This window comes from Cellulomonas pakistanensis (assembly GCF_016862755.1).
GTDB lineage: Bacteria > Actinomycetota > Actinomycetes > Actinomycetales > Cellulomonadaceae > Cellulomonas > Cellulomonas pakistanensis.
Genome location: NZ_BONO01000020.1, coordinates 1 through 57,671 on the forward strand (window position 1 = coordinate 1; position 57,671 = coordinate 57,671).

Genomic DNA, 57,671 nt, shown 5'->3' on the forward strand with positions numbered 1-57,671 from the left:
GGCCCGGGCGCGCGCACCTCGCGGGGTGCGCGCGCCCGGGCCGTCCGCGCGTCCGGCGGCCGCGGGGTGTCGGCCGTCGAGTGTCCAGAACTCGGGTGACGAACCGGGACGAGCCGCCCGGCGTTGTGGACACTCGGCGTGCGGGGTCAGGCGGGCTCGGCGCCGCGGAAGGCCGCCAGGCGCTCGTGCTGCTCCGCGACCGCGCGCCGCAGGCCCGCGTCCCACGGGACCCACGGGTCGAGCTCGAGCGCGAGGCGCCGCCCCTTCGCGCGCGGGCGCCAGGTGCCGACGACCGCGCCGTCCGCCAGCACCGCGCCCGGCCGGCCGAGCACCGGCCACAGCGCTCTGGCGCGCGCCGGGTCGGCGACGAGCACGTGCCGGTCCCGCGCCTGGAGGAACAGGTCGTAGGGGCCGAGCAGCCGGACCACCGGCTCGCGGTCCCGGGCGCCGGCGCCGAGCAGCGCCGGCAGGTCGTCCGCCAGGAGCGCTGCCGCGGTTCCGTCGACCTCGACCGGCACCGCGTCGTCCGGCCAGCGCCGCCTGACGTCCGCCGCGGGCGCGTCGAGGTACGCCGCCACGTCCCGCGGGGTCGCGGGGCCGAGCAGGTGCAGGACGCTGCGGACGGGGTCGAGCCGGGTCGCGGCGTCCGCGCCGCCGGCGCCGTCCGCCCCGTCCCGGTCGTCCGCCCCGTCCCGGTCGACCGCCCCGACCTGCCCGGCGGGGAACCCCGGCGCCCGGCGCAGCACCGGGGGAGAGGTGCCCGGCTCGAGCTCCAGCCCGGCGTGCAGCGCGCCGAGCCGGAACGGCATCTCGAACATGTGCGTCGCGCCGCACGCGCGGCACCAGCGCAGGTACGGCTCGTCGAGCTCCGCGGTCATCCGCGTCGAGAGCGCGCCCTTGCCGGTGGGCTCGGCGACGACCGCGTGCATGGTCCGGGCGACGTGGGCGAGGGCGTCGACCGGCCGGATCCCCGCGGCCCGCAGCGGCTTCGCGGCGTCGTAGATCCGCTTCCCGGCGTCCGCGTCCGAGTACGGCCGCAGCGCGCGCTGCACCGCCGGCAGGTCGGCGCGGCGGTACGCGTGCGGCGCGCCGCGGACGCTCCAGGCGACCGCGAGGTCCTCGGGCCAGGCGCCCGCGGCCACCGGCACGCCGCGCAGCGCGAGCGCCCACAGCGCCCCGTCCGGGCCGGTGCCCTGCACGCCGGCGTCGAGCACGGCGGCGTCGGTCGCGGCGCGCGCCGGATCGGTCGCGCGGTCGAGCTGCTGCGCCCGGACGCGGTACCGGCGGACCTGGTCGGCGGTGACGCGGTCGGTCATGCCCCGAGCGTCCCACCCGCCGCGGCAGCCGTCACGAGGGCGCCGCGGTCGCCGCCGGCTCCGCCGCGCCGCCGCCCGCCCCACCCGAGCCCGCCCGCCCCACCCGAGCCCGCCCGCCCGCCCCATCCCTGACGCCGAGAATGCAGAAGATGCGGGGTTCGTGTGCCCGGAACCCCGCAACAAGTGCAAGCTCGGCGCCCTGGGCGGCGGAGGCCGGCGAGCGGGGGTGGTCCTGTCCTCACGCTGTGGCGCGCGTCACCGACACGCACCCCGGCGGCGCGGGGTCCCGGCCGAGCACGCGGGTGGCGGCTACCGTGAGGATCATGGCCGCCCGTCCGTCCTCCACCGCCACCCGTGCGGCAGCGACCTCGTCGCGCGCCCGCACCGCGGCACCGGCGGGGCGCGCGTCCGGCTCCGGCTCGCGCGGCCCCGCGAAGAACGCCGCCCCGCCGCCCCCGCCGCGCCCCGCGCTGCCGATCCGCATCGTGCGCGGCATCTGGATGGGCGCCGCCCACGTCGTCGGCGGCGCCGCGCGCCGGGTCGGCCACGGCGCCCGCGACCTCGACCCCGCGCTGCGTCGCGACGGCGCCGCGTTCTTCCTGATCGCGCTCGCGATCGTCGTCGCCGCGCGCGAGTGGTGGGGCCTGGACGGCATGGCGGGCGACGCCGTGCACGTCGTGGTCGCCGGCACGTTCGGCCGCGTCGCGGTCGCCGTCCCGGTCGCCCTGGTCGGCATCGCGGTCCGGCTCATGCGGCACCCCGAGCGCAACCAGGCGAACTCCCGGATCAGCATCGGCCTCACCGCGATCACGCTGGCCGCCTGCGCGCTCGTGCACGTCCAGCAGGACCTGCCCGCCCCGTCGGGCGGCTTCGAGGCGGTCCGGGACGCCGGCGGCATCGTGGGCTACCTGGTCGGCACGCCGCTCGTCAGCCTGGTGACCGCCTGGGCGGCCGTGCCGCTGCTGGTGCTGCTCGCGTTCTTCGGCGTGCTGGTCGTCACCGCGACCCCCGTCAACCAGATCGGCCCGCGCCTGCGCGGCGTCTACGACCGGCTGACCGGCAACCACCGCGAGGACGAGGTCGTCGAGGACGACGACGCGCCGCTCGTCATCAACGCCGGCCACACGGCGATCGACGAGGAGCCCGCCAAGCCGTCCCGCCGGAAGCTGATGGACCGGCTCAAGAAGCGCGCGGCGGCCGACCTCGGGGACCCCGACGCCCTCGACGAGTACGCCGGCGACGAGGCCTTCGAGCGCGCCGCCTACGTCGAGCGCATGCGCCGCGAGGAGGACGCGACCGCGGTCCTCGACCCGGACGACGTCGCCGACGACGAGCTGCCGGCCCCGGGCACCGCCCCGACCCAGGCCGTGACGGCGGTCGGCGCCGCCACCGCGACCCCCGCGGCCACTGCGGCGGACGAGGTCCCCGCGCAGCGGCCGGACCCGGTGGCCCCGCCCACGACCGGCGTGCCGCGCGGCGAGCAGCCGATGCTCGGCGGCGACGTGCTCTACACGCTGCCGGACGAGAACGCGCTGGCGAAGGGCGCGCCGCACAAGGTGCGCTCCGCCGCGAACGACCGCGTGGTCGAGGCGCTGACCGGCGTCCTGGAGAACTTCGAGATCGACGCCCAGGTCACCGGCTTCACGCGCGGCCCGACCGTCACGCGGTACGAGGTCGAGCTCGGCAAGGGCGTGAAGGTCGAGCGCGTCACGGCGCTCAGCAAGAACATCGCCTACGCCGTGGCGTCGGCGGACGTGCGCATCCTGTCGCCGATCCCCGGCAAGTCGGCCATCGGCATCGAGATCCCCAACACCGACCGCGAGACCGTGTCGCTCGGCGACGTGCTCCGGTCCAGCGCGGCCCGGCGCTCCGAGCACCCGATGGTGATCGGCGTCGGCAAGGACGTCGAGGGCGGCTACGTCACGGCGAACCTGGCGAAGATGCCGCACATGCTCGTCGCGGGTGCGACCGGCGCCGGCAAGTCGTCGTTCGTGAACTCGATGATCGTGTCGGTCCTCATGCGCGCGACGCCCGACCAGGTGCGCATGGTGCTGGTCGACCCCAAGCGCGTCGAGCTCACGATCTACGAGGGCATCCCGCACCTCATCACCCCGATCATCACCAACCCGAAGAAGGCCGCCGAGGCCCTCGAGTGGGTGGTGCGGGAGATGGAGGCGCGGTACGACGACCTCGCGATGTTCGGCTTCAAGCACATCGACGACTTCAACGTCGCGGTGAAGGCCGGCAAGGTGAAGCCGCTGCCGGGCTCGGAGCGCAAGATCGCGCCGTACCCGTACCTGCTGGTGATCGTCGACGAGCTCGCCGACCTCATGATGGTCGCCCCGCGCGACGTCGAGGCGTCGATCCAGCGCATCACCCAGCTCGCGCGCGCCGCCGGCATCCACCTGGTGCTCGCGACCCAGCGCCCGTCGGTCGACGTCGTCACCGGTCTGATCAAGGCCAACGTGCCGTCCCGCCTGGCGTTCGCGACGTCGTCGCTCACCGACTCCCGCGTCGTGCTCGACCAGCCCGGCGCCGAGAAGCTGATCGGCCAGGGCGACGCCCTGTTCCTGCCGATGGGCGCGGCGAAGCCGATGCGCACCCAGGGCGCCTGGGTCTCCGAGTCGGAGATCCACGCCGTCGTGGCGCACGTGAAGCAGCAGCTCAAGCCCGTCTACCGCGAGGACGTCGCCGTCACGGTGGCCAAGAAGCAGGTGGACGAGGACATCGGCGACGACCTGGACCTGCTGCTGCAGGCCGCGGAGCTCGTGGTCACCTCGCAGTTCGGCTCGACCTCGATGCTGCAGCGCAAGCTCCGCGTCGGGTTCGCCAAGGCCGGCCGCCTCATGGACCTGCTCGAGTCCCGCGAGATCGTCGGCCCGTCCGAGGGGTCGAAGGCGCGCGAGGTGCTCGTGCAGCCCGACGACCTGCCGGGGACGCTGGCGATGCTGCGCGGCGAGCCGGAACCGGGCGGGTCGGGCGCCGCGTCCGACGGCGGCGGCGCGCCCGCGGCCGACGACCGGTACGCCGCGCCGGAGGGCCGGATGCCCGGCGAGCCGCCCGAGGCCGTCGACTACTACGACGACGCCGACGACCTGCGCTGACGCCCGCCGGGCGGTCCGCGAGGCGTGCCCCCGGGGCCGGCTCCGGGTCGGGTTCGGCGTCGTCTGCCCGTAGGCTGAGGGGGTGAGTCGCCCTTCGCCGCTGAACGTCGCCAACGTGGTGACGGTGCTGCGCATCGCCGTGGTGCCGTTCTTCGCGTGGGCCCTCCTGGTCGACGGCGGGGACGACCCGACCTGGCGCTGGGTGGCCGCCGGGATCTTCGCGCTCGCCGCCGCCACGGACCGGCTCGACGGCTACCTGGCCCGCCGGCTCGGCCTGGTCACGGACCTCGGCAAGCTGCTCGACCCGATCGCCGACAAGGCCCTCATCGGCGCCGCGCTGGTCGGGCTGTCCTGGATCGGCGACCTCGGCTGGTGGGTGACCGGCGCGATCCTCGTCCGGGAGATCGGCATCACCGTGATGCGGTTCTTCCTGCTCAAGTACCTCGTGCTGCCGGCGTCCCGCGGCGGCAAGATCAAGACCGTGCTGCAGTCGGTCGCCGTCGGGCTGTTCCTGCTGCCGCTCGCCGAGCTGCCGACCGTGGTGCTCGTCGTCGCCAGCGTGCTCATGGGCGCCGCCGTCGTCGTCACGCTGGTCACCGGCGCCGACTACGTGCGGACGGCCGTGCGGGTGCACCGGGAGCACGTCGCGGGCGGCGTGGAGGCCACCCGGCACGCGGCGGCGACCGGGACGACGTCCCCGCACGGCGACCCGGCGTGACCGCGGGGGCCGCGGACCCGGCCGTGGGGGCCGCGGACGGGCCCGTGCGGGCCGCGGACGGACCCGCGGGCGCGGAGGGCCGGCCCGGGGCGGTCGCGGACGCGCACGGCGCGGCGGACGCGCACGCCGCGGCGGACGCGCTGCTCGCCGCCCTGCGCGGGCGCGGCTGGACGGTGGGCACCGCCGAGTCGCTCACCGGCGGCCGGGTCGCGGCGGCCCTGGTGGACGTGCCGGGCGCCTCGCGGTCCCTGCGCGGCGGCGTCGTCGCCTACGCCACGGACGTCAAGGGCTCCGTGCTCGGCGTCGACGCCGACCTGCTCGCGGAGCACGGCGCCGTGCACCCCGAGGTGGCGCGCCAGATGGCCGAGCGCGTGCGCGGCGTCGTGGGCTCCGACGTCGGCCTCGCGACCACCGGGGTCGCTGGACCGGACCAGCAGGACGGACATTCACCCGGGACCGTGCACGTCGCCGTCGCGACCCCCGAGCGCACCGTGGTGCGCACCCTCGCGCTGGAAGGGGACCGGGACGCGATCCGGGCCGCCACCTGCGACGCGGTCCTCCGGGAGGCGCTGTCCGCGGTGGCCGGCGACGGCGCCCGCTGACGCCCGGGAACACCCGGGGCCGTGCGGGCGTTGTGTAGATCGTGATGAACACCAGGCCCACCAGCCGTCCCGGCGCTGCCCGTCAGGGCGCCGCACTGTACGGTGGGAGCCTCCCCACGCGGGGCCACAAGGGTGCCGCCGTCGTCCGGCCCGCTGCTGCGGGTCAGCAGACGGCGCGGCAGGAGCAGGATCGGGACCAGAGAGGGGGACGCCAGATGGTCGTGTTGCGCCGAGAGATCGGTGACGTGCTGCGGGATGCCCGCCAGCGGCAGGGACGCACCCTGCGCGAGGTGTCCTCCGCCGCCCGGGTGTCGCTGGGTTACCTCAGCGAGGTCGAGCGGGGTCAGAAGGAGGCGTCGTCGGAGCTGCTCGCGAGCATCTGCGAGGCGCTCGACGTGCCCATGTCGCTCGTGCTGCGCGAGGTGAGCGACCGCATCGCCGTCGCCGAGGGTCTGCTGATCCCCGACACCGTCCCGGTCGACCTGGCTTCGGCCCTGGCCGGTCAGGACAGCACCTGGCGCCGACGCCCGGAGCTCACCCCGGTCGGCTGACCGCGGGGGACCCACCCCAGACACCGACGACGCCCGGTCGTCCCGCCCTTCGCTCGGCGGGAGGCCGGGCGTCGTCGCGTCCGGCGGCCGGTTGATCGGCGGGTGACCGGGCTCGAGTGGAGGATCCGGCCCGACACGCACCGGCGTGTCGGGCCGGATCGTCCACTCGTCCCTGGTCCCTCGTCGTCCGGGCCGAGTGGATCACCGGCACGGACACGCGTGGGCGAGCGGCGCGCGGGGGTCAGGCCGCGGGCGTCGGCGGGCGCTGGCAGACGCCGCAGAAGTACGCCGGCCGCTCCGTCGGCGGGTGGCCCGCGAGCCCGCGGCGCACCGGCGCGCCGCACCGTCGGCACGGCTCCTTGAGCCGCCCGTGCACCCAGGTCTCGCGGCCGCGGTACACCTCGCCCGTCGTGGACGGCGACGACGACCCGACCGAGCGCTGCATGATCGCCCGGGCGACGCGGAGCAGCCGGACGGGGTCGGCGACCTCGTCGGCCGGGGTCCAGGGCCAGATCTTCTCGAGGAACAGGGAGTCGGCCATGTAGATCGTGCCGATGCCGGCGACGACGGTCTGGTCGAGCAGCACCTCGCACACCGGGGTGGACCCGCGCGCGGCCCACCGGCGCAGCACCTCGGGGATGCCGGCCGCCTCGAAGTCGTCGGCCAGCAGGTCCGGCCCGAGGTGGCCGATGAGGGTGTGCTCGTCGCGGGTCGGCACCACGTCGAGCATCCCGATCAGCTCGCCGACGGCGGTCCAGGTCTCGTTCGCCAGCACCGCGCGCACGTGCGGTGCGCCGGCCCGGGCGCCGGGGGAGCCGGTGCGGGCGATCCGCCAGGACCCGTCCATCCGCAGGTGGGTGTGCAGGGTGCGGCCGTCGTCGAACCGGGTGAGCAGGTGCTTGCCGTACGGCTTCGTGCCGAGGACGGTGCGGCCGACCAGGTCGACGGTGGCGGCGGTGGGCCAGCGCAGGTCGCTGCGCACGAGCACGCGACCCGCGAGGGCCTCGTCGAGCCGGCGGGCGGTGCGGGCGAGGATGTCGCCCTCAGGCACCGGCGGTCACCTTCCCGGCGCTGCGGGCGACCCCGCCTCCCGGCACGACCGCGCGACCGGGCGACCGCCTCACCGCGCGCTCCGCAGCCGGATGCCCCGCGGCGTCGGCGCGAAGTCCGCCAGCGCCAGCGCACGTCCGAGCGCCGTCGACTCCAGCCCGCCGGTCAGCAGCTCCTCGCCGTCGGCGCGCACGAGCGTGACCCGGCCGAGCCGTCCCTCGCGCACGGTCTCCGCCAGTCGCGCGGTCGCGAGCCGCAGCACGGTCTCGTCCTCGGTGAAGGTCAGCACCGTCCGCCCGCCGCGCTCCAGGTAGAGCGCCAGCACGCCGTCGACGAGCACGACCACCGCGCCCGCCTTCCGGCCCGGACGGTGCCCGGTGGGGGCGTCCGCGCGGACCGGCCAGGCCAGCGCGGCGCCGTACGGGTTCGCCGGGTCGGTGGCGGCGAGCAGGACGACGGCCCGGTCGGCGTCCGCGGGCACGGACTGCTCGGCGATCCGCTCGATCTGCCGGGCCTCCGCGCGGAGCTGGTCGACGGCCCCGGGCAGCGCGAACTGCGACCCGCCGAGGTGCTCGACGAAGTACCCGCGCCGGACCTGCCCCTGCTGCTCCAGCGCCGCGAGCACCCGGTACACGGGGGCGAACTGCCCGGCGACGCCCTCGGCCGGCGCGACCGCGCGGGTCAGCACGCCGTGCCGGTCGAGCAGCTGCGCGGCCAGGGCGTGCGCGCGGCGCGTGGGGTCCTGCTCGCGCAGCGGCAGCATCGACCATCGGCCGCCCGCCTCGCCGGCCGCGGTCGCGAGCCCGCCGCCGAGACCGCCCAGCCCGCCGCCGGCGAGCCCGGCACCGCGCAGGCCGAGCCCGCTCCCGCGCAGGCTCGGCCGCCCGCCGAACCGGCCGCCGCCCATCGTGAGCTGCCGGGCCCGGGACGGCGGCGCCGACGCTGTCGTCTTGTGCGTCGTCCTCCCGCCGGCCAGCCGGGCGCGCAGCGGCGCCAGCCCGTCGTTCGTCACGAGCCCCGCCCACACCAGGTCCCACAGCGCGTCGACCAGGGCGGCCTGCGACGGGGGAGAGTCGGGCAGCGTCTCGGCCACGCGGGGGCCGAGCGCGCCGACGAAGTACGCCCCGCCGCCGCGCAGCGCCTCGACCAGCGCGCGGTGGAGCGGCGTGTCCAGGTGCTCGGGCGCGGGCGCCGGCTCGGAGCCGGGCGGGGTGAGCAGCGGCAGCGTCAGGTCGGCGGTCGCGGCGAGGTGCAGGCTGACCAGCCCGTCCTTGCCGGGCAGCGTGCCGTGCCCGGCCCACAGCACCTCGCCGGAGGCGGTGAGCTCGTCGAGCAGCGCCGGGCTGTAGTCCGGCACGCGGGCGGGCAGCACCAGCGACTCCAGCGCGGACGCGGGCACGACGGCACCCGCGAGCTGCTCGACGGCGCGCGCGAGCCCGTCGACGCCGCGCAGCGCGCCCGGGGCGGACCGGCCGATCGCGTGCTGCCAGGACGGCTGGAACCGGCCGAGCGCCACCTGCGGCACGGGCTCGACCTCGGACCGCAGCGCGGCCAGCGACCGCCGGCGCAGCGTGCGCAGCACGTCGGCGTCGCAGTACTCGTCGCCGACCCCGCCGAGCGCGTCCGGGCGCAGCCGCCCCTGCACGATCACGCCCGCCCGCTCCAGGGGGCGCAGCGCGGCCTGCACGACGGCGGTGCCGAGCCCGAACCGGGCTGCGACCTGCGCCGCCGTGAACGGCCCGTGCGTGCGGGCGTGCCGGCGCACGAGGTCGCCGAGCGGGTCGGGCAGCACCTCGGTGAACACCTCGGGCACGCCGACCGGGAGGGCCACGCCCAGCGCGTCGCGCAGGCGCCCCGCGTCCTCGACGGCGGCCCACTGCTCGGCGTCGGCCGGCGGCAGCCCGGAGACGCGCACCCGGATGATCCGCCGCGCGTGCTCGAGGTCGGCGAGCCAGCCGGCGACCTCGCCGCGCACGTCCTCGCGGGTGCGGGCCTCGACGCCGACGAGCGGCAGCGGCCCGTGCCGGCGCAGCACGTCCGCCACCTGCTCGGCGGTGCGCGCCTGCCGATCCGGGTCGGTGGCCGTGAGCTCGGCCTCGGTGCGGACGACGGCGTCGGGGTCGAGCAGGTCGGCGATCTGCGACCCGCCGCCACCCCCGAGCAGCTCGTCCAGCAGCGTCGGGTCGAGGGTCAGCGCGGCGGCGCGGCGCTCGGCCAGCGGGGCGTCGCCGTCGTAGAGGAACTGCGCGGTGTAGCCGAACAGCAGCGACTGGGCGAACGGCGACGGCCGGGTGGTGGTGACCTCGACGACCCGCACCCGCCCGGCGGACACGTCGCGCATGAGCTCGACGAGCGCGTCGATGTCGAAGTCGTCCTGCAGGCACTCGCGCACCGCCTCGAGCAGGATCGGGAAGTCGGGGTACCGGGACGCGACGCTGAGCAGCTGCGCCGACCGCTGCCGCTGCTGCCAGAGCGGCTGCCGGCGGTCGGGCCGGCGGCGGGGGAGCAGCAGCGCGCGGGCGGCGGCCTCGCGGAACCGGGCGCCGAACATCGCGGAGGCGCCGAGCTCCTCGCGGACGGCGTCGGCGACCTCGTCGGGCTCGATCAGCAGGTCGGTCGCGTCGACGGGCGCGGCGTCGGTGAGGCCGCCCGGGCTCGACGGCGAGCCGTCGGCCGACCAGGAGTCGGGCGCGGTCCAGCCGAGCAGGTCGCCGACCGGGTCGGCGGTCGCCGCGAGCATGTCCGGCAGGCGCAGCACGATGCCGTCGTCGGCGTGCATGGCGGCGGCGTCGACGCCGAACCGCTCGCGCAGCCGCGCACCCAGCACGAGGGCCCACGGCGCGTGCACCCGGGCGCCGAACGGGGAGTGCACGACGACGCGCCAGTCGCCGAGCTCGTCGCGGAACCGCTCGACGACGACGGTGACGTCGCTGGGCAGCACGCCGGTCGCGTCCCGCTGCTCCCGCAGGTACCCGAGCAGGTTGTCCGCGGCCCACGGGTCGAGCCCGGCGGCGGCGACCCGCTCCCGCGCGTCGGCGTCGGGCAGGTCGGCGACCTCGCGGGACCAGGCGCCCATCGCGCGGCCGAGCGACGCGGGCCGGCCCTGGGAGTCGCCCTTCCAGAACGGCAGCCGCCCCGGGACGCCCGGCGCCGGGGTCACCAGCACGCGGTCGGGGGTGATGTCCTCGATCCGCCAGGTGCTGGACCCGAGCGTGAACGTGTCGCCGACCCGGGACTCGTAGACCATCTCCTCGTCCAGCTCGCCGACCCGCTTGCCACCGCGGGTGCGGCCGCCGGACCGCTCGGGGTCGACCGGCACGTCCGCCGTCTCGGAGCCGGACGCGAGGAACACGCCGTACAGGCCACGGTCGGGGATGGTGCCGCCGCTGGTGACGGCGAGCCGCAGGGCTCCGGGGCGGGCGCTCAGCACGTCGGTCGCGCGGTCCCACAGGATGCGCGGGCGCAGCTCGGCGAACTCCTCGCTCGGGTACCGGCCGGCGAGCATGTCGAGCACCGCGCGCAGCGTGGCGTCGCCGAGCGTCGCGAACGGGGCCGACCGCCGCACGACGGCCGCCAGGTCCGCGACCGTCCAGTCCTCGGTGGCGACCATCGCGACGACCTGCTGCGCGAGCACGTCGAGCGGGTTGGTGAGCACGTGCAGCGGCTCGATCTGCCCGGCGCGCATCCGCAGCGCCGTGACGGCCGCGGGCACGAGGTCGCCGCGGAAGGTCGGGAACACCACGCCGTGCGACACCGCGCCGACCTGGTGGCCCGCGCGGCCGATGCGCTGCAGCCCGCTGGCCGCGGACGGGGGCGCGCCCACCTGCACCACGAGGTCGACCGCGCCCATGTCGATGCCCAGCTCGAGCGAGCTGGTCGCGACCACCGCGGGCAGCCGGCCGGCCTTGAGCTCCGACTCGGTGCGGGTGCGCTCCGCGCGGCTCATCGACCCGTGGTGGGCGCGGGCGATGATCGTGTCCGCGTCCCGGGCGTCGACGCCGACGGCGGTGCCCGACTGCGCGGTCACCTGCGCGGCCCACAGCGTCGACGGGTCGGGCACCTCCTCGCCCTGCCGCTCGGCCCACACCTCGTTCATGCGGGCGGTGAGCCGCTCGGCGCCGCGGCGGGAGTTCGTGAACACCAGCGTCGACCGGTGGTCGGCGACCAGGTCGACGACCCGCTCCTCGACGTGCGGCCAGATCGACGGGCGCGGCGCGCCGGACCCGGCGGCCTGCCCGGTGAGGTCGGCCTCGCCGGGCGCGAGGGGCGGCAGCTCGTCGTCGACCACCGGCTTCGGCGCGCGAGCCCTGCCGTCGTCGGGCAGCGGCGCGCCGAGGTCGGTGAGGTCGGGCACGGGCACGACGACGTCGACCCGGATCTCCTTGGTCGACGGCGGCTGCACCACGACCACCTCGCGACCGCCGTCCGCGGGCGCGCGGCCGCCGCCGAGGAACGCCGCGACCCGGTCGACCGGCGTCACGGTCGCCGACAGGCCGATGCGCTGGGCGGGGCCGGGGCCGTCGGGGCGGTCGAGCAGCGCGTCCAGGCGCTCGAGGGACACGGCTAGGTGCGCGCCGCGCTTGGTGCCGGCGACGGCGTGGATCTCGTCGAGGATGACCGTGCGCACCCCCGACAGCCCGGCGCGGGCGCCGGAGGTCAGGACGAGGAACAGCGACTCCGGCGTCGTGATGAGGATGTCCGGCGGCTTCGTCGCGAACTGGCGCCGCTCGTTCGGCGGGGTGTCGCCGGTGCGGACGCCGACCTGCACGTCGGGCAGCGTCAGCCCGCGGCGGGTCGCGGCCTGCCGGACGCCGACCAGCGGCGAGCGCAGGTTGCGCTCGACGTCCGTGGCGAGCGCCTTGAGCGGCGACACGTACAGCACCCGGCACCGCTGCAGCGGGTCGGCCTCGGCGTCGACCGGCTCGGCGGTGATGCGGTCGAGAGCCCACAGGAACGCGGCGAGCGTCTTGCCGGACCCGGTCGGGGCGACGACGAGCGCGTGCCGCCCGGTCGACACCGCGTCCCAGGCCCCCGCCTGCGCGGCGGTCGGCTCGGCGAAGGCGCCGCGGAACCAGTCCTGCGTGGGCTCGGAGAACCGCCCGAGGACGTCGGCGCCGGTCGGGCCGCCGGCGGTCGGGGAGGGTGTCACCGCGCCATTCTGTCGCGGGGCACCGACACGCGCGCCCTCACCTGCGGGTCCGCGGCTGCGCTCCCCGCGAACGGCTGCGCGGGGCGGGTCGCGCGCGGCAGGATCGGGGCATGCCGATCGACGACGCGACGCAGGCCGTGGTCCGGGCGCTGTGGGAGGCCGGGGCGCGCCACGGCCGGGCGCCCGCGCCGGTGCCGGAGGCGGACCCCTGGGAGGACGACGCCCAGGGCGCCGGCCACGCCGCGCTGGTGGTGGTGCTCGCCGGGACGCCGGACCTCGAGGTGCACCTGCACCGCGACGGCCACGACGAGGTCGAGGTCGAGAACGGGGCGTACCTGGACGTCCCGCGCCGGGACACCGTGGCGGTCGTCGAGGCGCTGCTCGGCGGCGGGGCGCGGCGGCGGCCGCGGGTGCGCGGGTTCCTCGGCAACCTGGTCGCCATCTTCCTCGACAGCCCGGCCCCGTCGGACCTCGAGGTGCGGGTCGGCGAGGGGGACGCGGCGCGGACCTACCGCGCGCAGATCACGGCGACGCAGCCGGTGTCGGCGTGGCTGATGTCGCGGCCGGTGGCGGACGACTGACCGTGGCCGACTGACCACCGGAGCCGTGTCGCGCGTACGCTCGCTGGTCCACGGACGGTCGGGGAGGGGAACGCAGTGCGGTACCGGGAGTTCTGGCAGCTGGTCGACGAGGTGCTCGGCAGCGCCCACGGCCGCGTCCTCACCCGCGAGCTGGTCCTGCAGCGGCTGGGCGACCGCACCCCGGAGCAGGCGCTCGACGCCGGCATCGACCCGCGCGACGTGTGGCACGCGCTGTGCGACGAGCTGGACATCCCCGACGCGCAGCGATGGGGCGACGACAGGTACCGCCAGGCGCCCCCGCGCCGCTGACGCCCGCACCGCACCACCCGCGACGGGCGTCCCTCCGTGCGCCGCCGCGTGGCAGGCTGGGCGACGTGTCGCCCGCCGACCCGCACCGCCCGCCGCCGCGCTGGTGGACGGTCACGCTCAGCGACGTCGGCGACGCGCTGCTGGGGCTGGTCACCACCGCCGTCGGCCTGGGGATCGCGATCGCGGTCGTCGACGGCGTCAGCGCCACCAACCCCGGGTCGGTGCTGCTCGCGGCGCTCGCTGTCGCGGTCGGGGACCTCGTGCTGCGGCCCCCGCTGCGCCTGCTGGCGCGGGTCGGCGGCGCCATGGGGGCGCTGCTGGCCGGGCTGGGCGCGCAGGTGCTGGTCGCCTGGCTGGCGCTGACGATGCTGCCCGGCCTGCAGGTCGCGAACGCGTGGGGCGTCGTGCAGGTGCTCGTCATCTCCGGGGTCGTCATGGCGGCGGGGCGCTGGGTGTGGGGCGCCTCCGACTCGGACTACGTGGTCGGCGACGTGCTGCGCCGCGCTCGCGCGCACGCGCGGCGCGCCGGCGAGGGCGGCGGCGCCGTCCCGGACGACCGGCCGCCGGGCCTGCTCGTCGTGCAGCTCGACGGGGTCGCCGCCCCGGTGCTCGCGCAGGCCGTGGACGCCGGGCTCGCGCCGACGATGGCGCGCTGGACGGCCGACGGCACGCACACGCTGCGCACCTGGTGGGCGCAGGCGCCCTCGACGACCCCCGCGAGCCAGGCGGGGCTGCTGCACGGCGCCGCGGACGCGATCTGCTCGTTCCGCTGGTGGGACCGCGAGGCGGGCCGGCTCGTGGTGACGAACCACCCCGACGACGCCGCGCTGGTCGAGCGCCGGCTGTCCGACGGCCGGGGGCTGCTCGCCGACGGCGGCGCGGCGGTCGCGACGATGTTCTCCGGAGACGCGGAGCGCCAGCACCTCGTGATGAGCCAGGCGCGGCGCGGCATCGGCCCGGGCACGTCGTACCTGCGGTTCTTCGCCAGCCCGTTCGTGCTCGCCCGCGCCGTGACGCTGACCGTCGGCGAGATGGTCAAGGAGCTGTACCAGGGCCGGCGGCAGCGGGTGCGCGACGTGCGGCCGCGGGTGCCACGGCGCGGCTGGTACGTCGTCCTGCGGGGCGTCACGAACGTGCTGCTGCGGGACCTGGCCACGTCGGTCGTCGCCGAGCAGCTGGTGCGCGGCGCGCCGGTCGTGTTCGTCGACCTCGTGGACTACGACGAGATCGCGCACCACGCCGGGCCGACGCGGCCCGAGGCGATGCGCGCGCTCGAGGGCCTGGACCGGGTGCTGGACACGCTGGTGCGGGTCACCGCCGCGGCCCCGCGGGACTACCGCGTCGTCGTGCTCTCGGACCACGGGCAGTCGCTCGGCGCGACCTTCGAGCAGGTCACCGGCCGGACCCTGGTCGACGTCGTGCGGCGGCTGATGGCGGAGCCGGGGGTCGACGCGGTGCAGGCGGGGACGGACGAGGAGTGGGGGCCGCTCAACGCGTTCCTCAGCTCGGCGTCGGCGGGGCGCGGCGACCGGTCGGTCGTGCTGGGCCCGCAGGGGCGCGAGCGGCGCGACGGAGGAGACGTGCGGCCCGAGGCCGACGGCGCCGCCGCGCCGGACGTCGCCGTGACCGGGTCGGGCAACCTCGGCATGGTCTGGTTCCCGCGCGCCGGGCGGCGGCTGGTGCTCGAAGAGGTCGAGGCGCGCTGGCCGGGGCTGGTCCGCGGGCTCGCCGGGACGCCGGGCGTGGGGCTGGTCGTCGTCGACACCGCGGCGCGGGGGCTGATGGCGGTCGGCCCCGGCGGCGTGGCGTGGCTGGAGGCGGGCGACGACGGTGCCGCGGTCGACGGCGTGGACCCGCTCGCGCGGTACGGCGCGCAGGCGACCGACGACCTCCGGCGGCTGGGGCGGCTCGCGGAGGTCGGCGACCTCGTGCTGCTGTCCGACGTCACGCCCGAGGGGCACGTGCACGCCTTCGAGGAGCAGGTCGGCTCGCACGGCGGGCTCGGCGGCGCGCAGAACCTCGCCGTGCTCCTGCACCCGGCCGACCTCGCGGTGGACGACGACCTGCTGGCCGACGTCGACGGCGTCCGGATGCCCGTCGGCGCCGACCGGGTGCACGAGCAGCTGCTGCGCTGGGCCACCGCGCTCGGGCTGCGGACGACGGCGGCCGAGCGGGCGGCGGCCGACGTGGACACGGGCCGGCCGGCGGGCGGGTCCCCGTGACCGCGGCGGACCCGAGCGGCGCCGGGGCGACGCTGCGCTGGATCGGCCACGCCACGGTGGTGCTCGACGTCGGCGGGGCGCGGGTCGTCACGGACCCGCTGCTGCGCCCGCACGCGGGGCTGCTCCGGCGGCGCGCGCCGGCGCCGCACCCCGAGCACTGGGCGGCCCCCGACGTGGTGCTGGTCTCCCACCTGCACCACGACCACGCGGAGGTCGGCTCGCTGCGGCTGCTGGGCGACGCGCCGGTGCTGGCGGGCCGCGCGAACGCGCACTGGCTCGCGCGGCAAGGGCTCCGGGCGGTCGGGCTCGGGGCGGAGGAGTGGTGGACGGTCCCGGGCTCGGTCGTGCGCGTCCGGCCCGTCCCGGCCGAGCACGGGCACCGGCCGATGCCGCACCGGCCGAACGCGGCCCACGGCTTCCTGGTCGTCGCGCCCGGGCTGCGCGCGTGGTTCGCCGGCGACACCGCGCCGTACCCGCACATGCGCCGGCTGCCCGAGCTCGCGGGCGGGCCGATCGACCTGGCGATGGTGCCGGTCGGCGGCTGGGGGCCGCGGCTGTCCGGCGGGCACATGGACCCGCGCCAGGCGGCGGCGGTGTGCGAGGCGATCGGGGCGCGGTGGGCCCTGCCGGTGCACTGGGGCACGCTGCATCCGCCGGCGCAGCGGCGGCTGCCACCGGGGTGGATGGACCGGGCGGGGCCCGCGTTCGCGCGGGCGCTCGGGCGGCGGGCGCAGGTCGAGCCGGTGCTGCTGGCGCCGGGCGAAGCGGTCCGGCTGGGGGAGCCGGGCGCGGCGGTGGAGCGGGTGGCGGAGGCGCCCGACGAGGCGTGAGGCGCGGGCACGCGGGCGGGGTCGGTGCGCGACGCGCCGCGGCGTGTCGGTGCGCAGTCGGTCGAACATGTGTTCGGTAGAGTGGTCCGCGATGGCGCGCCACGGGTCCGGGCGCGGTCCGACGGTGCGTCCCCAGGAGGGGCGTGCGGCGCGGGCTGTGGACGGGGCCGGGGTCCATGTCGGTGGTCGGGCATAGCGTCGTCGCCACACACACGAGACCAGCCCTGCCGGCGCAGCGCGAGGCTGCACGAGACGCACGAGGTGGAACACCATGCCCGCACCCCAGGACCGCGAGAAGGCTCTCGAGGCCGCCCTCAGCCAGATCGACCGCCAGTTCGGCAAGGGCTCGATCATGCGTCTCGGCGACGACGGTCGCGCCCCGGTCGAGGTCATCCCGACCGGCTCCGTCGCCCTCGACGTCGCGCTCGGCATCGGCGGCCTGCCGAAGGGCCGCATCGTCGAGATCTACGGCCCCGAGTCCTCCGGTAAGACCACCGTCGCGCTGCACGCCGTGGCCAACGCCCAGCGCCAGGGCGGCATCGCCGCGTTCATCGACGCGGAGCACGCGCTCGACCCGGACTACGCCAAGAAGCTCGGCGTCGACACCGACGCCCTGCTCGTGTCCCAGCCGGACACCGGTGAGCAGGCGCTCGAGATCATGGACATGCTGATCCGCTCCGGCGCGATCGACATCATCGTCATCGACTCCGTCGCGGCCCTGGTGCCGAAGGCCGAGATCGAGGGCGAGATGGGCGACAGCCACGTCGGTCTCCAGGCCCGCCTCATGTCCCAGGCGCTCCGCAAGATCACCGGTGCGCTCAACGCGTCCGGCACCACCGCGATCTTCATCAACCAGCTGCGCGAGAAGATCGGCGTGTTCTTCGGGTCGCCCGAGACCACCACCGGTGGCAAGGCGCTCAAGTTCTACGCGTCGGTCCGCATGGACATCCGCCGCATCGAGACCCTCAAGGAGGGCACGGACGCGGTCGGCAACCGGACCCGCGTGAAGATCGTCAAGAACAAGATGGCCCCGCCCTTCAAGCAGGCCGAGTTCGACATCCTGTACGGCGTCGGCATCTCCCGCGAGGGCGGCCTCATCGACATGGGCGTCGAGCACGGGTTCATCCGGAAGTCCGGCTCCTGGTTCACCTACGAGGGCGACCAGCTCGGCCAGGGCAAGGAGAACGCGCGCGGGTTCCTGCGCGACAACCCGGACCTCGCCGTGGAGATCGAGAAGAAGATCCTCGAGAAGCTCGGCATCGGTGCCAAGGTCGACGCGCCCGCCGGCGCGGAGGTGAAGGTCGACTTCTGATGTCGACCCGGCACGACCCGGCCGCCGGACCCGCGGCGGCCGGGGGCGACTCGGCGTGGCTCGACACCCGCTCGACGGGTGAGTCGGCGTGGGACGACCGGTCCGACGCCGACTCGTCCGCCTGGGCGGGGGATGCGGAGTCGTCGGCCTCGGTGTGGGACGACGACTCGGCCGCGCCTGCGTCGGTGTGGGACGACGACGCGTCGGCGCCCGCGTCGGTGTGGGACGACGACGCGTCGGCGCCCGCGTCCGGATGGACCGACGCGGCGTCGGTGCGCGCGTCGGTCTCGAGCGACGAGCCGTCGGCCTCGGCGTTCGCGCGACGCGCGGGCGCCCGGGCCACACCTCGGGCGGATGCCGACCCCGACCCCAAGGAGGCGTGGGGCGACGGCGACGTCGAGTCGTCGGCCCCGCGCAGGGGACGTGGCTCCGCCGGGCGCGCGCGACCGTCGACGGCCGGGAGGCGTCGCCGGTCCGCCGAGGGGAGCGACCAGGACGACGGCGTCGTCGTCGACCCGGACGAGCCGCGGACGCGTCCCGCTCGGGCGCGCGCCGGCGGGGGCCGTTCCACCGGCTCCGGCGACCGCGCGTCCGCCGAGCAGTCGCCCGAGGTGGCGGCGGTGGCCGCGCGCCTGGCCGAGATCGTCGCGCGCACGGGCAGCGGCCGGTCCGGGGGCTTTGGCGCCGGCAAGGGGCCGGGCCGCGAGGCCGCCGACGCGGCGCCGATGCCGGACGACCGCGCTGCCGGCGCCGCGCCGATGCCGGGCCACCGCGCGGCGGACGCCGAGCGAGCGGCGGACCAGAGCGCTGCGGACGCCGACATGGCGTCGGACCACGACGCCGCGGACGAGCCGCGCAGCTCCCGTGGCGCGTCCCGCGCCCGCCGCGTCACGCCGGGCCGCCGCCGCGCGCCCGCGTCGGAGCCGCCCGCGGCCGGGGCGGCCGCCGCGGACGCCGAGCCCGATCCCGAGTCCGTCGCCCGCGCCATCGCCCTGCGCCAGCTGACCGCCGCGCCCCGCAGCCGCGCTCAGCTGGCCGAGGCGATGGCCAGGCGCGACGTGCCCGACGACGTGGCCGACCGGGTGCTCGACCGGTTCACCGAGGTCGGCCTGGTCGACGACGCCGCCTACGCCGAGATCCTGGTCCGCAGCCGGCACGCCGAGCGCGGCATGTCGCGCCGGGCGCTCGCGATGGAGCTCCGCCGGAAGGGCGTGGACGACGAGATCGCCCGCGAGGCGCTCGAGCAGGTGGACGACGCGGACGAGGAGCAGGCCGCCCGCGCGCTCGCCCGCAAGAAGCTGCGCGCCACCCGCGGGCTCGACCGCGAGGTCCGGCTGCGCCGGGCGTACGGCGCGCTCGGCCGCCGCGGCTACGGCGGGTCCCTGGTGTCCCGGGTGGTCCGGGAGGAGCTCGACGCCGAGGCCGCCGACGACGCCGTCGGCTGACGACCACCCGGTGCGGGCGGGTCGGCCGGGTGGGGCAACCCGCCGCGGCCGCGACCTCGCCGGTCCCGGCCCCGCGATGGGTGAGAATGGGGTCTCTCGCGTCGGCGCCGACCCGCGCGCCGGATCGGCGGCGTGCCGGGGACCCGTGCGGCCGCGTCGAGAGGGCCGGGTCGCGCGCACCGCGCGCCCCGGCGCGAGCACAGCTGGACCTCGAGACCGGGAGCGTGGGACGCATGCAGGACGTGGCGATCATCGTGGGGCTGCTCGCCGCCTGCCTGGTCGCGCTCGTGCTCGTGCTGCTCGCCCGGCGGGAGGCCGCGGCCGTGCGCCGGCAGGCCCAGGAGGACGTGCGAGACATCCGTGACGAGGCCCGGACCGCGCTCGCCGACGCCCAGCGCCGCGAGGCCCGCGCCGTCGAGCGCGAGGAGAGCGCCGCCGCGGCCGAGCGCACCGCGACGGAGCGGGAGCGTGCCGCACGGTCCGCCGAGGACGCCGCCGCGGAGCTGCGCCGCCGGGCCGCCGAGCAGGCCGCGACCGCCGCGTCGGCCGCCGGGGAGCGGGTCGCCGCGGCCGAGCGGGAGGCCACCCAGGTCCTCGCGGACGCGCAGCGGACCGCCGCCGAGCAGACCGCCGAGGCCGAGCGCCGCGCCGCCGAGCGCCTCGCCGCGGCCGAGCGCGAGGCCACCGAGCGGCTGGAGGCCACGTCGGGGCTCACGGCCGACGAGGCCCGCGCCGAGCTGCTCCGGCAGCTCACCGCCGAGGCCGCCACCAGCGCGTCCGCGTCGGTCCGCCGGATCGAGGCCCAGGCGAGGCGCACGGCCGACGCCCGCGTCCGCCGGGTGCTCGCCACCGCGGCCCAGCGCGCCGCCGTCGCGACCAGCAGCCAGAGCGCCGTGACGCTGCTGCCGCTGCCGTCCGACGAGATGAAGGGCCGGATCATCGGCAAGGAGGGCCGGAACATCCGGCTGTTCGAGGCGCTGACCGGCGTGAACGTCCTCGTCGACGAGACCCCCGACACCGTCGTGCTGTCCTGCTTCGACCCGGACCGCCGCGAGGTCGCCCAGGTCGCGCTCGAGGCCCTGATGGCGGACGGCCGGATCAACCCGCAGCGCATCGAGGCGGCGTACGCCGAGGCGCTCGCCGGGGCCGACGACCGGTCCGACGAGGCCGGGCACGCCGCCGCCGAGCGCGCCGGGGTGCGTGGGCTGGACCCGGAGCTCGTGCGCGTGCTGGGGCGGCTGCGACTGCGCACGTCGTTCGGCCAGAACGTCCTGGAGCACCTCGTGGAGTCCGCGCTCGTCGCGGCGCAGGTCGCGGGTGAGATCGGCGCCGACGTCGACGTCGCGCGCCGCGCGGCCCTGCTGCACGACCTCGGCAAGGCGCTGACCGGCGAGGTGCCCGGAACGCACGCCCAGGTCGGCGCGGCCCTCGCCGCCCGGCACGGCGAGTCGGCGGCCGTGGTCAACGGCATCGCCGCGCACCACGACGAGGTGCCTGCCGAGACGGTCGAGGCCGTGCTCGTGCAGGTCGCCGACGCGATGTCCGCCGCGCGCCCCGGCGCCCGCCGCGAGGACACCGACCAGCACGTGGAGCGGCTCGAGGCGCTGGAGGAGCTCGTCGCGAGCCACGCCGGCGTGCGGCGCGCGCTGGCCATGGCCGCGGGTCGGGAGATGCGGGTCGTCGTCGAGCCGAGCCAGGTGCCGGACACCGAGATCGGCCGGCTCGCGGTCGAGATCGCCCGGCACATCGAGCAGGACCTGTCCTACCCGGGCGAGATCAAGGTGACGGTCGTCCGCGAGGTCCGCGCGAGCGCCACCGCGGGCTGACGCGCCGCGGCCCGCTGACGCGGGACGGTCGGCAGACGTTTCGCCTGCACCGCCCGCGCAGCCCGCCGGTGCACCGCTGTCGCCGAGGTGTGGCGGCGCGCAGCCAGGCGTCCTCGGGGCACACCGACGCCGAGATAGGGCCGTCCCGCCGAGGTAGGGCCCTGGATGGTCCTACCTCGGCGGAACGGCCCTATCTCGGCGCTGTGGGGCGCCCGGCCCCCTGCGGATCGGCTCCGGATCGCCGCGTCGGTCAGACCGTGCCGCCGGCGCCGGCCGCCGCGCCACCCGGGCCGCCCACCGGGGGCAGCGTCGCGTCGCGGGCGACCTTCCCGGACGTCTTCGCCCCGCCCCGGCGCTGCAGCCACACGGCCAGGCGGGTCAGCGAGATGTTGACGATCAGGTAGATCCCGGCCCCGAGCACGAACAGGGCGACGTAGTACTTCTGCCCGAAGTACTGCGCGTTGGTCTGCATGGCGCGGAGCAGCTCGGGGTACCCGACGATGAAGCCGAGCGACGAGTCCTTGAGCAGCACCACGAGCTGCGCGATGAGGCTCGGGAGCATCGTCCGCACGGCCTGCGGGAGCTGCACGAGCAGCAGCGTCTGCCAGCGCGACAGGCCGATGGCGTAGGCCGCCTCGGTCTGCCCCTTCGGCAGCGACGCCAGCCCGGCGCGCAGGATCTCGGCGATGATCGCCATGTTGTAGACGGTCAGGCCGAACACGACCGACGAGAACGCGTCCCAGCCGAAGCCGAGCAGGCCGAACAGCATCATGAGCAGGACGGGCAGGCCGCGGAACAGCTCGATGACGGCGGTCGCGGGGGCACGCAGCCAGGCGATGCTCGTCGTGCGCCACATGGCGAGGAGCAGGCCGAGCACGAGCGCGAGCGGCGCGGCGACCACGGCGGCGCGCAGGGTGGCGCCGAGGCCGACGACGATCATCGAGCGCCAGACGTCCTCGACGGACTGGTTCTTCGGCGGGTCGTACAGGACGTCCCAGCGGTCGGCGCCGAACAGGCCGCGCTGGTCGGCGTACCGGAAGGCGAGCGCGAGCAGGGCGATGATCAGCACGGCGCCGATGACGGAGCCGATCCGCTCCCGGCGGCGCGCGACCGGGCCGGGCTCGTCGTACAGGACGGAGCTCATCGGGCGAACGCCACCTTCCGCTCGAGGACCCCGGCGAGCAGGCCGGCCGGGATCGTGATGATCAGGTAGAAGACGCCGACGCCGGCCAGCGCGAGCATGGCCTCCGACGGGTTGGCGAGCGCGATGCGGCGGCCCGCGGCGAGCAGCTCGACCACGGCGAAGCCGGCGGCCACGGAGGTGTTCTTGGTCAGCGCGATGAGCACGTTGATCAGCGGCGGGATCACCGACCGGACGGCCTGCGGCAGCACGACCAGCCCGAGCGTCTGGCCGAACGTGAGCCCGATGGCGCGCGCGGCCTCGGCCTGGCCGAGCGGCACGGCGTTGATGCCGGACCGGACGGCCTCGGCCACGAACGCCGAGGTGTAGGCGGAGAGCGCGATGACGGCGGTCCAGAAGCCGAGCGGGGGCAGCACCCCGAACTGCGGGGCGACGAACACGAGGAAGAAGAACACCAGCGTGAGCGGGGTGTTGCGGAGCAGCTCGACGTACGTCACGGCGATGCCGCGCAGGGTCGCCACGGGGGAGACGCGCATGGCGGCCAGCACGGTGCCCCAGACGAGGGCGAACGCCCCGGACAGGGCGGTGAGCTGCAGCGTGACGACGAAGCCGCTGAGGTAGGCCGGCAGGTTGTCGGCGAAGAGGTCCACGCAGGGTCCTTCGGGTCAGGGGCGGGCGGCGCCGGGCGCCGGGCGGCGCGCGGGGGCGCGACGGCGGTGCGGCGCCCGGCCCCGCGCAGCACGCGCGGGGCCGGGCGCCGAGGGGGTCAGTACCGGTCGACGGCCGGGGGCTCCGGGGTCGGCAGCACGGTGCCCGCGGTGCTCTCCCAGGCCTCGGTCCAGGTGCCGTCCTCGTAGCTGGCCTCGAGGGTGTCGTTGATCCAGTTGCGGAACTCGGTGTCGTCCAGCGCGAGGCCGATGCCGTAGGGCTCCTCGGTGAACGGTTCGCCGCGGACCTCGAACGCCGGGTCGTCGGCCGCGAAGCCGGCGAGGATGACGTTGTCGGTGCTGATCGCGTCGACCTGCCCGCCGCGCAGCGGCTCGAGGCAGTCGGAGTACGCGCCGAACGGCACGACCTCGGTGTCGGGGAAGTTCTCCAGCAGGTTCGCCTCGGGGGTGGACCCGGCGACGGTGCAGACCTTCTTGCCGGCGAGGTCCTCCTCGCTCTGGATGTCCTCGTTGTCGGCGAGCGTCAGGATCGACTGGCCGGCCTCGTAGTACGGGCCCGCGAACGACACGACCTCCTTGCGCTCGTCGTTGATCGTGTACGTCGCGATGACGAGGTCGACCTGGCCGGACTGGATGAACGACTCGCGGTTGGCCGAGACGGTCTCGGTCCAGGTGATGCCGTCCTCGGGGATGCCGAGGGCGCCGGCGATGATCTTGCCGATCTCGACGTCGAAGCCCTCGGGGGTCCCGTCCGGGCCGACGAGGCCGAACAGCGGCTGGTCGAACTTGGTGCCGATGGTGATCTCGCCGGCCTCCGCCAGCTCCGCCATCGTCGAGCCCTCGGGGAACGAGGACGCGTCGACGTCGGAGACCTCGGGCGCCGAGCCCTCGTCGCCGTCGTCGGACCCGCCGCAGGCGGCGAGCGTGAGGACGGCGGCAGCGGCCAGGGCGATGGGTCCTGCGGTGCGGGTTCTCATGTCGAGCTCCTATGCGTCGCGTGTCGGGGATCGGCCGGGTGGGGCCCGGCCGTGCGGTGGGGGCGGGCGCGGGGGCGCCCGGGCTCAGTGGGTGAGGATCTTCGACAGGAAGTCGCGGGCGCGCTCGGACTTCGGCGCGGTGAAGAAGGTCTCGGGGTCGGCCTCCTCGACGATCGCGCCGCCGTCCATGAAGACGACGCGGTCCGCGGCGCGGCGGGCGAAGCCCATCTCGTGGGTGACGACGACCATCGTCATGCCCTCGGCGGCGAGGGCCGTCATGACGTCGAGCACCTCGTTGATCATCTCGGGGTCGAGGGCCGAGGTGGGCTCGTCGAACAGCATGACCTTCGGCTCCATCGCGAGCGCGCGGGCGATCGCGACGCGCTGCTGCTGGCCGCCGGAGAGCTGCGCCGGCAGCTTGTCGGCCTGGCTGGCGACGCCGACGCGCTCGAGCAGCGCCATGGCGCGCTCCTCGGCCTCCCCGGCGCCGATCTTCCGCACCTTGCGCAGGCCGAGCGTGACGTTCTGCAGCACGGTGCGGTGCGCGAACAGGTTGAACGACTGGAACACCATGCCGACGTCCGCGCGGAGCTTCGCCAGTCCCTTGCCCTCGGCGGGCAGGGGCTGGCCGTCGACGGTGATGGTGCCGGACTCGATGGTCTCGAGCCGGTTGATCGTCCGGCAGAGCGTGGACTTGCCGCTGCCGGACGGGCCGATGACGACGACGACCTCGCCGCGGCGCACGGTGAGGCTGACGTCCTTGAGGACGTGCAGCGCACCGAAGTGCTTGTCGACGTGGTCGAGGACGACGAGGGGCTCGGGCTGTGCCATCCCTGGAACCTATGAGGCGTTTGTTACCGGCGCCAACTCCTTCAGGTCACAAGATGGAAACGTCCCGGTCATGCGCGCGCCCGCGCCGTGCCCCCGGGGGCGTCCCGGGGGCACGACCCGGGCGCGTCCCGGTCCGTCCCGCGGCGGCCCTGGGTCGCGGCCCGCGGACGTACCCTTGTCCGCGATGAGCACGACGACCACGCCCCCCGTCCTGACGGTGGCCGACGCCCCCACGTCGGCGGCCGGAGCCCCCGCGCGCACGTACCTGGTCAAGACCCTCGGGTGCCAGATGAACGTGCACGACTCCGAGCACATGGCCGGCATGCTCGAGCAGGCCGGCTACGTCGCCGCGTCGCCCGAGGCCGCGGCGGCCGAGGAGGCCGACGTCATCGTCATCAACACCTGCGCGGTGCGGGAGAACGCGGCCGACAAGCTGTACGGCAACCTCGGCCGGCTGGCCGGGACGAAGCGGTCCCGCCCCGGCATGCAGATCGCCGTCGGCGGCTGCCTCGCCCAGAAGGACCGGACGGGCATCGTCGAGCGCGCGCCGTGGGTGGACGTCGTGTTCGGTACGCACAACCTCGACGTGCTGCCGGTGCTGCTGGAGCGCGCGCGGCACAACGAGGCCGCGCAGGTCGAGATCGAGGAGTCCCTCAAGGTCTTCCCGTCGACGCTGCCGACCCGGCGCGAGTCCGCCTACGCGGGCTGGGTGTCGATCAGCGTGGGCTGCAACAACACCTGCACGTTCTGCATCGTCCCGCACCTGCGCGGCAAGGAGCGCGACCGCAGGCCGGGCGACGTGCTCGCCGAGGTCGCGGCGCTCGTGGACCAGGGCGCGATCGAGGTGACCCTGCTCGGCCAGAACGTGAACTCCTACGGCGTCGAGTTCGGCGACCGCGGCGCGTTCGCGAAGCTGCTGCGCGCCGCCGGGACGATCGAGGGCCTGGAGCGGCTGCGGTTCACGTCGCCGCACCCCGCCGCGTTCACCGACGACGTGATCGCCGCGATGGCCGAGACCCCCGCCGTCATGCCGAGCCTGCACATGCCGCTGCAGTCCGGCTCCGACCGCGTCCTGCGCGCGATGCGCCGGTCGTACCGGTCGGAGAAGTTCCTCGGCATCCTCGACCGCGTCCGGGCGCAGCTGCCGGACGCCGCGATCACCACCGACATCATCGTCGGCTTCCCGGGCGAGACCGAGGAGGACTTCGCCGAGACGCTGCGCGTGGTCGAGGCCTCCCGGTTCTCGTCGGCGTTCACGTTCCAGTACTCGCCGCGCCCCGGCACGCCGGCCGCGGACCTGCCCGACCAGCTGCCCAAGGCGGTCGTGCAGGAGCGGTACGAGCGGCTGATCGCGCTGCAGGACCGGATCGGGCTCGAGGAGGCGCAGCGCCAGGTCGGCCGCACCGTCGAGGTGCTGCTCGCCGAGGGCGAGGGCCGCAAGGACGGCGCGACGCGCCGGCTGTCCGGCCGCGCGGCCGACAACCGCCTGGTGCACCTCGCGCTGCCCGCGGACCTGGCCGAGGCCGGCGTCCCGCGCCCGGGCGACCTCGTCACCGTGGACGTCACCCACGCCGCGCCGCACCACCTGGTCGCCGACTCGGCGGTCGAGGGCGGCACGTTCGCCGTGCGGCGGACCCGGGCGGGCGACGCCTGGGAGCGGCGCCAGGCGGGCGAGGACGACCACGCGCACGGCGGCGCCGGCGACGCGTGCGGGACCGGCGCCCCCGCGGGGCCGGCCGCGCCGGTGCTGCTGGGGCTGCCGACCATCGGGCGGCGCTGAGCGCGCTGCGCGACGCCGACCCACGCGCACGGCGCGCGGGCACGACCCGTCACGCCCGGGCCGGCCGCGCGGCGGGGCTCAGACCGACGGCGGCAGCAGCGAGTCGAACGACGCGAAGCTCTGCACGCCCGTGCCGAGCCCGCAGGAGACCAGCTGGTCGAGCTGCTCGTCCGTCACGCCGTGCTCGAGGTCGGTCGACACCTCGCTGTACACGGCGAGCTGCCCCTCCTCCTCGCGGAGGTAGAGCTTCGGCCAGATGCGCTCGCGGTTCCAGTCGTTGAGGGCGAGCGTCACGGCCCGGCGGCTGTCGACCGGCAGCTGCCGGTGCCACCGGCCGCGCACCTGCAGGATCTCCCGCTGCTCGCCGAGCAGCAGGAACCAGAACCGGGAGTCGTTCCACACGCCGGTCAGGTCGCCGTCCTCGTCGACGCGGTAGTGGTAGCCGCGGGACGACAGGGAGGACGCGACCCGGTCGCGGGTGAGCGGCGTCGGCCGGGCCTGCAGCGGCACGCGGCGCTGCGGCGCGGGCTCCGGGGACCGCTCGCCGAGCACCCGGGACAGCCAGCCCGGCGTCCGCGGGGCGGTCACGGGGCCACCGCCGCGGGGTCGGGGTACAGCTCGTCGATCGCGTCGAAGAACGTGCTCGACGTGCTCAGGCCGCAGAACAGGATCTGGCTGAGCTGCTCGTCGGTCGCGCCGTGCTCGAGGTCCGTCGACACCTCGGCGACGACGTGCACCATGCCGTTGTCCCGCACCCGCACGTACGCCTTGGGCCAGATCCGCTCGGCGTTCCACTCGGTGCAGGCGTCGAGCACCTCCTCGAGCCGCTCGATCGCGACCTCGCGGTTCCACTGCCCGCGCACCTGGACGATCTCCTGGTGGTCGCCGAACAGGAAGAAGTAGAACAGCCGCCCGCGCCACAGCCCGCCGAGGTCGCCGTCGTCGTCGGTGAAGTAGTGGAAGTCGTTGCGCTCGAACCACCGGACGACCCGGTCGTGCGTGATCGGGGTGGGGCGCCCGTCGTCCACCGTGACGCCGGTCCCGCTGCCGCGGTCGGTGCCGCGGCCCGGGTTGGCCGGCACCGGCGTGGCCTCGCGGCCGGCGGCCGGGCGGCCCGGTCCGCGGCGGGGGCGGCGGTTCCGGAACAGACCCATGCGCACACCATACGCGCGGCCGCGGACACCGCCAGCGTGGTCACCCGGTGTTCACCGGAACGGACATCTCGGGCGGCGATAGGTGCGCGCGATCGGGTTAGGCTCGACCGGTACGGGTGCGTCCGCGCCCGCCACCTGCACCGACGCGACCGCGGGGCCGAGGCGCCCCGCACGACACCCACGAGGACGCCATGGGTTTCTTCACCAAGCCGGACGCCGAGGCGTCCGTGCCCGGTCCGCAGCCGCTCTCGCACCAGCGCATCCTCGACGTGCTGGACGCGCGCGAGATGAACTACGGCGTCGACGACGACGGCGACATCGGCGGGTTCTGGGACGGCCACCTGTTCTACTTCTTCCGGCTCGGCGGCCAGCAGGAGTACCTGCAGACCCGCGGCCGGTGGAACCGGAAGGTCGGCGTCGACCAGTACGCGCGGGTCGTCGACCTGGTGAACACCTGGAACTCGGAGAAGCTGTGGCCCAAGGGCTACGTGCGGGCCGAGGGCGACCTGGTCGGCGTGTACGCGGAGCACACGGTCGACTACGAGCACGGCGCGACCGACGAGCAGCTCGACCTGCACCTGGCGTGCGGCATCACGACCGCCCTCAGCCTGTTCGAGCACCTCGACGAGCAGTTCCCGGCGGAGGCCGCGGAGGCCAAGGCGGCCGAGGCCGCCGCCGACGGGGAGTGACGCGCCGCCGATGACGGACGCTGCGGCGCGGGCGTTCCAGGTCGACCTGCACGGCGTGGTCGACCTGCTCGCCCGGCACCTGTACTCCGGCCCCCGGGTCTACCTGCGCGAGCTGCTGCAGAACGGCGTGGACGCGATCACGGCGCGCCGCGCGGTCGACCCGGGGTGCCCGGCGACCGTGCGGCTGCGGCCGCTCGCGGACGGGTCGCTGCTGGTCGTCGACTCCGGGGTGGGCCTGACGCGCGCCGAGGCCGAGGAGCTGCTCGCCACCGTCGGCCGGTCGTCCAAGCGCGACCTGGACCTGGGCGTCGGCCGCGAGGAGTTCCTCGGGCAGTTCGGCATCGGCCTGCTGTCGGCCTTCATGGTCGCCGACCGCATCGAGCTGGTGTCCCGGTCCGCGCGCGACCCGCAGGCGCCGGCCGTGCGCTGGCGCGGGCACGCCGACGGGTCGTACGACCTCGTCGAGCTGCCGGACGCCGACGTGCCGCCGGGCAGCACCGTGCGGCTGCGGCCGCGGCGGGACCTGGAGCACTGGCTGGCGGGGGAGACGGTCGCGGCGCTCGCGGCCGAGTTCGGGTCGCTGCTGCCGGTCGACGTGGCGGTGGAGGTGCCGCTGGGGTCGGGCGCGTCCGCGGCGCCGGTCGACGAGGTCGCCGACGCCCCGCCCGCCGCCGACGCCCTGCCCGCCGACGGCGCGCCCCGCCCCGGCCACGCCTGGCGCCGGGTCTCCGAGCCCGAGGCGCCGTGGGCGCGCGCGTACCCCGACGAGGCGGCGCGGGCCCGCGCCCTGGCCCGGTACTGCGAGCAGACCTTCGGCTTCACGCCGCTCGCGCACGTCGACCTCGCGGTGCCGCTCGCGGGCGTGTCCGGCGTCGCCTTCGTGCTGCCGGCCGCGGTGCCCCCGGGCGGCGGCGGGTCGCACCGGGTCTACCTCAAGCGGATGCTGCTCGGGGCGCGCGTCGAGGGGCTGCTGCCGGAGTGGGCGTTCTTCGTCCGGTGCGTCATCGACGCCTCGGGCCTGCGGCCGACCGCGTCCCGCGAGCAGCTCTACACGGACGAGGTGCTGCTGGCGACGCAGGAGGCGCTCGCGGACGCGGTCCGGTCCTGGACGCTGCGCACCCTGGAGTCGTCGACCGCGCTGGCGCGCCAGTTCGTCGCCACGCACCACCTCGCGGTGCGGTCGCTCGCGCTGACCGACGACACCATGCTCGACCTCGCCGCGCGGATCCTGCCGTACGAGACGACCGACGGGACGCTGACGCTCGCCGAGGTCGCCGCGGAGCACGGCCAGGTGGTCTACGCGCCGACGCTCGAGGAGTACAAGCGGATCGCGCCGGTCGCCCGGGCCCAGGGCGTGGCCGTGGTGAACGCGGGCTACGTCTACGACGCCGACCTGCTGGCCCGGCTCGCCGCGCGCGGCCCGGGGCGCGGGCTCGGCGAGGTCCGGCCGCTCGGCGCGGGCGACATCGCGCAGGTGCTGGCCCCGGTGACCCCGGAGCGCGAGCTCGCCACGCTGGACGCGGTCCGGGCCGGCGGCGAGGTGCTGCGCCCCCTCGACACCGAGCTGGTGCTCCGCACCTTCGAGCCCGCCGAGCTGCCCGCCGTGCTCCTGCACGACCGGGACGGCGACCACCAGCGCGACCTGCGGGCCGCGATGGCCGAGGCCGACGACGTGTGGAGCGACGTGCTCGCGGGGTTCGCCGCGCCCGCCGCTGCGCGGCAGCTCGTGCTCAACGACGCCAGCACCCTGGTGCGCGACCTGCTCGACGCGCCGCCCGGCGAGGTGACGGCGGCGGGCCTGCGGTCGCTGTACGTGTCGGCGCTGCTGCTGTCCGGGGAGCCGCTGCGGGCGCGCGACGCCGAGCTGATGACCGGCTCGATGTCGGTGCTGCTGCGGGCCGGCCTGCGGGGCGGGGGCGGCGGGGTCCGCGCGGACGGCGGGGCGGCCGGGTGGACCGGCGCCGACGACGAGGCGGCCGGGGGACCGGCCGGGGAGGAGCGCGCGTGACCCGCTCGCTGGAGGAGGCGAACCGCGAGATCGGGCGCGTGCGGCAGATGCCGTACGGGCTCGCGCGCACCCAGGCGGCGGAGCGCCAGGTGCGGCTCGTCGACGCCGAGGGGCCGGACGCCGCGCGCGCCTACGCGCTGTCCACGCTCGTGGAGGCGTACCAGTGGGGCGGCGAGGTCGACCGGTCGTTCGTCGCGTTCGCGCGCCTGCTGCGGTGGTTCGACGAGCACCCGGAGCACTTCGACGCGCACGACCGGCACGGGCTGTTCTGGTCGTTCAAGTGGATGATCAGCGGGCTCGCGGACTTCCCGACCGTGCCCGCCGAGCAGATCGACCGCACGCTCGCCGACATGGAGCGCCGGTACGCGCTCGCGGGGAACGGGATGGACGCGGTCGCCTACGAGCGGTTCGCGTGGGCCCGCCAGCGCGGCGCGGACGACGCCGAGCAGGCCTACCAGGCGTGGATCGCCACGCCGCGCGACGACTACTCCCAGTGCGAGGCGTGCGACCCGGGCGACCGCGCCGCGTGGCTGCTCGCCACCGGCCGCGCCGAGGAGGGCATCCGGCTCATCGAGCGGACGCTCGAGCAGGACCCGTCCTGCGCGTCCGAGCCCGCCGACATGCTGTCCTACCTCGCCGAGGCCTACCTGGACGCGGGCCGGCCGCGGGACGCCGCGCGGACGCACCGGCGCGCGGTCGCGGCGCTCGCGGAGGCCGAGTCCGACATGGTCGGCGCGCGCGGCCGGCGCGTCCGGCTGCTCGCACGCGGCGGGCAGCCCGAGCGCGCGGTGCGGGCGATCGAGGCGGACCAGCAGTACCTCACCGGCGGGGACACGCCCTACTCGCGGCTGGCGTTCGCCCGCCTGGTCGGCGGCGCCACGCACGTGCTGCGCGCCGGCGGGCACGGGGAGCTGCCCGTGCGGCTGACGTCGGTGCCGGCGACCACCGTCGCGGAGCTCGACGACTGGCTGCGGGCGCAGGCGGACGCGCTGGCGGCGCAGTTCGACGCGCGGAACGGGACCGCGGCCGAGAGCGAGTCGGTGGCCCGCGCGTGGGCGACGGGGCCGGCCGCGGCGCGGCTGGACCTCGACGTGCTGCCGCGCGGACTCGTGGGTGCCGCGGGTGGAGCCGGCCCTGATGCGGACCCGGCGGATTCCGGCGCTCCCGGCCCGGACGCCACCGGCGCCGCCGCCCGCCGCGCGGCGCCTGCCGACCCGGCGGCGCTCGTCGCGGAGGCGGAGCGGCTGTCCGCCGCTGGTGACCAGGAGGCGGCCGCGGGCGCGTACCTGGACGCGGCCCTCGCCTTCGAGGCCGCCGGGCTGCTGACCGAGTCGGGCTTCGCGTACGCCGAGGCGGCGCACTGCGCCCAGGTCCTCGGCGACGACGACGGCGCGGCCTCCGGCTACGCGGCGGCGGTGGCGCGGCTGCGCGCCGCGGACGTCGCGGCGCCGGCCGTCGTGCCGGTCGTGGTCGCGTGGGCGGGCGCCGCCGCGGCGACCGGCCAGGCGGAGGCGGTGCTGGCGGAGGCGGACGGGCTGCTGCTGCGGCTGGCGGGCGAGGACGCGGGCGAGCGCGCGCCGGACCTGGCCGCGCGCGAGCATGCCGCGCAGCGCCGGGCGGCGGCCGACCTGGACGACGCAGCCGCGCGCCTGCTCGCCACGCTGGGCGGCGAGGAGCGGCACGCCGCGGCCGCGGCCCGCGCGCAGACCGCCGCCGAGACGTACGCCGGGCTCGGCGCCGTCGCGGACGCGGCGCACGCGTTCTGGCTCGCGGGCCGGCTGCACGACGGGCTCGGCCACGTCGAGGACGCGATCTGGCACCTGGAGTCGGCGATGGAGGGCTTCGCGGCCGCCCGCCGGCGGGGCCCGCACGGCGAGGTGGCGAACGCGCTGGTCGACGTCCTGCGCCGCTCGGGCCAGGACTCGCGCGCCGACGACCTGGCCCGCTCGCTCACGTCCTGACGCGCGCCGCCCGTGGCGGGCGCCGCCCTGCGCCACGCCGCCCTGAGCCACGCCGCCCTGAGCCACGTCCGCCGAGATGGCAGCTCTCGGCTGTCGCGGGGCGCTCGCGCACAGCCGAGAGGTGCCATCTCGGCGAGTCGTCCTGCGCACGCGAGGTCGCCTCTCCGCCGAGCTTGCAGTAGCTGCGGGGTTCGGGGCGGCGGAACCCCGCAACAACTGCAAGCTCGGCGGTGGCGGTGGCGGTGGCGGTGGCAGTGGCGGGCGTGCGGGGTGGCGGTGGCGGGCGTGCGCGGCGGGGGTGGCGCGCGCGGCGGGATACCGTCGGGGGGTGAGCCTGGCCGTGGTGTTCCTGCCCGACACCGCCCTGCTCGTCCCCGGCGCCGCCGGCCGGGCCGACCCCGCCGCCGGGCTGCGGGACGCGGCGGTGGCGGCGCTCGCGGACCTCGCCGGCGCCGACGCGCGCGGCGGGCGGGTGCTCGTCGTCGCGCCCGCGCGCGGGGACCGGTTCCTGCCGCACCCCGTCGCCCCCGGGCTCGGCGCCGCCGGTCTCCTCCTGCCCGACGTCGCGCCGGCCGTGGGCTCCGCGCCGGCCGCCGGAGCCGGGTCCGCGCCGGCCGCCGTACCCGGTGCCGAGCCCGGTGCCGCGATCGCCGACGTCCCGGCGTCGGCCGCGCTCGTGCTGCTCCGCGCGGCCCGGGTCACCGCGCCGGTCGACGTCCTCGAGATCGCGCGCCCCGCCGCCGCTCCCGCCACCGACGCGCCCCCGAGCGGTCCTGACCTCGACCCCGCCGCCGGGGCCCACGCCGTGCCGGTCGCCGACGCGCCCCCGACCGGTCCGACCGACCCCGGTCCCGCCGCCGTCGCTCACGCCGCGCCCGGCGACCTGCGCGCGCTCGTCGTCGTCGGGTCGCTGAGCGCGCGGCACGGCCCGGACGCGCCGCTGGCCGACGACCCCAGAGCCCCGGACGCCGACGCCGCCCTGCTGGCCGCGCTCGCCGAGGGACCCGCGGCGCTGGCCCGCGCGCTCGACGACCTCGGCCCCGCCGCGGCCCGCGACCTCGCCGTCTCCGGCTGGGCCCCGTGGCGCGCGGCGCTCGCCCTGCTGCCCGCCGGCACGCCCGACGTGACCGCCACGACCGACGTGACCGCCACGCCCGGCGCGGCCGCCACGCCCCGGACTCCGCACGCCGAGGTCGTCGCCGGCGCCCAGCACGCCGTCGTCGCCTGGCGCGTCACCGGCCCGGACGACACCGACGTGCACCCGCACGCCCCGCACCACCCCGAGGAGCCCCGTTGACCGTCGTCGTCGCCGTGGTCGGTCCGACCGCGACCGGCAAGTCCGACCTGGGGCTGGCGCTCGCCGAGCGCCTGGGCGGCGAGGTCGTGAACGCCGACGCCCTCCAGCTGTACCGGGGCCTGGACATCGGCACCGCCAAGCTCCCGGTGGCGGAGCGCCGCGGGGTGCCGCACCACCTGCTCGACGTGCTCGACCCCGACGAGGACGCCACGGTGGCCGCGTACCAGCGGGACGCCCGCGCGGCGCTCGCCGACATCGCCGCGCGCGGGCGCCGCGCCGTCGCGGTGGGTGGCTCCGGGCTGTACGTGCGGTCCCTGCTCGATCACATGGAGTTCCCGGGCACCGACCCCGACGTGCGGGCGGCCCTGGAGGCGCGCGTCGAGGCCGAGGGCGCCCGCGCGCTGCACGCGGAGCTCGAGGCGGCGGACCCCGTCGCCGCCGGGAACATCGGCCCTCGCAACGCGCGCCGCATCGTCCGGGCGCTGGAGGTCATCGCGCTGACCGGCCGGCCGTACTCGGCCAACCTGCCGAGCCACGACTACGAGGTCCCGGCCGTGCAGATCGGCCTGGACTGCGACCGCGCCGTCCTGGACGAGCGCGTGCAGGCCCGGGTCGACCGGATGTGGGCGGCCGGGCTCGTCGACGAGGTCCGCGGGCTCCTCGGGCGCGGCATCGGCCGGACGGCGTCGCGAGCGGTCGGCTACGCCGAGGTGCTGGCGGCGCTGCGCGGCGAGATCACCGAGGAGGAGGCACGCGACCAGGTCGTCGCCGGCACCCGACGGCTGGCCCGCAAGCAGATGGGCTGGTTCGGCCGGGACCCGCGGGTGCACTGGCTCGACGCGCGCGACCCGGAGCTCGTCGACCGGGCGCTCGCGCTCGTCGCCGCCGCGGACGCCGGGACGCTCGGGCTCGCCACGGACGACCCGGCCCCGCGCCGTAGTCTGGGCTCATGACCGCCCCCGCCGCGTCCCCGGCCGCCCGCGCCCTGCCCGGCTCCGTCGAGCCGCTGCGCGTGACGAAGGGCCATGGCACGCAGAACGACTTCGTGCTGCTCGACGGCCGGACCGGCGTCGCGCTGGACGCGGACCTGGTGCGCGCGCTCGCCGACCGCCGGGCGGGCATCGGCGGCGACGGCGTCATCCGGCTGGTCGCCAGCGCCGACCTCCCCGAGGGCGCCGCCGTCCTCGCCGAGGACCCCGCCGCCACGTGGTTCATGGACTACCGCAACGCGGACGGATCGATCGCCGAGATGTGCGGCAACGGCGTGCGGGTCGTCGCGGAGTACGCCCGCGCGCTCGGCCTGTGGGACCCGGCGGCGGGCGAGCTCGTGCTCGGCACCCGCGCCGGCGTGCGCCGCGTCCGCGAGGCCGCCGGTCCCGCGGGCGAGACCTGGTACGCCGTCGACATGGGGGAGTGGCGCCTGCCCGGGGGGCCGGAGGCGGCGGCCGCAGGCGCGGACGCGCAGGTCGACGTGACTGGCCTGACCGTGGCGCGCCCGGCGCTGAGCGTCGACCTCGGCAACCCGCACACCGTGCTGGCGCTCGCGGACGACGCCGAGCTCGCCGCCGCCGACCTGACCCGCGCGCCGGTCGTCGACCCGGTGCCGCCGCACGGCACGAACGTCGAGCTCGTCGTCCCGCTCGGCGAGCAGCGGCTGCAGGACGGCACCGTCGTGGGCCGCGTGCGGATGCGCGTGCACGAGCGCGGCGTCGGCGAGACCCGCTCCTGCGGCACGGGCGCGTGCGCCGCGGCGCTGGCGGTGCGGGCGTGGGCCGGCCCCCAGGCGCCGGACGTGTGGCTGGTCGACGTGCCCGGCGGGACGGTCCGGGTCGCGACGCTGCCCGACGGGCACGTGGAGCTCGCCGGCCCGGCGGTGCTGGTCGCGGACCTGGACGTCGACCCGGCGGCGCTGCGCGGCTGACGCGCGCGCCGGGGCGCCCGGCCACCCCGCCGGTCCCGCGTGGCCCGCGGTCCCACCCCGGCCCCGCGAGGCCCCGCCTCCGGAACACCCCGTTGCGCTCCCGCGTTGCACAGGCCGTGACCGACCCGACGACCGCACCCGCCGTGACGGCCGAGGACCTGCGCCGCCCCCTGGGCCGCGACGCGACGTTCCTCCAGCTGTCGTCCGGCTTCTGCGCGCCGTGCCGGGCGACCCGCCGGGTCCTCGAGCGCGTGGCCGCGACCCGCGACGGCGTCGCGCACGTCGAGGTCGACGTCGCCCACCGGGCCGACCTGGCCGAGCGGTTCGGCGTCACCGAGACGCCGACGGTCGTGCTGCTCGACGCCGACGGCGCCCCGGCGCTGCGGGTCACCGGCGTGCCGTCGCTCGCGCAGGCCCGCGCCGCGGTGGCGGCCCTCGCCGGCGCCTGAGCGCGGCGCCGAGCCCGGGCGGGCCTCAGCTCGCCGCGACCACCCGCAGCACCCGGAACCCCCGCGCCGTCGCCACCCGGTCGACCGCCGCGAGCCCGTCGAGCTCGGTCGCCAGCCAGCGCAGCAGCGAGTCCGACCCGAGGTTCTTCGCGACCACGAGGTACGCCTCGCCGCCGGGCACCAGCCGGCGCAGCCACTGCCGGAGCATCGCGTGCAGCGTCTCCTTGCCGACCCGGATGGGCGGGTTCGACCAGATGGCGGCGAACCGCACGTCGTCCGGCACGTCCTCGGGCCGCGCCGCCGTCAGTCCCTCGACCCCCAGCCGCGCCGCGTTGCGCCGCGTCAGGTCGAGCGCCCGCTCGTTCACGTCGACGGCCCAGACGCGCGCGTCCGGCGCCAGGATCCCGAGGCTCAGCGCGACCGGCCCCCAGCCACAGCCCAGGTCCAGCAGGTCGCCGTCCCGCGGCGGGTCGGGCACGTGCCGGAGCAGCACCTCGGTGCCGGCGTCCAGGTGGTCGGGGGAGAACACGCCGCCGGCGGTCTCGACCTCGACGTCCCGGCCGGCGAGGTGCACGGTGCGGGCCCGGCGCTCGTCGGGGGAGGCGGGCTCGGCGGTGAAGTAGTGCTCGGTGCCGGTCACGCCGCGACCCTACCGGCGCCCCGTGGACCGCGGCGGCGCGCCGCTGCGCGACGCGTCGTCCGCCGGTGGCGAATTGCCTCGCACGAGCCGCCACGGAGCGCGACACTGGAACCCGGGCGCCGACGACGGCGACCACCGGCGACAGCGAAGGAACCGCGTGAACGACCCCCAGAACCCCACGACTCGCGAGCAGGACGCCCCGGAGACCGAGGTGGACGCGCAGCAGGCCGCGCGCGACGCCCAGCGGGTCGCCGACGACGTCGTGGCACGCGTGCTCGCGCGGGCGGGCACGGCGGTCCACGACGGCGCGACCGTCCACACCACCTACGACGGCGAGCAGCTCGACCTGGAGGAGCGCACGTCGCTGCGCCGGGTCGCCGGGCTGTCCACCGAGCTCCAGGACGTCACCGAGGTCGAGTACCGGCAGCTGCGCCTCGAGCGCGTCGTGCTGGTCGGCATCTGGGGCGCCGCGGGCGTGACCCAGGAGCAGGCCGAGATCTCGCTGCGCGAGCTGGCCGCCCTGGCCGAGACCGCGGGCTCCACGGTGCTCGACGGCCTGCTGCAGCGCCGGCAGACCCCCGACCCGGGCACGTACCTCGGCTCCGGCAAGGCGGCGGAGCTCGCGGGCGTCGTGCTCGCGGCCGGCGCGGACACCGTGGTCGTGGACGGCGAGCTCGCCCCGTCCCAGCGCCGCGCGCTGGAGGACGTGGTGAAGGTCAAGGTCGTCGACCGCACCGCGCTGATCCTCGACATCTTCGCCCAGCACGCCAAGTCCCGGGAGGGCAAGGCGCAGGTCGAGCTCGCGCAGCTCGAGTACCTGCTCCCGCGCCTGCGCGGCTGGGGCGAGTCGATGTCCCGGCAGGCGGGTGGCCAGGTCGGCGGCGCCGGCGCGGGCATGGGCTCGCGCGGCCCCGGTGAGACGAAGATCGAGCTGGACCGCCGCCGCATCCGCAACCGGATGGCCAAGCTGCGCCGCGAGATCGCCGCGATGGAGCCCGCGCGCCAGACCAAGCGGGCGTCCCGGAAGAAGAACGCGATCCCGTCGGTGGCGATCGCCGGGTACACCAACGCGGGCAAGTCCTCGCTGCTCAACCGGCTCACCGACGCCGGGGTCCTGGTGGAGAACGCCCTGTTCGCCACCCTGGACCCGACGGTCCGGCGCGCCCAGGCCGCGGACGGCCGCGTGTACACGCTCGCGGACACGGTCGGCTTCGTGCGGAACCTGCCGCACCAGCTGGTCGAGGCGTTCCGGTCGACGCTCGAGGAGGTCGCGGACGCCGACCTGGTGCTGCACGTCGTCGACGCGTCGCACCCGGACCCCGAGGGCCAGATCGCCGCGGTGCGGCACGTGTTCGCCGACATCCCGGGCGCCATGGACGTGCCCGAGATCATCGTGCTGAACAAGGCCGACCTGGCGGAGCCGGAGGCGCTGGCGCGGCTGCGGTCGCGCGAGCACGGCGCCGTCGTGGTGTCCGCGCACACCGGCGAGGGGATCGACGGCCTCCAGGAGGTCATCGCCGACCAGCTGCCGCGCCCCGGCGTGGTCGTCGACCTGGTCATCCCGTACGACCGCGGCGACCTGGTCCACCGGGTGCACGAGACCGGCGAGATCGACGCCGAGGAGCACACGCCGCAGGGCACCGCGCTCCGCGGCCGGGTCGACCAGGCGCTGGCGACCGAGCTCGCCGCCGCGGCGGTCGAGCGCGGCTGACGTCCGCGGCGCGGGGACCCTCCGGGCGTTCGGAGGTGTCCCCGCGCCCGACTACCCTGTCCGGGTGCCTGATCCCGTAGCCGTCGACCACCTGCTCGACGTGGCGGTCGCGGCGCTCGGCGGCTCGCCCCGCGACGGGCAGCGCACGATGGCGAACGCGGTCGCGGACGCCGTCGAGAAGGGCGAGCACCTGCTCGTCCAGGCCGGCACGGGCACCGGCAAGTCGCTCGGCTACCTGGTGCCCTCCGTGCGGCACGCGGTGCTCGCCGACGAGCGCGTCGTCGTGTCCACCGCGACGCTCGCCCTGCAGCGCCAGGTGATGACCCGTGACCTCCCGCTGGTCGCCGACGCGCTCGCCCCGGAGCTGCCGCGCGCCCCGCGGATCGCGCTGCTCAAGGGCTGGCACAACTACGTCTGCGTGCACAAGACGGCCGGCGGCTACCCGCCGGACGACCAGGGCATGCTGTTCGACCTCGGGGACCGGGGTGCGGCGGAGCACCCGTCGACCACCGAGGCCGCCGACGGCGAGGACGCCGGCAGGGAGTCGCTGGGCGCGCAGGTGGTCCGGCTGCGCGAGTGGGCGGACGAGACCGAGACCGGCGACCGCGACGACCTGGTGCCCGGCGTCACCGACCGCGCCTGGCGGCAAGTGTCCGTCACGTCGCTGGAGTGCCTGGGCCAGCGCTGCCCGATGCTCGACGAGTGCTTCCCGGAGCGCGCCCGCGCCGCCGCGCGCGCGGCCGACGTCGTCGTCACGAACCACGCGATGCTCGGCGTCGCGGCGTCCGGGTCGCCGAACGTGCTGCCCGAGCACGAGGTGCTGGTGGTCGACGAGGCGCACGAGCTCGCCGACCGGGTCACGGCGCAGTCCACCGCCGAGCTGTCGGTCGGCAGCGTCGAGCACGCCGGGCGGATGGCGCGCCGGCACGGCGGCATCGCGACGACGGAGCTCGACTCCGCGGCGACCGCTCTCGGCGCCGCGCTCATCCACCTGCCCGAGGGCCGGTTCACGCAGGGGCTGCCCGAGGGCACCCGGCAGGCCGTGGCGATGGTCCGCGACGCGGCCCGCAGCCTGCTGAGCGCGCTCCGCCCGGAGAAGCCGGCCGCGGGCGAGGCGGCGTCGCCGGACAGCGGGCTCAAGATCGCGACCTCGGCGGTGCTCGCGCTGTTCGAGGTCGCCGAGCGCATGGCGGCCGAGGCGGACGACCAGCGGTACACCGTGCTGTGGTGCTCCCGCGCGGAGCGGGACGGGGCGACCCGGCTGTACGCGGCGCCGCTCGCCGTCAACGGGCTCATCCGCACCCACCTGCTGGCGGGCAAGGCGTCCGTGCTGACCTCGGCGACGCTGAGCCTCGGCGGCGAGTTCCGGTCGATGGCCCGCAGCATCGGCCTGGAGGGCGCGGGGGAGGCCGCGGCCGCCACGGCGACGGCCGCGACGGTGGCCGTGTCCGCGCCGGGCGGCAGCGAGGGCACGACCCTCGACGTGCCCGCCAGGCCGACGACCGCGGCCCCCGCCTCGCTGCCGTGGCACGGCCTCGACGTCGGCAGCCCGTTCGACTACCCGAGGCAGGGGATCCTCTACATCGCGCGCCGCCTGCCGCCGCCCGGGCGCGAGCCCGCCACGGACGCGCAGCTCGACGAGATCGAGGCGCTCATCACCGCCGCGGGCGGCCGGACGCTCGGGCTGTTCTCGTCGCGCCGCGCGGCCGTCGCGGTCGGCGAGGCGATGCGCGAGCGGCTCGACGTCCCGGTGCTGGTGCAGGGCGAGGACCAGCTGCCGACCCTCGTGCGGCAGTTCGCCGAGGACGAGGCCACCTGCCTGTTCGGCACCCTGTCCCTGTGGCAGGGCGTCGACGTGCCCGGCCGGTCCAACCAGCTGGTGATCATCGACCGCATCCCGTTCCCGCGGCCCGACGACCCGGTGAAGTCCGCCCGGTCCGAGGCGGTCGCGGCGTCCGGCGGCAACGGCTTCATGTCCGTGTCGGCGACCCACGCGGCGCTGCTGCTCGCCCAGGGCGCCGGACGGCTGATCCGGTCGACGGGGGACCGCGGCGTCGTGGCGGTGCTGGACCCGCGGCTGTCGACGGCCCGGTACGGGGAGTTCCTCACCCGGTCGCTGCCGGCGTTCTGGCGCACGACGGACCGCGAGGTCGCGCTCGGCGCGCTGCGCCGGCTGGCGGTCCCGCCGCCCCCTCCGGCCTGACCTGCCGCGCGCGGCACCGGTCCCGGACGCTCCCGAGGGGCGGCCCCGCCGCCCCGCCCGCTAGCCTCGTGACCAGCGCGCCGACCGACGCGCGGGCACCAGCAGCAGTACGGGAGGACCGCCGTGAGCGAGCAGACCAACGACGTCGAGGCCGACGAGCTGGGCCTGGTGGGCACCGCGCTCCCGCCCCGCCGCACCACGAAGCTGGCGGTCGTCGGCGCGGGCGCGGTCGGGTCGACGATGGCGTACGCGGCGCTCATGCGCGGTGCCGCGCGCAGCGTGGTCCTCTACGACATCAACAAGGCGAAGGTCGAGGCCGAGGCGCTCGACCTCGGGCACGGCATCCAGTTCATGCCGATGGCCGAGGTCATCGGCTCGGACGACATCGCCGCGTGCGCGGACGCCGACGTGGTCATGATCACCGCGGGCGCGAAGCAGAAGCCCGGCCAGACCCGGATCGACCTGGCCGAGGCCACGATCGCGCTGGTCAAGAACATCCTGCCGTCGCTGGTCGAGGTCGCGCCGAACGCGGTCTACGTGATGGTGACGAACCCGGTCGACATCGTCACCTACGCGGCGCTGAAGGTCTCCGGGCTCCCGCCGACCCAGCTGTTCGGCTCCGGCACCGTGCTCGACTCCTCGCGCCTGCGGTACCTCATCGCGCAGTACACCGGCGTGGCCGTGCAGAACGTGCACGCCTACATCGCGGGCGAGCACGGCGACACCGAGCTGCCGCTGTGGTCGTCGGCGACCATCGGCGGCGTGCCGATCCTGGACTGGAACGCGATCGAGGGCCACGTCCCGCTGACCCACGAGGTGCGCGAGTCGATCGCGCGCGAGGTCGTCGAGTCGGCGTACCGGATCATCGCCGGCAAGGGCGCGACGAACTACGCGGTGGCGCTGGCGGGCTCGCGGATCATCGAGGCGATCGTGAAGGACGAGCGGCGCATCCTCCCGGTCTCGTCGCTGCTCGACGGCTACCACGGCATCAGCGACGTGTGCCTGTCGGTGCCGTCGATCGTCGGTCGGTCCGGCGTCGGCGAGCGGCTCCAGGTGCCGATGTCGACGGACGAGCTCGCCGGGCTGCGGCGGTCCGGGGAGCAGCTGCGGGCGGTGGCGCGGCGGTTCGGGCTGTAGCGGGACCGCTCCTGCGCGCCCGGCGCGCGACGGCCCCCGAACCCGCCGTGCGGCGGGTTCGGGGGCCGTCGCCGCGTCAGAGCGAGCGGAGCACCGAGACGACGCGGCCGAGCACCTGCGCGTGGTCGCCGTCGATCGGGGAGTACGCGGGGTTCTGCGGCAGCAGCCAGACGTGGCCGTCCGCGCGCTTGAGGGTCTTGACCGTCGCTTCGCCGTCGAGCATCGCGGCGACGATCTCCCCGTTCTCGGCGACGGGCTGCCGGCGGACCACGACCCAGTCCCCGTCGCAGATCGCGGCGTCGATCATCGAGTCGCCGACGACCTTGAGCAGGAACAGCTCGCCCGCGCCCACGAGCTGGCGGGGGAGCGGGAACACGTCCTCGACGAGCTGCTCGGCGAGGATCGGGCCACCGGCGGCGATGCGGCCGACGACCGGCACGTAGGCGGCCTCGGGCGCACCCTCGCGGGCGGCGGAGTCGTCGTCCCCGATCCCCGTGATGCCCGCGACGCCGGGCAGGGCCGCCACGCCGCGGGAGTCGTCCGGCTGCACGACCTCGATCGCGCGGGGGCGGTTCGGGTCGCGGCGCAGGTAGCCCTTGCGCTCGAGCGCGGTGAGCTGGTGCTTGACGCTCGACGGGCTGGTGAGCCCCACCGCGTCGCCGATCTCCCGCATGCTCGGCGGGTAGCCGCGCGCCTCGACCGACGCGCGCACCGTCTCGAGGACCAGCCGCTGGCGCGGCGTGAGCCCGTCGCCCTCGCCGAGCTCGGCCACCGCCGCCTCCCCGCCGAGGTCCGCCGCGGCTGCCGTCCCGTCGCTCGCCATCTCTGCTCCCGTCCCGTCCACCCTGGTCAGGCCGCCCGCCGGTGGGTCCGGGGCGGTCCGTCGGGCGGGCGTGTCAGTGCCTCGTGGTGCGCTGTACCCGACGTCACCGAGCGTAGGGGGACGGACGGACGGGATCAAACACCTGTTCGATCGTGTCTCGACATCGTCGGTGCCGTGTGGTTCCATCGTACAAGCGTTCGAACGAACAGGTGTTCGACTCGGGTCGCCAGCCGGCCCAGGAGGGAAGTGGTGGGGATGAGCGCGATCGCAGCACAGCCGGGGATCGCTCGTCCGGCGCGCCGTGAGGTGCCCGCCCGGCGCGACGGGGATGCGCGCCGGGCGGTGCCCGCGGGCGGCGAGGGCCGGCTCCACCTGACGCGGCGCGGTCGCGTCGTCGTCGCCCTCCTGGGCCTGGCGGTCGTGCTCGGCGGCCTCATGGGCGGCCGCGCGGTCGCGGACGGGCCGGAGCGCGCGGTGGAGGTCACCACGCACGCGGTGCAGTCGGGGGAGACGCTCTGGCAGATCGCGACCCGCGTGGCCGCGCCGGGCGAGGACGTGCGCGACGTCGTGCTCGGCCTCCAGGAGCTCAACGGCCTGTCGGACGCCTCGCTCCAGGCCGGTCAGGTCCTGCTGCTGCCGGCCGGCTCCTGAACCCGCGAGTCAGGGCGGGGCGGGGTCTCGACGGCGGGGTCCGCGCGAGCGCGAGCCCGCTGGTCAGCGCCCCGGGAAGGTCTCGAACGCATTACGTCACCCGCTCCTTGCGTAATTGGTGCAGGCACCCCTAGGGTGGTGCCACCTCGAACGGCTGGCTGGGGGGCTCGCCGCGAGGGACGCATCGTCGTCGCGGCTCTCGGGCCCCGGCGCAGAGGCGTGCAGCAACCGTCCGCGCGAGGCGAGTCGTGCGGACGAGACGGGACGGGGGCGTCCCCACGAGGGTGGCCGCATCAGCGGCCACCCTCGTCGTCTACCCGGGGCCGACCTCGGCCCGCTGCCACGTCCCCGCCCGCGCGCAGCTCCGCCACCAGCGTATTCGCCCCGCCGCGGAACCGCCTTGCACCGCCCGCTCCCGGGGCCCTACCGTGTCCCGGTCGTCCGGGCGGGTGCCGCAGCGCTGCCGCCGCCGTCGCGGGCGTGCACCACATCCCGGAGGAGGCGTCCATGCACTGCCCGTTCTGCCGTCACGCCGACTCCCGCGTCGTGGACTCCCGCACCTCCGACGACGGCCTCTCGATCCGCCGCCGGCGGCAGTGCCCGCAGTGCAACCGCCGGTTCACCACGATCGAGACGGCCAGCCTCTCGGTGGTGAAGCGGTCGGGCGCCACCGAGCCGTTCAGCCGCGAGAAGATCGTCAACGGCGTCCGCAAGGCCTGCCAGGGCCGGCCGGTCAGCGACGACGACCTGGCGGTGCTCGCCCAGCGCGTCGAGGAGAACCTGCGCGCGAGCGGCAGCGCCGAGCTGGACGCCTACGAGATCGGCCTGGCCATCCTCGGGCCGCTCCGGGACCTGGACGAGGTCGCGTACCTGCGGTTCGCCAGCGTGTACCAGGCGTTCAACAGCCTGGAGGACTTCGAGGCCGCGATCACCGTGCTCCGCGCGGAGAACGAGGCCGCCGACGCCGCCCGCGCCGCCACGGCCGGCTCCGCGTCCGAGGACGCCCCGACCGCCTGACGCCCGCCGCAGCACCGGGACCAGAGCGCGGGACCGCGACCGCCCGCACGCGCCCGCGGTCCGCGCGGGATCCGCCCGACCCGCGACCGCCCCGCACGCACCCGCGCCCGGCGTACTACCGTCGGACGGGTGATCCCTGCTGACCTCGCGCTCCTGCACGCCCCCGGAACCCCCGCGGTCGCCCCCGACGGCTCGTTCGCCGTCGTCGCGCGCACCGCGCCCGACCTCGAGTCCGACGAGTACACCGGCCAGCTCTGGCGGGTGGCCACCGACGGCCGCACCCCGCCGGTGCGGCTGACCCGCGGGCACCGCGACACCGACCCGCAGGTGTCGCCGGACGGCCGCTGGGTCGCGTTCCTGCGCGCCGAGCCGAAGGGGCGCCCGCAGCTGTTCCTCGTCGAGGCCGCGGGCGGCGAGCCCGTCCGGCTGACCGACGCGCCGCTCGGCGTGCAGACGGCCCGGTTCTCGCCCGACGGCGCGACGCTCGCGTTCGTCGCCCGGGTGCCGGAGGAGGGCCGCTACGGCGAGGGCGACGCCGGCGCCGAGCGCCCGCGGCACATCACGGAGCTGCCGTACCGGAACGACGGCGTCGGGTTCACCCGGGACAAGCGCCGCCAGCTGTTCGTGGTCGACGTGCCCGCCGACCCGGCCGCGCGCGACGCCGTGCCCGCCGGCGAGGGCGCCGCGCCGGTCGCCCGTCAGGTGACGGACGGCGACACCGACGTCGAGGCGATCGCGTGGTTCCCGCGCGGCCGGTACGTCGCGGCGGTCGCCGCCCGGCACGCCGCCAAGGACGCGGACCTGCGGTCGGACGCCGTCGTGGTCGACACCGCCGCGGACGCCGACCACGCACTGGTCCCGCTGACCGACGCGGACGCCGGCAGCCCGCTCGCCGTCGCCGGCGTCCTGCCGTCCGTCGACGGCGCGACGCTCTGGCTGCTGGCGCAGGACATGGGTCCGTCCGGCCGCGACTTCGTGGCCGCGCAGACCGGCCTGTACCGCCTGCCGCTGACCGCCGCGGGCGAGGCCGGCGCACCGGCCGCCGCCGGCGCCGCCGAGCGGCTGACCGACGCCGAGGCCGTCGACCTCGACCCCGGCACCTTCGCGGTGACCGCCGACGGCGTCCTCGCGGGGGTGCTGCACCGCGGCACGGTCGTGCTGCGCGCGTTCGGCGCGGACGGCTCGTCGCGCGACCTGCTGACCGGCCTGGTCGCGCACGGCGTCGCCGCCGCGGCCGACGCGCCGGTGGCCGTCGTGACCGCCGCCGGCCCGGCGACCTCGGGCGACCTGCACGCGATCGACCTGGCGACGGGGGAGACCCGCGCGCTCACCGACTGGTCCGCGCCGCTGCGCGCGACGGGCCGGGTCCGCGAGCCCCGTGAGGTCACGACGACCGCGCCCGACGGCTACCCCGTGCACGGCTGGGTCGTCACCCCCGACCCGGAGCGGTTCGCCGGCCCGCACCCGACGATCCTCATGATCCACGGCGGCCCGTACGCGCAGTACACGGTCGGCCTGTTCGACGAGGTGCAGACGCTGGCCGAGGCCGGCTACGCGGTGGTCTACGGGAACCCGCGCGGCGCGGCGGGCTACGGGTCGGCGCACGGCACGGCGATCCGGCACGGCTTCGGCACCGTCGACACCGACGACGTGCTGGCGCTGCTCGACGCGGCGCTCGAGGACCCGGCGCTGGACGGCGAGCGGGTCGGCGTCATGGGCGGCTCGTACGGCGGCTACCTCACCGCGTGGCTCACCACGCGCACGGACCGGTTCACCGGCGCGATCGTGGAGCGCGGGTTCCTCGACCCGGTCAGCTTCGTCGGGTCGAGCGACATCGGCTGGTTCTTCGGCCTGGAGTACCTGGGCGACGGCGACGACGAGGAGTCCCGGGCGCAGGTCGCCGCGCAGTCGCCGATGGCGCACGTGGCGCGCGTGACCACGCCGACGCTGGTGATCCACTCGGAGCAGGACTGGCGCTGCCCGGTCGAGCAGGGCCAGCGGTGGTTCGTGGAGCTCAAGCGCCGCGGTGTGCCGGCCGAGCTGCTGCTGTTCCCGGGCGAGGGCCACGAGCTGACCCGCTCCGGCCGACCGCAGCACCGCCTGGTCCGGTTCGAGCACGTGCTCGACTGGTGGCAGCGGACCCTGCCGGTCGCGCAGGGCTGACCCGCCCGGCCACGCACGAGGGCCCCGCACCGGCGATCCGGTGCGGGGCCCTCGTGCGTGCGGGTCGTGCGCGCCCGCGGTCCTGTCAGGCCGAGGACGCCATGAGGTCGTCCCGGACGACGCGGCGGAGCACCTTGCCGATCTGCGACCGCGGCAGCTCCGTGAGGATCACGAGCTCGCGCGGCACGGCGTACCGGGCCAGGCGCTCGGAGCACCACTCGCGGACCGCGGCGATGTCGACGTGCGCGCCGAGCTCGGTGACGATCGCGGCGACCACCTTCTCGCCGAGGTCGCCGCCCGGCAGCCCCACGACGGCGACGTCGCGCACGCCCGGCATGCCGCGGAGCTTGTCCTCGACCTGGGACGGGTACACCTTGAACCCGCCGGTCACGATCATCTCCTTGATCCGGTCGACCAGGACGACGAACCCGTCGTCGTCCAGCCGGACCACGTCGCCCGTGCGCAGCCAGCCGCCGGGCAGCAGCTGCTCCGCGGTCTCCTCGGGGCGGCCCCAGTAGCCGGAGAACACCTGCGGGCCGCGGATCAGCAGCTCGCCCTGCTCGCCGGGGGCGACGTCGCGGGCCGGGTCCTCCTGGTCGACCACGCGGACGTCGGTGCTCGGGAACGGCAGGCCGAGCGCGCCGGGCCGGCGGTCGGGCGACAGCGGGCTGCCCAGGGCCACGGGGGAGGTCTCGGTCATGCCGTAGCCCTCGATGACGAGGCCGCCGGTGACCCGCTCCCACCGCGCCGCGGTCTCGGGGGACAGCGACATCGCGCCGGAGATGGCGTACCGGAACGACGACAGGTCGGCCTTCGCCGCCTCGGCGGAGGCCGCGAGGCGGTCGAGCATCGGCGGCACCGCGGGCAGGAAGGTGCCGGGGCGGCGGCGCTGGGCCGCGAGCACCTGCTCCGGGTCGAACTTCGGGAACGCCACGAGCGTCGCGCCGACCCGGGTCGCGTAGGTGAGGCACAGCGTGAGGCCGAACGCGTGGAAGAACGGCAGCACGCCGTAGATCGTCTCCGTCCCGGGCTCCGCCTGGGTCCAGGCCTGGCCCTGCACGGCGTTCGCCACGAGGTTCCGGTGCGTGAGCACGGCGGCCTTCGGGGTGCCGGTGGTCCCGCCGGTGTACTGGAGCAGGGCGACGTCGTCCGCCGTGGGCCGCGGCGTGCCGACCGGCAGCGCGGTCGCGTCCGCCACCAGGCGGTGCCACACCGGCGTGCCGGCGGGCAGCGCGGCGCGCAGGGCGGTCCTCGTCCGGCGGGCGGCGGGCAGGGGGAGGCGCAGCGCGAACCGCTTGGCGGCGGGCAGGTCGGCGGAGACGTCGACGGCGACGACCGTGCGGACGGCGGTCCGGTCCTGCGCGGCGAGCGCCGGCGCGACGGCCTTCTCCCAGACGAGCGCGACCGTGGCGCCCGAGTCGGCGAGCTGGTGCGCGAGCTCGTCGGCCGTGTAGGTCGGGTTGTGCTCGACGACGACGGCGCCGAGCCGCAGCGCGGCGTAGAACGCGACGACGTGCGAGGTGCAGTTGGGCAGCACGATCGCGACGCGGTCGCCGGCGCGCACGCCGAGGTCGCGCAGCACGGCCGCGCCGCGGGCGACGGCGCCCGCGAGCTCGCCGTACGTCGTCGTCGCCCCGAGGAAGTCCACCGCGACGCGCTCGGGCCAGGCCGCGGCGGCGCGGTCCAGGGCGGCGGTCAGCGGCTCGTCGGGCACGTCGACGACGGGCGGGACGCCCGGCGCGTAGGAGGAGTGCCACGGTCGCGTGAAGTCGGTCACGAGGTCACCGTAACCTACGGATGCGTAAGTTACGTGAGCGTAGCCTGAGGCAACGGGGGAGATCGCCCGGGTCAGAGGTCCGAGGACCGCGACCCCCACAGGTTGATCCCCGCGTCCACCGCGTGCCGGTCGATCGCGGCCAGCTCCTCGTCGGTGAGCTCCGGGCCGTCGACCGCCGCGAGGTTCTCCCGCAGCTGCTCCGGGGTCCGCGCGCCGAGCGCCACCGACGTCACCCGCGGGTCGCGCAGCACCCAGGCGATCGCGAGCTGGGCGAGCGACTGCCCGCGCGCCTCCGCGACCGCGTTGAGGGCCCGCACCCGGTCCAGGTTCTCGTCGCTGAGGTACTCGGCGCGCAGGGGTCCGCCCCGGGCCGCGCGCGAGTCCTCGGGCACGCCGCCGAGGTACTTCCGGGTGAGCATGCCCTGGGCGAGCGGGGAGAACGCGACGACGCCCAGGCCGGCCTCGCCGGCGACGTCGAGCAGGCTCCGGCCGCCCGCCTCGTCGTCCGGCTGCTCGACCCAGCGGTTCAGCATCGAGTACGACGGCTGGTGCACGGCCAGCCGGAGGCCGAGGCCCTCGGCGACGGCGAGCGCCTCGGCGGTGCGCCGGGCGGAGTACGACGAGATGCCGGCGTGCAGCGCCCGGCCGGAGTCGACGGCCGTCTTGAGCGCGCCGATCGTCTCCTCGAGCGGGGTGCGCGGGTCGAACCGGTGGCTGTAGAACACGTCGACGCGGTCGGTGCCGAGCCGGCGGAGCGACTGGTCGAGCGACGCGAGCAGGTACTTGCGGGAGCCGAACTCGCCGTACGGGCCGGGCCACTGCCGGTAGCCGGCCTTCGTCGCGATCAGCAGCTCGTCGCGGTACGGGGCGAGGTCGGTCGCGAGCAGCCGGCCGACGCTCTCCTCGGCGGCCCCCGGCGGCGGGCCGTAGTTGTTCGCGAGGTCCAGGTGGACCACCCCGGCGTCGACCGCGGCGAGCACGAGCGCGCGCTGGTCGGCGAACGGGGTGGCGTCCCCGAAGTTCTGCCACAGCCCGAGCGTCACCGCGGGCAGGTCCAGGCCGGAGCGGCCGGCGCGGCGCAGGGGGAGTCGGTCGTGGCGGGCGTCGTCGGCGAGGTGCACGGCCCCGACGCTAGCGCGTCGACCCGGCGCCCCGCCGAGCGGCGGCCGTCAGTCGACGACGCGCAGCCGGATCGTCTCCGGGCGGGCCCGCAGCGCCGCGACCACCTCGGGCTCCACCGCGACGGCGTCGGTCACCACGTAGCCGACCTCGCCGCGCGTCGCGAGCAGCTGGCCCTCGATGTTCGCGCCGTGCTCGGCGAGCGTGTTGTTGACCGCCGCCAGCACGCCGGGGACGTTGCGGTGCAGGTAGGTGAGCCGGTGCACGCCGGGGCGGGCCTCGAGCGTGAGGTTCGGCAGGTTGACGCTGAGCATCGTCGTGCCGGTGTTCATGAAGTCGCGCAGCTTGTTCGACACGAACTGGCCGATCGCCTCCTGCGCCTCCTCGGTCGACCCGCCGGTGTGCGGGGTGAGGATGACGTTCGGCAGCCCGCGCAGCTCCGACTCGAACGGGTCGCCCTTGCGCTTCGGCTCCACCGGGAACACGTCGACGGCCGCGCCGGCCACGTGCCCGGCGAGCACCGCGTCCCGCAGCGCCGCGTAGTCGACGACGAACCCGCGCGACAGGTTGAGGAAGATCGCGCCCTCGCGCATGCGGGCGAACTGCTTGGCGCCGAACAGCCCGGCGTTGCCGCTGCGGCCGTCGACGTGCAGCGTCACGATGTCGGCGACGTCGAGCAGCTCGTCCAGCGTCTCCGCGCGGCGCGCGTTGCCCAGCGCCAGCTTCTCCGCGGTGTCGTAGAACACGACCGACATGCCGAGGTTCTCGGCGAGCACCGACAGCTGGGTGCCGATGTTGCCGTAGCCGACGATGCCGAGCGTGCGGCCGCGGACCTCGTGCGCGCCGTCCGCCGACTTGTTCCACACGCCGTCGTGCATGGACCGGTCGAGCACGGTCAGCCGCCGGGTGAGCGCGATGATGTCGGCCAGCGCGATCTCGACCACCGAGCGGGTGTTCGAGAACGGCGCGTTGAACACCGCCACGCCGCGCGAGGCCGCCGCGTGCAGGTCGATCTGGTTCGTGCCGATGCAGTAGGCGCCGATCGCGACCAGGTCGGGCGCGGCGTCGAGGACGGCCTCGGTCACGTTGGTCTTGGACCGGATGCCGAGCAGGTGCACGCCCTGCAGCGCCTCGATCAGCTCCGACTCGTCGAGCGCGCCGGAGCGCGTGACGACCTCGTAGCCGGCCGCCTCCAGGATGGCGCGGGCCTGGGGGTGCAGGTTCTCGAGCAGCAGGGCGCGTAGCACGCGCCTATGGTGCGCCTCCCGGGACCCCGGCTCCAAGCCGGTCCGGGTGGCGGACACCCGCGGGGCGGTGGACCGGGGTGGGACCGCCCGGCCCGGTAGGGCGGTCAGCCCGCGTCCGCCGCGTCCCAGCCGGCGGGCAGCGGCCGGCTGTGCACCACGCGCAGCGCCTGCGTCGGCCGGGTCATCGCGACGTATAGGTCGCCTGCCCCGCCCTTGAGCACGTCGGCCGGCTCGACCAGCACGACCGCGTCGAACTCGAGGCCCTTGCTCTGCGTCGGCGTCATCACGGTCAGCGGCGCGTCCAGGTCGGGCGAGCCCGCGCGGGTGACCCCCGCCTGCGGCAGGGCCTGCGCGAGCGCCGGCACGAGCGCCGGCGGCGCGATGACCGCCACCCGCCCCGCCCCGGACGCGTCGCGGACGGCGTCGAGCGCGGCCTCGGCGTTCCGGGCGACGGCGTCGGGCACCCCGGCGGCGTCGACCTGCTCGGTGCGCAGCGCGTCGTCCACGTCCCGCGCGGAGGTCGTCGGCGTGAGCGGGAGCCCGGCGGCGCGGCCGACCCGCTCGGCGGCGCGGGCCACCGACGCGGGCGTGCGGTAGTTGACCGTCAGCTCGGACATGCGCCAGCCGCCCGCGAGGATGCGGTCGAACGTCGCCGCCCAGCTCCGGGTGCCGGCGGCCGTCGAGGTCTGCGCGACGTCGCCGACGACGGTCAGCGACCGGGTCGGCACGCGGCGCAGCACCATCCGCCAGGCCATGGGGGAGAGCTCCTGCGCCTCGTCGACGACCACGTGCCCGTAGGTCCACGTGCGGTCGGCGGCGGCGCGCTCGGCGGTGGTGAGCGCGGGGCCGGTCGCGGCGAACCGGTCGGCCAGCAGCTCGGCGGACACCAGCCCGGTGCCGGACTGCTCCAGCACCTGCCGGGCGTAGTCGAGCTCCTGCGCGCGCTGCGCGGCGTCCTGCTTCGCCTGGGCCCGGGCGGCCTGGTCGTCCTCGCCGAGCAGCTCGGCGGCCTCGTCGAGCAGCGGGACGTCGGCCTCGGTCCACGGGGCGTCCGCGGCGCGGAGCAGGGCGGCGCGCTCGTGCGCGGACAGCTCCGGGGCGGCGGCGTCGAGGCGGGCCGGCTTCGACAGCAGGGACGAGATCAGGCCCTGGGGGGTGAGCGGCATCCACGCGAGGTTGAGCGCGATCCGGATCTCCCGGGTGGTGCGCAGCTCCTCGAGGATCTCGCCGCGCTCGTCCGGCGCGACCGACCAGCCGAGCTGGCTCACGTACTGCTCCGCGAGCCGGCCGAGCATGTCCCGCACGAACGTCACGCGCGCCTGGTTGTGCGGCCGGTGCCCGCGGCGCGCGTGGTTGATCGCGCCGCGCACGTCGGACGGCTTCACGACGATCCGGTGGCCGTCGATCGTCACGACGGTCGGCTGCTCGGGCGCGCGCTGCCGCTGGCGGACGGCGCGCTCGACGATCTTCCGCCACACCGGGCGGCCCTTGATCTCGGCGACCGCGTCGTCCTCGGTGCCGGTCGCGACGACGCCCGGGAACAGCTCGCCGACGGTCGTCGACACCACGCCCGTCTCGCCGAGGGAGGGCAGCACCTGGTCGATGTAGCGCAGGAACGTGCGGCTGGGGCCGAGCAGCAGCACGCCCGAGCGCTCCAGCACGCGCCGGTGCGCGTAGAGCAGGTACGCGGCGCGGTGCAGCGCGACGGCGGTCTTGCCGGTGCCGGGGCCGCCCTGGACGACCAGCGCGCCCGCGAGGTCGGCGCGGATGATCGCGTCCTGCTCGGCCTGGATGGTCGCGACGATGTCGCCCATCCGCCCGGTGCGCCGTGCGGCCAGCGCCGCGAGCAGCGCGCCCTCGCCGGAGAGGGCGCCGAGCCGGGCGGCGGCCTCCTCGTCGGCGAGCACGTCGAGGTCGATGACCTCGTCCTCCAGGCCGGTGACGCGCCGGCCGCGGGTCACCAGGTGCCGGCGCTGCACGACGCCGTCGGGGTTCGCCGAGGTCGCGCGGTAGAACGACTGCGCCGCGGGCGCGCGCCAGTCCGTGAGGATCGACGCGTGCTCGTCGTCGTTCAGCCCGATGCGGCCGATGTACCGGCGGCCGCCGTCGGACAGGTCGAGCCGGCCGAACGCCAGCCGGTCCTCCACGGCCTCGAGCCGCGCCAGGCGGTCCTCGTAGAGCGTGGCGAACGCGTCGCGCTCGGAGCGGTTCTGCGGGGAGCCCGACGGGCCGACCCGGCGGACCTCCGCCAGCCGGTCGCGGGTGGCCGCCCGCAGCTCGTCCAGCCGCGCGTACAGGCCGTCGACGACCTCCTGCTCGGCCGCCAGCTGCGCCTCGATCCCGGTCACGCGTGCTCCCGTCGGTCGTCCCGTCCTGCGCCGCGCCCGGGCGAGGTCGACGCGCGACCGGCCGGAGCGGCCGTCCATTCTCCTACATCCCGGGCGCGCCGTGTGACGGCCGACCGGGTGGCGGGCGGCGGGGGCGCGACCTGCGCGAAGATCCTCCGCCGACCGGGAAGAGGGGCGGCGCTCGCGGTGTTGTGACCCTCAGGACGCCGCCCCGGTGGGCGGCGCACGGACTGACCCCCAGGGAGGACCCCATGCTGGACCCGAGCGAGATCTACGCCGTCGACCCGGCGGTCGCCGCCGAGGTCGAGGCGCGGACCGCGGGCGGCAGCGGGCCGGTGCTCGTGCACGCCGTGCGCGGCTTCGTGGACGCCGGCGGCGCCGGCCGGCTCTCGGCCGAGCACCTGACCGAGCAGCTCCCGACCGCGCGCCTGGCGACGTTCGACGTCGACCAGCTGCTCGACTACCGGTCGCGCCGCCCCACCGCCACCTTCGAGGGCGACCACTGGGGCGAGTACGAGGAGCCCGAGCTCGCCGTCGACCTGGTGCGCGACACCTCCGGGGTGCCGTTCCTGCTGCTGCACGGCGTCGAGCCGGACGTGCAGTGGGAGCGGTTCGCCGCCGCCGTGCGGCAGATCGTCGAGCGGTTCGACGTCCCGCTGACGGTCGGGCTGCACGGCATCCCGATGGGCATCCCGCACACCCGCCCGCTGTCGGTCACGGCGCACGCCAGCCGGCCCGAGCTGGTCGCGAACTACACGTCGTGGTTCGGGACGGTGCAGGTGCCCGCCTCCGCGGGGACGCTGCTGGAGATCCGGCTCGGCCAGTCCGGGCACGACGCCATGGGCTTCGCGGTGCACGTGCCGCACTACCTGGCGCAGTCGCCGTTCCCGCAGGCGTCGATCACCGGGCTCGAGCACGTGCAGCGCGCCGCCGGCCTGGAGCTCGACCTCGGTGCGCTGACCGAGGCCGCCTCCGAGACGATGCTCGAGGTCGAGCGGCAGGTCGAGGACCAGCCCGAGGTCCAGACCGTCGTGCACGCCCTGGAGCAGCAGTACGACGCGTTCGCCCGGAACATCGGCAGGCCCAGCCTGCTCGCCGAGACCGCGGAGCTGCCGACCGCCGACGAGCTCGGTGCGGAGTTCGAGCGGTTCCTCGCCCAGCAGGGCGACGACGGCAAGGGCTCGGGCCCGGGCTACTGAGCGCCGCCGCACCGCCGAGGGCCCGGCGCCCGGGGGAGACCCGGTGCCGGGCCCTCGGCGTGCGCGGGACGCCGCGCGCCGGTGTGTGACCCGCGACTCGTCGGACCCGCGCGCCGGAGCGGGCAGAATTGCTGTACGTGACATCCGACCGCCGCGCGCTGCTTGTCTGGACGGTCGCGGTCGGCGCGTACGTCGTCGCGATCATGAACCGCTCCTCCCTGGGCGTCGCCACGCTCGAGGTGACGGAGCTGTTCGGCGTCTCCTCGGCGCTGCTGGCGGCGATGGCCGTCGCGCAGCTCGTGGTCTACGCCCTGCTGCAGGTGCCGGTCGGCGTGCTGCTCGACCGGTACGGGCCGCGGGTGCTCGTCGCCACCGGCGCCGCCGGCATGGCGCTCGGTCAGACCGTGCTCGCCCTGGCGCCGTCCGCCGGCTGGGTGCTGGCGGGCCGGGTGCTGGTCGGCGCGGGCGACGCGCTGACGTTCGTGTCCGTCGTCCGGCTGGTGCCCGCGTGGTTCGCCGCGCGCCGGGTGCCCGTGATGACGCAGCTCACCGGCAGCCTCGGCCAGCTCGGCCAGGTGCTGTCCGCGGTCCCGGTCGTCGCGCTCCTGCACGCCGAGGGCTGGCGGACGACCTTCCTGTCGGTCGCGGCCGTCGGCGTGGTGGCCACGATCGCGGTGGTCGCGGTCGTGCGGGACGCCCCGGCCGACGCCGTGGGGCCGGGTGCCGCCGCGGAGCCGGACGTCGCGGCGGGGCTCGGCGCGGGTGCCGCGGTCCCGGCGCCGTGGTGGCGGGCGGGGCTGCTGCGCCGGCGCTGGCGGCCGGCCCGCGCCCGGGCGCCGCGCGAGCCCGGGGCGCTGCGCGCCGTGCTGCGCGACCCCGGCGCGCGCCTCGGGTTCTGGATGCACTTCTCCGGGCAGTTCAGCAACCACGTCGTCGTGCTGCTCTGGGGCTACGCGTTCTTCGTCGAGGGCCAGGGCCGGACGCCCGGCGAGGCGAGCGCGCTGCTGACGCTCAACGTGGTGGCGGCCGTCGTCGCCGGGCCGGTCATCGGCGTCGTCGTCGGGCGCCGCCCGCGCGCGCGGATGCCGATCGCCCTGGGCACGTCGGTGGCGATCGGGCTGGCGTGGCTGTCCGTGACGGTGCCTGCCGCGCCGGTGCCGTTCGCGGTGCTGTGCGTGTTCGTGGTCGTCGTGGCGGTCGGCGGGCCGACGTCGCTCGTGGCGTTCGACGTCGCCCGGTCCTGCACGCCGCCGCAGCGGCTCGGCACGGCGACCGGGTTCGTCAACACCGGCGGGTTCGTCGGGGCGCTCGCGACGATGCTCGTCGTCGGGATCGTGCTGGACGCGGCCTCGGGCGGCGCCACCGGGGCGCGGGACCTGGACGCGTTCCGGTCGGCGTTCGCCTGGGTGGCGGTGCCGTGGGTCCTCGGGGTCGCGGCGATGCTGCTCGGCCGGCGCGGCGCGAGGCGTGCGCACCCCGGGCTCGCGATCTGAGCGGCCGGGGCGCTCGCGGGCGGTCCCGTCGCCGCTCAGAACGCCTCCCGACCGGTCGGTCGGGGTGGTCGTCCTGTGACCGGGTCGTGACCGGATCGTTGTGATCCACGCCGCATCGGGCCGGGAAGAACCGTGGCGTCCAGATGACCTGCGTGAGAGTATCGCCGTGTTGCAGTGACGTACTGACGCTTGACCGGCGCCGGTCGGGCCCCTCCGGGGACGCCCGCGCGGCACCTTCCAGCCATCCGGCTGGTCCACCCGGTGCAGGACGCGGGATAGGCATTGCGGCACGGTCCGGGGAGTTCCCGGCACCGTCACCGGATGGACAGAAGGACAAGAACATGGCACAGGGTGCTGTCAAGTGGTTCAACGCTGAGAAGGGCTACGGCTTCATCGCCCAGGACGGCGGCGGCGCCGACGTCTTCGTGCACTACTCGGCCATCGACTCCTCGGGCTACCGCTCCCTCGAGGAGGGCCAGCGCGTCGAGTTCGAGATCACCCAGGGCCCGAAGGGCCCGCAGGCGGAGCAGGTCCGCCCGCTCTGATCTGACTCCGACCGCCCGCTGCGGGCAGTCCGAGCGACGAGGCCGCATCCCCTCCCGGGGGTGCGGCCTCGTCCGCGTCCGAATGCGGTCCGGCGGTCAGGGGTCGACGGCGGACCCGGGCTCCGGCTCGAGCTCCGGAGCCGCGTCCCGCAGCGGGGCGGCGCGGCCGGCGAACGCGACCAGCTCCTCGCCGACGAGCAGCCGCGCCGGCACGGGCAGCGACCGCAGGTCCCGCGCGAGGCCCGCGTCGTCGAGCAGCGCCGGGTCGTCCGTGGCGACCAGGACGAGGTTGCCGTACCGCCGCCCGCGGAGCACCGCCGGCTCGGCGACGACGCCGACGTGCGCGAACACCGGCGCGAGGGTGGCGGCCTCGGCGCGGGCCAGCGCGAGCGGCGGGCGGTCGGCGCAGTTGGCGAGGTAGAGCCCGCCGGGCCTCAGCACGCGCGCGACGTCCCGGGCGAACTCCTCGGTGGTCACGTGCGGCGGCGTGCGGTCGCCGGCGAACACGTCCCGCAGCACCGCGTCGGCGCTCGCGTCGGCCAGCGTGCCGAGCTCCGCGCGGGCCTCGCCCGCCCGCAGCCGCAGCGCGGGGGAGCGCGGCAGGTCGAACCAGTCGCGCACGAGGGCGACCAGCACCGGGTCCAGGTCGACCGCGATCTGCCGCGCCCCGGGGAACCGCACGTCGGCCCAGCGGGCCATCGCGCAGCCCGCCGCCCCGAGGTGCACCGCGCGGAACGGGCCGTCCGCCGCGGGCAGGTGGTCCAGGACCGCCGCCATCTGCTGCATGTACTCGAAGTCGAGGCGCAGCGGGTCGGCCAGGTCGAGGTGCGAGCTGGGGACGCCGTTGACGAGCAGCGTCACGGCGTCGGGGTCGTCGGGGGAGCGCTGCACCTCCGCGGTGCCGGTCGCGATCGGCACGGGGCCGTCCGGCCAGGGCTGCGCGGCGGCCTGCCCGCGCCCGCCGCGTGTCGGTGGTCGATGGGACTCTGGTGCAGGTCGGCGGCCCCCGGCGGTCTTCTCGGACCGGGTGGATCGGCCGGACCGGCCACGGGACGCCATCGGCCCACCGTACGGGTTGACGCGTTCGAACAGGTGTTCGATACTGGTGCAGTCGAGAGAGGGAGGTGCGCGATGCCGGTCAAGACCCTTCGTGCCCTGCGGAGTGCGGCGCCCGGGCTGTCCGGCCGCACGGCCGAGCTGCTCCAGCGCGCGGACGCGGAGCTCGTCGCCGCGCAGTTCTCGTCCGAGCCGTGGGAGCAGTTCACCCACGCCCACCTGGCCGCGCTGCGCGCCGGCGCCGCGGTCCTGGCGGAGCGCCAGCCGCTGTCCGCCCGCCGCGGCCCGCGCACGGTGTGGGAGCTGCTCGACCGCGTCGCGCCGGAGATGAACCGGTGGTCCGCGTACTTCGCCGCAGGCGCCGGGCTGCGCGCCGCGGTGGACGCCGGGCGGTTCGACGCCGTGTCGGCCGAGCGCGCCGAGCAGGTCCTGTGCCACGCCGAGGACTTCCTCGACCTGGTGCGCGCCGAGCTCGAGGGCGCCGCCGAGCTCGAGGCGGCACGCGCCGGATGAGCCGCGGCCCACGGTCGCAGGACGCGAAGCGCGACTGGGGCACCGAGGAGGACGGGTGCTCGATCCTGCACGTCGACATGGACGCGTTCTTCGCGTCGGTCGAGCTCGCCCGCCGACCGCACCTCCGGGGCAAGCCGG

The 57,671-nt window shown here is 76.5% G+C and carries 46 protein-coding genes (1 of these 46 running past the window's edge); 30 read left to right on the plus strand and 16 right to left on the minus strand.

Annotated elements, in window-relative coordinates:
* Positions 1-146: 146 nt before the first annotated feature.
* Positions 147-1,316: a DNA glycosylase AlkZ-like family protein gene (locus Cpa01nite_RS13020; RefSeq protein WP_203669187.1), complete on the minus strand. Its 1,170-nt coding sequence runs from the start codon at positions 1,314-1,316 to the stop codon at positions 147-149.
* A gap of 323 nt (positions 1,317-1,639) precedes the next feature.
* Between Cpa01nite_RS13020 and Cpa01nite_RS13025 the strand changes: the two genes are divergently transcribed.
* From Cpa01nite_RS13025 to Cpa01nite_RS13040, 4 genes are all read left to right on the plus strand, one after another.
* The gene (locus Cpa01nite_RS13025; RefSeq protein ID WP_203669188.1) at positions 1,640-4,420 is read left to right on the plus strand and encodes an FtsK/SpoIIIE family DNA translocase; all 2,781 of its coding nucleotides are present in this window, start codon (positions 1,640-1,642) and stop codon (positions 4,418-4,420) included.
* A gap of 82 nt (positions 4,421-4,502) precedes the next feature.
* Positions 4,503-5,138 (plus strand): CDP-diacylglycerol--glycerol-3-phosphate 3-phosphatidyltransferase, encoded by a 636-nt coding sequence (pgsA, locus tag Cpa01nite_RS13030; RefSeq protein WP_203669189.1) that lies wholly within the window; start codon positions 4,503-4,505, stop codon positions 5,136-5,138.
* The gene (locus Cpa01nite_RS13035; protein ID WP_373307414.1) at positions 5,135-5,740 is read left to right on the plus strand and encodes a CinA family protein; all 606 of its coding nucleotides are present in this window, start codon (positions 5,135-5,137) and stop codon (positions 5,738-5,740) included. The genes pgsA and Cpa01nite_RS13035 overlap by 4 nt, the downstream gene beginning before the upstream one ends.
* Positions 5,741-5,955: 215 nt before the next feature.
* A complete protein-coding gene (locus Cpa01nite_RS13040) occupies positions 5,956-6,291 on the plus strand; it encodes a helix-turn-helix domain-containing protein (protein WP_203669190.1) in 336 nt (111 codons plus the stop codon).
* Positions 6,292-6,532: 241 nt separating this feature from the next.
* Here the strand turns inward: Cpa01nite_RS13040 and Cpa01nite_RS13045 are convergent, their stop codons facing one another.
* Entirely contained in the window at positions 6,533-7,342 is an 810-nt protein-coding gene (locus Cpa01nite_RS13045) for an Fpg/Nei family DNA glycosylase (RefSeq protein ID WP_203669191.1), read from the minus strand.
* A gap of 69 nt (positions 7,343-7,411) precedes the next feature.
* Positions 7,412-12,490: an Lhr family helicase gene (locus tag Cpa01nite_RS13050; RefSeq protein ID WP_203669192.1), complete on the minus strand. Its 5,079-nt coding sequence runs from the start codon at positions 12,488-12,490 to the stop codon at positions 7,412-7,414.
* A 110-nt stretch (positions 12,491-12,600) separates the two neighbouring features.
* Here Cpa01nite_RS13050 and Cpa01nite_RS13055 point away from each other — a divergent pair, with 110 nt between their 5' ends.
* From Cpa01nite_RS13055 to rny, 7 genes are all read left to right on the plus strand, one after another.
* The gene (locus tag Cpa01nite_RS13055; protein WP_203669193.1) at positions 12,601-13,071 is read left to right on the plus strand and encodes a hypothetical protein; all 471 of its coding nucleotides are present in this window, start codon (positions 12,601-12,603) and stop codon (positions 13,069-13,071) included.
* 75 nt (positions 13,072-13,146) lie between these two features.
* Entirely contained in the window at positions 13,147-13,380 is a 234-nt protein-coding gene (locus tag Cpa01nite_RS13060) for a DUF3046 domain-containing protein (RefSeq protein WP_203669194.1), read from the plus strand.
* Positions 13,381-13,445: 65 nt separating this feature from the next.
* Positions 13,446-15,602 carry an alkaline phosphatase family protein gene (locus Cpa01nite_RS13065; protein ID WP_239068759.1) on the plus strand — a complete coding sequence of 719 codons (2,157 nt, stop codon included), beginning with the start codon at positions 13,446-13,448 and terminating at the stop codon, positions 15,600-15,602.
* Complete coding sequence (locus tag Cpa01nite_RS13070) at positions 15,599-16,432, plus strand: MBL fold metallo-hydrolase (RefSeq protein WP_239068760.1); 834 nt, start codon at positions 15,599-15,601, stop codon at positions 16,430-16,432. The genes Cpa01nite_RS13065 and Cpa01nite_RS13070 overlap by 4 nt, the downstream gene beginning before the upstream one ends.
* A gap of 271 nt (positions 16,433-16,703) precedes the next feature.
* A complete protein-coding gene (gene recA, locus Cpa01nite_RS13075; RefSeq protein WP_203669196.1) occupies positions 16,704-17,744 on the plus strand; it encodes a recombinase RecA in 1,041 nt (346 codons plus the stop codon).
* Positions 17,744-19,189 carry a RecX family transcriptional regulator gene (locus Cpa01nite_RS18700; protein ID WP_239068761.1) on the plus strand — a complete coding sequence of 482 codons (1,446 nt, stop codon included), beginning with the start codon at positions 17,744-17,746 and terminating at the stop codon, positions 19,187-19,189. Before recA ends, Cpa01nite_RS18700 begins: the two co-directional genes overlap by 1 nt.
* 233 nt (positions 19,190-19,422) lie before the next feature.
* Complete coding sequence (rny, locus tag Cpa01nite_RS13085) at positions 19,423-21,015, plus strand: ribonuclease Y (RefSeq protein ID WP_203669197.1); 1,593 nt, start codon at positions 19,423-19,425, stop codon at positions 21,013-21,015.
* Positions 21,016-21,265: 250 nt separating this feature from the next.
* Here rny and Cpa01nite_RS13090 read toward each other — a convergent pair whose 3' ends face one another.
* From Cpa01nite_RS13090 to Cpa01nite_RS13105, 4 genes are all read right to left on the minus strand, one after another.
* Positions 21,266-22,159: an amino acid ABC transporter permease gene (locus Cpa01nite_RS13090; protein ID WP_203669198.1), complete on the minus strand. Its 894-nt coding sequence runs from the start codon at positions 22,157-22,159 to the stop codon at positions 21,266-21,268.
* Entirely contained in the window at positions 22,156-22,806 is a 651-nt protein-coding gene (locus Cpa01nite_RS13095) for an amino acid ABC transporter permease (RefSeq protein ID WP_203669199.1), read from the minus strand. Before Cpa01nite_RS13095 ends, Cpa01nite_RS13090 begins: the two co-directional genes overlap by 4 nt.
* A gap of 116 nt (positions 22,807-22,922) precedes the next feature.
* Positions 22,923-23,801 carry a glutamate ABC transporter substrate-binding protein gene (locus Cpa01nite_RS13100; protein WP_203669200.1) on the minus strand — a complete coding sequence of 293 codons (879 nt, stop codon included), beginning with the start codon at positions 23,799-23,801 and terminating at the stop codon, positions 22,923-22,925.
* A gap of 84 nt (positions 23,802-23,885) precedes the next feature.
* Entirely contained in the window at positions 23,886-24,632 is a 747-nt protein-coding gene (locus Cpa01nite_RS13105) for an amino acid ABC transporter ATP-binding protein (protein ID WP_203669201.1), read from the minus strand.
* Between the two features lie 184 nt (positions 24,633-24,816).
* Here Cpa01nite_RS13105 and miaB point away from each other — a divergent pair, with 184 nt between their 5' ends.
* Complete coding sequence (gene miaB, locus Cpa01nite_RS13110) at positions 24,817-26,412, plus strand: tRNA (N6-isopentenyl adenosine(37)-C2)-methylthiotransferase MiaB (protein ID WP_203669202.1); 1,596 nt, start codon at positions 24,817-24,819, stop codon at positions 26,410-26,412.
* Between the two features lie 78 nt (positions 26,413-26,490).
* On the opposite strand, the gene Cpa01nite_RS13115 is transcribed toward miaB, so the two are convergent.
* Entirely contained in the window at positions 26,491-27,000 is a 510-nt protein-coding gene (locus Cpa01nite_RS13115; RefSeq protein WP_203669203.1) for a type III secretion system chaperone family protein, read from the minus strand.
* Entirely contained in the window at positions 26,997-27,566 is a 570-nt protein-coding gene (locus Cpa01nite_RS13120; protein ID WP_203669204.1) for a type III secretion system chaperone family protein, read from the minus strand. Before Cpa01nite_RS13120 ends, Cpa01nite_RS13115 begins: the two co-directional genes overlap by 4 nt.
* 191 nt (positions 27,567-27,757) lie before the next feature.
* Here Cpa01nite_RS13120 and Cpa01nite_RS13125 point away from each other — a divergent pair, with 191 nt between their 5' ends.
* The 7 genes from Cpa01nite_RS13125 to Cpa01nite_RS13155 all read left to right on the plus strand — a co-directional run bounded on the left by Cpa01nite_RS13125 (position 27,758) and on the right by Cpa01nite_RS13155 (position 35,891).
* Entirely contained in the window at positions 27,758-28,255 is a 498-nt protein-coding gene (locus tag Cpa01nite_RS13125) for a type III secretion system chaperone family protein (protein ID WP_203669205.1), read from the plus strand.
* Between the two features lie 10 nt (positions 28,256-28,265).
* Positions 28,266-30,263 carry an HSP90 family protein gene (locus Cpa01nite_RS13130; protein WP_203669206.1) on the plus strand — a complete coding sequence of 666 codons (1,998 nt, stop codon included), beginning with the start codon at positions 28,266-28,268 and terminating at the stop codon, positions 30,261-30,263.
* Complete coding sequence (locus Cpa01nite_RS13135; RefSeq protein WP_203669207.1) at positions 30,260-32,224, plus strand: hypothetical protein; 1,965 nt, start codon at positions 30,260-30,262, stop codon at positions 32,222-32,224. Before Cpa01nite_RS13130 ends, Cpa01nite_RS13135 begins: the two co-directional genes overlap by 4 nt.
* A 328-nt stretch (positions 32,225-32,552) precedes the next feature.
* Positions 32,553-33,521 (plus strand): hypothetical protein, encoded by a 969-nt coding sequence (locus tag Cpa01nite_RS13140; protein ID WP_203669208.1) that lies wholly within the window; start codon positions 32,553-32,555, stop codon positions 33,519-33,521.
* Entirely contained in the window at positions 33,518-34,474 is a 957-nt protein-coding gene (gene miaA, locus Cpa01nite_RS13145) for a tRNA (adenosine(37)-N6)-dimethylallyltransferase MiaA (protein WP_203669209.1), read from the plus strand. The genes Cpa01nite_RS13140 and miaA overlap by 4 nt, the downstream gene beginning before the upstream one ends.
* Positions 34,471-35,442, plus strand: a complete 972-nt coding sequence (gene dapF, locus Cpa01nite_RS13150; RefSeq protein ID WP_203669210.1) for a diaminopimelate epimerase — start codon at positions 34,471-34,473, stop codon at positions 35,440-35,442. Before miaA ends, dapF begins: the two co-directional genes overlap by 4 nt.
* Positions 35,443-35,558: 116 nt before the next feature.
* Positions 35,559-35,891, plus strand: coding sequence for a thioredoxin family protein (locus tag Cpa01nite_RS13155; RefSeq protein ID WP_239068762.1), 333 nt, complete (start codon positions 35,559-35,561; stop codon positions 35,889-35,891).
* 25 nt (positions 35,892-35,916) lie between these two features.
* On the opposite strand, the gene Cpa01nite_RS13160 is transcribed toward Cpa01nite_RS13155, so the two are convergent.
* Positions 35,917-36,531, minus strand: a complete 615-nt coding sequence (locus Cpa01nite_RS13160; protein WP_203669211.1) for a class I SAM-dependent methyltransferase — start codon at positions 36,529-36,531, stop codon at positions 35,917-35,919.
* Between the two features lie 211 nt (positions 36,532-36,742).
* Here Cpa01nite_RS13160 and hflX point away from each other — a divergent pair, with 211 nt between their 5' ends.
* From hflX to Cpa01nite_RS13175, 3 genes are all read left to right on the plus strand, one after another.
* Positions 36,743-38,242, plus strand: coding sequence for a GTPase HflX (hflX, locus tag Cpa01nite_RS13165; RefSeq protein ID WP_203669249.1), 1,500 nt, complete (start codon positions 36,743-36,745; stop codon positions 38,240-38,242).
* A gap of 64 nt (positions 38,243-38,306) precedes the next feature.
* The gene (locus Cpa01nite_RS13170; protein ID WP_239068763.1) at positions 38,307-40,445 is read left to right on the plus strand and encodes an ATP-dependent DNA helicase; all 2,139 of its coding nucleotides are present in this window, start codon (positions 38,307-38,309) and stop codon (positions 40,443-40,445) included.
* A 159-nt stretch (positions 40,446-40,604) separates the two neighbouring features.
* A complete protein-coding gene (locus Cpa01nite_RS13175) occupies positions 40,605-41,582 on the plus strand; it encodes an L-lactate dehydrogenase (protein WP_239068769.1) in 978 nt (325 codons plus the stop codon).
* Between the two features lie 76 nt (positions 41,583-41,658).
* Here the strand turns inward: Cpa01nite_RS13175 and lexA are convergent, their stop codons facing one another.
* Positions 41,659-42,405, minus strand: coding sequence for a transcriptional repressor LexA (gene lexA, locus Cpa01nite_RS13180; protein ID WP_203669213.1), 747 nt, complete (start codon positions 42,403-42,405; stop codon positions 41,659-41,661).
* Positions 42,406-42,660: 255 nt separating this feature from the next.
* Here lexA and Cpa01nite_RS13185 point away from each other — a divergent pair, with 255 nt between their 5' ends.
* The 3 genes from Cpa01nite_RS13185 to Cpa01nite_RS13195 all read left to right on the plus strand — a co-directional run bounded on the left by Cpa01nite_RS13185 (position 42,661) and on the right by Cpa01nite_RS13195 (position 46,236).
* Entirely contained in the window at positions 42,661-43,056 is a 396-nt protein-coding gene (locus tag Cpa01nite_RS13185) for a LysM peptidoglycan-binding domain-containing protein (RefSeq protein WP_203669214.1), read from the plus strand.
* A 507-nt stretch (positions 43,057-43,563) separates the two neighbouring features.
* Entirely contained in the window at positions 43,564-44,073 is a 510-nt protein-coding gene (nrdR, locus tag Cpa01nite_RS13190; RefSeq protein WP_203669251.1) for a transcriptional regulator NrdR, read from the plus strand.
* Positions 44,074-44,202: 129 nt separating this feature from the next.
* The gene (locus tag Cpa01nite_RS13195; protein WP_203669215.1) at positions 44,203-46,236 is read left to right on the plus strand and encodes a S9 family peptidase; all 2,034 of its coding nucleotides are present in this window, start codon (positions 44,203-44,205) and stop codon (positions 46,234-46,236) included.
* Between the two features lie 85 nt (positions 46,237-46,321).
* On the opposite strand, the gene Cpa01nite_RS13200 is transcribed toward Cpa01nite_RS13195, so the two are convergent.
* From Cpa01nite_RS13200 to Cpa01nite_RS13215, 4 genes are all read right to left on the minus strand, one after another.
* Positions 46,322-48,013, minus strand: a complete 1,692-nt coding sequence (locus Cpa01nite_RS13200) for an AMP-binding protein (protein WP_203669216.1) — start codon at positions 48,011-48,013, stop codon at positions 46,322-46,324.
* Between the two features lie 71 nt (positions 48,014-48,084).
* The gene (locus Cpa01nite_RS13205; RefSeq protein ID WP_203669217.1) at positions 48,085-49,134 is read right to left on the minus strand and encodes an aldo/keto reductase; all 1,050 of its coding nucleotides are present in this window, start codon (positions 49,132-49,134) and stop codon (positions 48,085-48,087) included.
* A 48-nt stretch (positions 49,135-49,182) separates the two neighbouring features.
* On the minus strand, positions 49,183-50,379 hold the full coding sequence (gene serA / locus Cpa01nite_RS13210; protein ID WP_203669218.1) for a phosphoglycerate dehydrogenase: 1,197 nt from the start codon (positions 50,377-50,379) through the stop codon (positions 49,183-49,185).
* 104 nt (positions 50,380-50,483) lie between these two features.
* Positions 50,484-52,727: a HelD family protein gene (locus Cpa01nite_RS13215; protein WP_203669219.1), complete on the minus strand. Its 2,244-nt coding sequence runs from the start codon at positions 52,725-52,727 to the stop codon at positions 50,484-50,486.
* A gap of 251 nt (positions 52,728-52,978) precedes the next feature.
* Here Cpa01nite_RS13215 and Cpa01nite_RS13220 point away from each other — a divergent pair, with 251 nt between their 5' ends.
* From Cpa01nite_RS13220 to Cpa01nite_RS13230, 3 genes are all read left to right on the plus strand, one after another.
* Positions 52,979-53,926, plus strand: coding sequence for a proteasome assembly chaperone family protein (locus Cpa01nite_RS13220; protein WP_203669220.1), 948 nt, complete (start codon positions 52,979-52,981; stop codon positions 53,924-53,926).
* 137 nt (positions 53,927-54,063) lie between these two features.
* Complete coding sequence (locus tag Cpa01nite_RS13225; RefSeq protein ID WP_203669221.1) at positions 54,064-55,419, plus strand: MFS transporter; 1,356 nt, start codon at positions 54,064-54,066, stop codon at positions 55,417-55,419.
* Positions 55,420-55,760: 341 nt separating this feature from the next.
* Positions 55,761-55,964 carry a cold-shock protein gene (locus Cpa01nite_RS13230; protein WP_154731012.1) on the plus strand — a complete coding sequence of 68 codons (204 nt, stop codon included), beginning with the start codon at positions 55,761-55,763 and terminating at the stop codon, positions 55,962-55,964.
* Between the two features lie 96 nt (positions 55,965-56,060).
* On the opposite strand, the gene Cpa01nite_RS13235 is transcribed toward Cpa01nite_RS13230, so the two are convergent.
* On the minus strand, positions 56,061-56,882 hold the full coding sequence (locus tag Cpa01nite_RS13235) for a spermidine synthase (protein ID WP_239068764.1): 822 nt from the start codon (positions 56,880-56,882) through the stop codon (positions 56,061-56,063).
* Positions 56,883-57,095: 213 nt separating this feature from the next.
* Here Cpa01nite_RS13235 and Cpa01nite_RS13240 point away from each other — a divergent pair, with 213 nt between their 5' ends.
* The gene (locus tag Cpa01nite_RS13240; protein ID WP_203669223.1) at positions 57,096-57,533 is read left to right on the plus strand and encodes an SAV_6107 family HEPN domain-containing protein; all 438 of its coding nucleotides are present in this window, start codon (positions 57,096-57,098) and stop codon (positions 57,531-57,533) included.
* Positions 57,530-57,671: the start of a DNA polymerase IV gene (dinB, locus tag Cpa01nite_RS13245; protein ID WP_203669224.1), read on the plus strand. It continues 1,166 nt past the right edge of the window; the window shows 142 of its 1,308 coding nt (coding positions 1-142); the start codon lies at positions 57,530-57,532; its stop codon lies off the right edge, out of view. Before Cpa01nite_RS13240 ends, dinB begins: the two co-directional genes overlap by 4 nt.

Excerpts from the sequence above, each read along its gene's own strand:
- Cpa01nite_RS13020 (WP_203669187.1), bottom strand. The coding sequence starts at position 1,316 with ATGACCGACCGCGTCACCGCCGACCAGGTCCGCCGGTACCGCGTCCGG.
- Cpa01nite_RS13025 (WP_203669188.1), top strand. The coding sequence starts at position 1,640 with ATGGCCGCCCGTCCGTCCTCCACCGCCACCCGTGCGGCAGCGACCTCG.
- Cpa01nite_RS13040 (WP_203669190.1), top strand. The coding sequence starts at position 5,956 with ATGGTCGTGTTGCGCCGAGAGATCGGTGACGTGCTGCGGGATGCCCGC.
- Cpa01nite_RS13055 (WP_203669193.1), top strand. The coding sequence starts at position 12,601 with ATGCCGATCGACGACGCGACGCAGGCCGTGGTCCGGGCGCTGTGGGAG.
- recA (WP_203669196.1), top strand. The coding sequence starts at position 16,704 with ATGCCCGCACCCCAGGACCGCGAGAAGGCTCTCGAGGCCGCCCTCAGC.
- Cpa01nite_RS18700 (WP_239068761.1), top strand. The coding sequence starts at position 17,744 with ATGTCGACCCGGCACGACCCGGCCGCCGGACCCGCGGCGGCCGGGGGC.
- rny (WP_203669197.1), top strand. The coding sequence starts at position 19,423 with ATGCAGGACGTGGCGATCATCGTGGGGCTGCTCGCCGCCTGCCTGGTC.
- Cpa01nite_RS13090 (WP_203669198.1), bottom strand. The coding sequence starts at position 22,159 with ATGAGCTCCGTCCTGTACGACGAGCCCGGCCCGGTCGCGCGCCGCCGG.
- Cpa01nite_RS13100 (WP_203669200.1), bottom strand. The coding sequence starts at position 23,801 with ATGAGAACCCGCACCGCAGGACCCATCGCCCTGGCCGCTGCCGCCGTC.
- Cpa01nite_RS13105 (WP_203669201.1), bottom strand. The coding sequence starts at position 24,632 with ATGGCACAGCCCGAGCCCCTCGTCGTCCTCGACCACGTCGACAAGCAC.
- miaB (WP_203669202.1), top strand. The coding sequence starts at position 24,817 with ATGAGCACGACGACCACGCCCCCCGTCCTGACGGTGGCCGACGCCCCC.
- Cpa01nite_RS13120 (WP_203669204.1), bottom strand. The coding sequence starts at position 27,566 with ATGGGTCTGTTCCGGAACCGCCGCCCCCGCCGCGGACCGGGCCGCCCG.
- Cpa01nite_RS13125 (WP_203669205.1), top strand. The coding sequence starts at position 27,758 with ATGGGTTTCTTCACCAAGCCGGACGCCGAGGCGTCCGTGCCCGGTCCG.
- Cpa01nite_RS13130 (WP_203669206.1), top strand. The coding sequence starts at position 28,266 with ATGACGGACGCTGCGGCGCGGGCGTTCCAGGTCGACCTGCACGGCGTG.
- dapF (WP_203669210.1), top strand. The coding sequence starts at position 34,471 with ATGACCGCCCCCGCCGCGTCCCCGGCCGCCCGCGCCCTGCCCGGCTCC.
- lexA (WP_203669213.1), bottom strand. The coding sequence starts at position 42,405 with ATGGCGAGCGACGGGACGGCAGCCGCGGCGGACCTCGGCGGGGAGGCG.
- Cpa01nite_RS13185 (WP_203669214.1), top strand. The coding sequence starts at position 42,661 with ATGAGCGCGATCGCAGCACAGCCGGGGATCGCTCGTCCGGCGCGCCGT.
- nrdR (WP_203669251.1), top strand. The coding sequence starts at position 43,564 with ATGCACTGCCCGTTCTGCCGTCACGCCGACTCCCGCGTCGTGGACTCC.
- Cpa01nite_RS13220 (WP_203669220.1), top strand. The coding sequence starts at position 52,979 with ATGCTGGACCCGAGCGAGATCTACGCCGTCGACCCGGCGGTCGCCGCC.
- Cpa01nite_RS13230 (WP_154731012.1), top strand. The coding sequence starts at position 55,761 with ATGGCACAGGGTGCTGTCAAGTGGTTCAACGCTGAGAAGGGCTACGGC.
- Cpa01nite_RS13240 (WP_203669223.1), top strand. The coding sequence starts at position 57,096 with ATGCCGGTCAAGACCCTTCGTGCCCTGCGGAGTGCGGCGCCCGGGCTG.